Genomic DNA, 55,189 nt, shown 5'->3' on the forward strand with positions numbered 1-55,189 from the left:
GGGTCCAGCCGCCCCACCTGCCGGGCCCGCGCCCACTGCTCGGCTCCGCACAGGTGCACCAGGACGTCACCAGCGATCGTCACAACCCGACACCCTAGACACCGCCCAAACCAAACCTGACCAGGCCGTGAGAAACGACACACCCGATAACGATCGGGGAACAAGGCGAAAACGCCATACGTCTGAGAAAGTGAATGTACGAGAACGGAGAAGCCATGAATGCAACTCTGACGAGTCCGGAACTGACCAGAGCCGACCGCTGCGACCGCTGCGGTGCTGCGGCTCGTGTGCGCGCCAAGCTGCCTTCTGGACTGGAGCTTCTCTTCTGCCAGCACCACGCCAACGAGCACGAGGCGAAGCTGACCGAGCTGGACGCCGTGCTGGAGATCAGCGAAAGCTAGCCCGCACCGAACTCGCCCATCGCCAATGTGGGCGGTGCGAGCGATCTTCGGTAATGCTGGACGGGTATGAGCGAGCAGGTCGCAAAACCGTCGCGCCACCACATTTGGCGGATCACCCTGAGGACTCTTTCCAAGAGTTGGGACGACTCGATTTTCTCCGAGTCGGCTCAGGCTGGTTTCTGGTCGGCGTTGTCATTGCCGCCGCTGCTGCTTGGGATGCTGGGCACCTTGGCCTACGTGGCGCCGCTGTTCGGCCCGGACATGCTGCCCAGCATCCTGCGTCAGCTGATTTCGACGGCACACAGCGTGTTCTCCCCCAGCGTGGTGAACGAGATCATCGAGCCGACCGTCCGCGACATCGCCAACAACGCGCGCGGCGAGGTGGTGTCGCTGGGGTTCATCATCTCGTTGTGGGCGGGGTCGTCGGCCATCTCGGCGTTCGTCGACTCGGTTGTCGAGGCGCATGACCAGACGCCGTTGCGCCATCCGGTGCGCCAGCGCCTGTTCGCGCTGTTCCTCTACGTGGTGGGGTTGATCGGCGTTGTCATGACCGCACCACTGATTGTGTTGGGACCGCGCAAGATCGGTGAACACATTCCGGTCAGCCTGGCGAACGTGCTGCGCTACGGCTATTACCCGGCATTGATCCTGGTGCTGATGTTCGGGGTGGTGATCTTGTATCGGGTATCGCTACCAGAACCGCTTCCGACCCATCGCCTGATCTTCGGCGCGGCGCTGGCGACCGCGGTGTTCGTCATCGCCACGTTGGGCCTGCGCATCTACCTGCAATGGATCACCAGCACCGGTTACACCTACGGCGCGCTCTCCACGCCCATCGCGTTCTTGCTCTTCTCGTTCTTCGGCGGCTTCGCGATCATGATCGGCGCCGAACTCAATGCCGCCATTCAGGAAGAGTTCCCCGCGCCGCGAACGCATGCGCACCGGCTGCGCAGGTGGCTGCTGTCGCGCTCGCCTGGGCTGGCGAAGGCGGCTGACACGCTGTCGAATCCGGTGACGACGAATCCCATCACCGCGCAACGCGACGTCGCGCCGGCGGAGCCGCCGGGCTGATCAGTCCTTCTTCATCCGGTCGTAGATCCGCTTGCAGTCCGGGCACACCGGTGAACCCGGCTTGGCCGCCTTGGTGACGGGAAACACCTCGCCGCACAGCGCCACAACGTGGTTGCCCAGCACCGCGCTCTCGGCGATCTTGTCCTTCTTGACGTAATGGAAGTACTTGGGGGTGTCGCTGCCGGTCCCGTCGTCGACGCGTTCGTCGGTGTCGGTGCGTTCGATCGTTTGGGTCTGCATACCTGACATTGTGCACCGTCGTCAGGCCCCGAAAACCGGCCGAGCCGGAAACGTCGAGTTGTGGGACAGTGGAGAAATGAAGCACGGCTCCGATCCGGGGTTCGATGACTTTGACGGCAGCAAAAGCCGCCCTGTGCTCATCACCGCCGCCGCGACCTCGTACGAGGAGCAGCACCGTGCGCGGGTCCGTAAGTACCTGACGCTGATGGCTTTCCGGATTCCCGCGCTGATCCTGGCCGCGGTGGCCTACGGCGCGTGGCACAACGGGCTGATCTCCCTGGCGATCGTGGCGCTGTCAATCCCGCTGCCCTGGATGGCGGTGCTGATCGCCAACGATCGGCCGCCGCGCAGCGCCGACGAGCCCCGCCGTTTCGACGCTGCCCGCCAGCACAACCGCCTGTTCCCCAGGGCCGAACGTCCGGCGCTCGAGGCCCCCCGAGACCCGCAGCCGGAGTGGCCGACGGGGTTTCGCGATGGAATCGATCACGGCTAGTCGCCGTTTCTCCTGAAGGTGCCGCGCCCGACGGACTTCTCAGGACATTCTCAGGTCTGCGGCACATTTCTGCACGTCAAGACGTGTGAGATGCGGGGTCGTTGGGAACTCTCAAAGCTGATCTGTCGTTGAACTCGATGACAGAACAAAGCCGAACGGGAGGTCGCTATGGCGAACGCCAGCACGAGCAGATTTGACGGCGATCTGGATGCTCAAAGCCCCGCAGCGGACCTAGTGCGCGTATATCTGAACGGAATCGGGAAGACGGCACTTCTCAATGCGGCCGGCGAGGTCGAACTCGCCAAGCGCATCGAAGCCGGGCTTTATGCCGAACACCTGCTCGCAACGCGTAAGCGCCTCGGGGAGAACCGTAAACGCGATCTGCAGGCCGTGGTGCGCGATGGTCAGGCGGCGCGCCGTCACCTGCTGGAGGCGAACCTGCGCCTGGTGGTGTCGCTGGCCAAGCGATACACCGGTCGCGGTATGCCGCTGCTGGATCTCATTCAGGAGGGCAACCTCGGATTGATCCGCGCGATGGAGAAGTTCGATTACACAAAGGGATTCAAGTTTTCGACCTACGCGACGTGGTGGATCCGTCAGGCCATCACCCGCGGCATGGCCGACCAGAGCCGCACCATCCGGCTGCCGGTCCATCTGGTGGAGCAGGTCAACAAGCTGGCGCGGATCAAGCGCGAGATGCACCAGAACCTGGGACGCGAGGCCACCGACGAGGAGTTGGCCGCCGAGTCCGGCATTCCGGTCGAAAAGATCAACGACCTGCTCGAGCACAGCCGCGACCCGGTAAGCCTGGACATGCCGGTCGGCTCCGAGGAAGAAGCTCCGCTGGGCGATTTCATCGAGGACGCCGAAGCGATGTCGGCCGAGAACGCGGTGATCGCCGAGCTGCTGCACACCGACATCCGCAGCGTGCTGGCCACGCTGGACGAGCGTGAGCACCAGGTGATCCGGTTGCGCTTCGGCCTGGACGACGGCCAGCCGCGCACGCTGGACCAGATCGGCAAGCTGTTCGGCCTGTCCCGCGAGCGGGTCCGCCAAATCGAGCGGGACGTAATGTCGAAACTGCGCAACGGGGAGCGCGCCGACAGGCTACGGTCGTACGCGAGTTAAGGCCTCACCCCCAAGCTAGGTAGCAGACAGTATGCCCGCCGCGCCAGCGGCGGGCATACTGCTTGTCGCCGACGCGTTACAACCATTCGCGCAGCTGGGCAAGTAGACTCAGCGTCGACGGAGGGTGCTGAATGAACGACCTGGTTGACACCACCGAGATGTACCTGCGGACCATCTACGACCTCGAAGAAGAGGGCGTGACGCCGCTGCGTGCCCGAATCGCCGAACGCCTCGATCAGAGCGGGCCGACTGTCAGCCAAACCGTGTCGCGCATGGAGCGGGACGGTTTACTCCACGTGGCCGGTGACCGCCACCTCGAGCTCACCGACAAGGGCCGCGCGCTGGCCATTTCCGTGATGCGCAAGCACCGCCTCGCCGAACGCTTGCTGGTCGACGTGATCGGCCTGCCGTGGGAAGAGGTCCACGCCGAGGCGTGCCGCTGGGAACACGTGATGAGCGAGGACGTCGAGCGGCGCCTGGTGAAGGTCCTCAACAACCCGACCACCTCGCCCTTCGGCAACCCGATCCCCGGGCTGCTGGACCTCGGCGTGGGTCCCGAGTCCTGGTCCGAAGACGGTCCCCTGGTCCGGCTGACCGAGTTGCCACCCGGCGCGCCGGTGGCCGTGGTGGTGCGCCAGCTCACCGAACATGTGCAGGGCGACATCGACCTGATCTCACGCCTGAAGGACGCCGGCGTCGTCCCCAACGCCCGCGTCACCGTCGAGACCGGCACCGCCGGGGTGACCATCGTCATTCCCGGCCACGAGAACGTCACCCTGCCGCACGAGATGGCGCACGCGGTCAAGGTCGAGAAGGTCTGACCCGGGCTGTCCGTGCCCCCTACCCGGCCCTGCGGCCGAACGGCCGGCGCGGCGGTAGCTGCACGCCGAACTGCTTGGCCAAGCGGTAGCCGGTGAGCGCCAGGTCCCTGATGTCCTCGGGCCGCAGGCCCGATTGCAAGGCGGTGTCCAGCATGCCGGCCATCCGATGGTCGGGCTCGCAGCGCAGCGCCTCCTGCAGCGACACCCCGGCGAGCGGGCCGTCGCCGCGCGCATAGGCGCTGAACGCCATCAAGACCAGCGCCTCGACCCGCCACGGCGAGGGCAACCTGCGTGCCAGCAGCGCCCACAACGACTCGACTTCGCCGGCGCTCTCGCCGACGGCGAGGGCGTACAGGATGTCGCGCACCTGCGCGTCGCTGAGCGCGCAGCCCAGCGTCGCCAATTCGGTGTCGGACGGCGATTCCCCGGCCGCGACCCGGCTGGCGACGGACATCGCCGTCTCAACGTCGGCGCGGGTGCAGCGCACCGGATGCGCGCGGTGGGCGGCCCGGCGCCGGGCGGCCTGCCGACCGACCGCGCCGGCCAGCGCGGCGCTGCGCGTCGGGTCGTCGGGCGCGATGACCGCCTGCAGGTCGGAGCGGCGCGGGTAGAGCCGCCTGCCCTCCAGCACCGCCGCGGCGGCCAGCGGTGACGCCGAGGGATCCTCGACGAGGCCACTCGACCCACAGCCCTCGACACAATGCCAGCGCCCGCCGAGGGCGACCCGGTCGACCACGTGGGTGGCCCAGAGCTCAATGTCGTGCTGCGCCAAGGACTCTGCGAGCGCGTCACACAACTGCCGGTACTCCTCGTTGCAGCTGGGACAGTGCGCGCCGTCCGCGTCGACGATCACCGCGATGACGGCCTGGGGCCGCGCCGCCGCGGCGACCTCCGCCAGATGATCGACGCGGCCGGTCAACTCCTCGGAGAGGTCGACGCGCATCACCGATCCCAGCTGCCGATCCTCCAAAGACACTAGTACCAATGAATTTTCGGGGATGAAGCCGAGAACGGCGGGCAGCGCGGCGATGAGCGCGCCGGGGCGGGAAAGCTCGAAGTCGGGTTGTGCATGCGTGGTCATGGGCACCAACGCTGACGGTGGGCCCCGTCAGCGGGTGCTCGCGCGCGCCGGTGCGGCGGCGCAGCTGTGGATGAACCCGGCACTGTGAGTTGTGCTGCTCTACTGTTTAGCCCATGGGCTCGGCGCAAGAGTACGACATGGTGGTCATCGGTTCGGGGCCCGGCGGGCAGAAGGCCGCGATCGCTTCGGCCAAGCTGGGCAAGTCGGTGGCCATCGTCGAACGCGGCCAGATGATCGGCGGTGTGTGCGTGCAGACCGGCACCATCCCGTCAAAGACGTTGCGCGAGGCGGTCCTTTACCTCACCGGGATGAGCCAGCGCGAACTCTACGGCGCGAGCTATCGGGTGAAAGAGAAGATCACCCCTGCCGATCTGCTGGCCCGCACCCAGCACGTGATCGGCAAGGAAGTCGACGTGGTGCGCAACCAGCTGATGCGCAACCGCATCGACCTGCTGATCGGCCACGGGCGGTTCGTCGACCCGCACACCATCGAGGTCGAAGACCCGTCGCGGCGCGAAAAGATAACCATCAGTGGCAAATACATCGTCATCGCCACCGGCACCCGGCCGGCGCGGCCGTCCGGCGTCGAGTTCGACGAAGAGCGCGTGCTCGACTCCGACGGGATCCTCGACCTCAAGACGCTGCCCGCCTCGATGGTGGTCGTCGGCGCCGGGGTCATCGGCATCGAGTACGCCTCGATGTTCGCCGCGCTGGGCACCAAGGTGACCGTGGTGGAAAAGCGCGGCGACATGCTGGACTTCTGCGACCCCGAGGTGGTCGAGGCGCTGAAGTTCCACCTGCGCGATTTGGCGGTGACGTTCCGGTTCGGCGAGGAGGTGACCGCGGTCGACGTCGGCTCGGCGGGCACCGTCACCACCTTGGCCAGCGGCAAGCAGATTCCCGCCGAGACCGTGATGTACTCGGCCGGGCGCCAGGGCCAGACCGACCACCTCGACCTGCACAACGCCGAGCTGGAGGCCGACAACCGCGGCCGGATCTTCGTTGACGGCAACTTTCAGACGAAGGTGCCCCACATTTACGCCGTCGGGGACGTGATCGGTTTCCCGGCGCTGGCCGCCACCTCGATGGAGCAGGGACGGCTGGCCGCCTACCACGCGTTCGGGGAAGCCTGCGACGGGATCACCGAGCTGCAGCCGATCGGCATCTACTCGATCCCCGAGGTCTCCTACGTCGGCGCCACCGAGGTGGAGCTGACCAAGGATTCGATCCCGTATGAGGTCGGGGTGGCCCGGTACCGGGAGCTGGCCCGCGGCCAGATCGCCGGGGACTCCTACGGGATGCTCAAGCTGCTGGTGTCCACCGAAGACCTCAAGCTGCTCGGCGTGCACATCTTCGGCACCAGCGCCACAGAGATGGTGCACATCGGGCAGGCCGTGATGGGCTGCGGCGGCACCGTGGAATACCTGGTGGACGCGGTGTTCAACTACCCGACGTTCTCCGAGGCCTACAAGGTGGCGGCGCTCGACGTGATGAACAAGGTTCGGGCGCTCAACCAGTTCCGGCACTGAACCGCCGCGCTGGCGGTCGGCACTAACAGGCGTCGGAAAGGTCGTTCGGGACGGGATCGCCGGGCCCCCCGGCCTCGGCGCGGGCCAACAGTTCCGCGGTTTGTGCGCCGAACGGCGCCGAGTACGACATGTTCGCGGCGCAGCCGCCCCGCTCGAGACCGCCGATCACCCCGATGAGCGTGGTGCCGCTGACCCAGGGCGCACCGCTGGTGCCGTCCACCAGCCCCTCACACGCCAAGGAGGGGAACCCGGTGTCGGTGACCGACGTGCTGGCCTGGCATCCGATGGGCGAGCCGCCCACGCCTGCCGGGTATCCCAGCACGGTGACGCGGCTGCCCGGCGGAGGAGTCACTCCCAGTGTCAGCGCCAGGCCGGCCCGGGACTCGACGGGAGCGCCGGCCTCGTTGCTGACCCGCGCGATCGCGTAGTCGGCGTGCGGGTCCTTGCTCGCCGTCCAGCGTGGATCGAGGTAGACCGCGTCGGCCTTCCACACATCGGCCGGACCGGGTGCGGCGTCGCCGGCGAAACCGGGAACGAAGGTGATCAGCGAGGCTCCGGCCAGGCAATGCGCGGCGGTCATCATCAGGTTGCCGCCCGTCGAATGCACCACCGAACCGGTGCACACGTGCAGCGGGCCACCGTCGATGAAAATCGCCCCGATGCGCCGATCCGGCTCGACCGGACCCGCGATGGCCTTCTGCTCGGGCTGGCTGAGCCGCTGCACCGGCCCGCCGACGCGCGGGGCGGACACCGGAGCACCCGAAACATGCTCGACGGGACGGTGACACGACGTCAACGACGTCGCCACCCCCACCACCGAGCAGAGCATCAGGATCCGAATGCGCATCGCCTTCATCATGCCTGACCGGTCGGCGGCAGGCCGACTCCCACACATGACGGTGCGCCAACGGGCGTGCGGGTGACCCCCAGGATGTGGTTTGCGGATTACGAGTAAGAATTGTCGCGTTCCAGCTAAGAGCGTGAACGCGAAGTTCGCTGATAGATGTTGGTGCCGCCCGATTCGGGGGACACTCGGTAGGGCACCCTGGAGAGAACTTCGAGAGGAGGCGATCGGAGATGGCTCACCATCAGGAGCCGGATGATCAGTACCAGCCAGGCCAGGCCGGAATGTACGAACTCGAGTTCCCGGCGCCGCAGTTGTCGACGTCCGACGGCCGCGGCCCCGTGCTGGTGCACGCCCTGGAGGGCTTTTCCGACGCCGGTCATGCCATCAAGCTCGCCGCCGCGCATCTGAAGGCGGTGCTGGACACCGAGCTGGTCGCATCCTTTGCGATCGATGAACTGCTGGACTACCGCTCGCGGCGGCCATTGATGACGTTCAAGACCGATCACTTCACCCACTACGAGGACCCCGAGCTGAGCCTGTACGCGATGCGCGACACGGTCGGCACGCCGTTCCTGCTGCTGGCCGGCATGGAACCGGATCTCAAGTGGGAGCGGTTCATCACCGCGGTGCGGCTGCTGGCCGAGCGCCTCGGCGTGCGCCAGACCATCGGCCTGGGCACGGTCCCGATGGCGGTGCCGCACACCCGGCCCACCACGATGACCGCACACTCGAACAACCCGGAGTTGATCGCCAATTTCCAGCCGTGGATCTCCGAGATCCAGGTCCCGGGCAGCGCGTCCAACCTGCTGGAATACCGGATGGGCCAGCACGGTCATGAGGTCGTCGGCTATACCGTGCATGTCCCCCACTACCTCACGCAGACCGACTACCCGGCCGCCGCGCAGGCTTTGCTCGAGCAGGTCGCCAAGACCGCGTCGCTGGAGCTGCCTCTGACCGCGTTAACCGAAGCGGCCGAGGTGATTCGGGCGAAGATCGACGAGCAGGTGGAAGCGAGCGCGGAGGTCGCCCAAGTGGTGGCCGCGCTGGAGCGCCAGTACGATGCCTTCATCGACGCTCAGGAGAACAGATCGTTACTAGCTCGCGACGAGGATCTGCCTAGCGGCGATGAGCTAGGCGCAGAGTTCGAGCGATTTCTGGCCCAGCAGGCGGAGAAGAAGTACGACGACGACGACAAGCCCTGACCCACTCACGTGACGCCCTAGCCGGCCCGCCCTCAGCCCGGCCCAACACCAAGGTTGGCGATATGACCGAGCGGAAGCGCAAACCCACGCTCCGCCCGGTGCGTGAAGTGACCGCACCCAAACTCGAGTTCCGCACCATCCACGGTTACAAGCGGGCCTACCGCATCGCCGGTTCCGGGCCGGCGATACTGCTGATCCACGGCATCGGCGACAATTCCACCACCTGGAATACCGTGCAGGCCAAGCTCGCCCAGCGTTTTACGGTGATCGCGCCCGATCTGCTCGGCCACGGGCAATCCGACAAGCCGCGCGCCGACTACTCGATCGCGGCGTATGCGAACGGGATGCGTGACCTGCTCAGCGTGCTCGACATCGAGCGGGTCACCATCGTCGGTCACTCGCTGGGTGGCGGTGTGGCTATGCAATTCGCCTACCAATTCCCGCATCTGGTGGAACGGCTGATCCTGGTCGGCGCCGGAGGCGTGACCAAGGACGTCAACTTCGTGCTGCGCTGGGCCTCGCTGCCGATGGGCAGCGAGGCGATCGCCCTGCTGCGCTTGCCGCTGGTGCTGCCGGCGGTCCAGATCATGGGACGTGTCCTGGGCGTGGCGCTGGGCAGCACCGGGCTGGGCCGCGATCTGCCCAACGTGCTGCGCATCCTCGACGACCTGCCGGAGCCGACGGCGTCGGCGGCTTTCAGCCGGACGCTGCGCGCGGTGGTGGATTGGCGCGGGCAGATCGTCACCATGCTGGACCGATGTTATTTGACCGAAGCCATCCCGGTGCAGATCATCTGGGGCACAAGGGATGTGGTGGTTCCCGTTCGGCACGCTTGGATGGCGCATGCCGCGATGCCGGGCTCCCGCCTCGAAATCTTCGAAGGCTCCGGGCATTTTCCCTTCCACGACGACCCGGCCCGCTTCATCGACGTCGTCGAGCGCTTCATCGATTCCACCGATCCCGCCGAGTACGACCAGGCCAGTCTTCGCGAACTGCTCCGCACCGGCGGCGGCGAGCAGGCCGTCTCCGGTTCCGCTCCCACGCGTGTCGCCGTGCTGAACGCCATGGGCTCCGACGAACGCAGCGCCACCTGATCGCCTTGATCGATGCGGCCCGACGCGGCGCCGTACAGTCGGCTCATGGGGATCGGCGTGACGGTGCTGCGGGTGTTCACCGATGCGGACGGCCACTTCGGTAATCCGCTGGGCGTGGTGGACGCCGCCCAGGTGGAGCCCGAGCACCGACAGCGGCTGGCAACCCAATTGGGCTACAGCGAGACGGTTTTCGTGGACCTCCCGGCCCCCGGCTGCGCCAGCGCGCACGCCACCATCTACACGCCGCGTACCGAACTGCCGTTCGCCGGCCACCCGACCGTCGGCGCGACATGGTGGCTGCGCGAGAACGGTTCGCCGATCAACACCCTGCGGGTGCGGGCCGGGATCTTGCAGGTGGGTTACGACGGCGACCGCGCCAGCATCAACGCCCGCGCGGAATGGGCGCCCGACTTCGCCCTGCACGAATTCCGTTCAGCCGACCAGGTTCTCGCGGCCGATGAGGCGGACTATCCCGACGACACCGCGCACTACCTGTGGGCCTGGACCGACCGGGCGGCCGGATGGCTGCGGACGCGCATGTTCGCGTCCAACCTCGGTGTGGTCGAGGACGAGGCGACCGGGTCGGCGGCGATGCGGATCACCGACTACCTGAGCCAGAGCCTGCGGATCACCCAGGGCAAGGGCTCCGTGATCGACACCAGGTGGAGCGCCGAGGGCTGGGTGGGGGTGACCGGGCGGGTCGTCAATGACGGTGTGCGACAGATCGATTGACGAGGGCCTAACTCGGACCTCAGCGCTGCCGGTGTAACACCGCCCCGAGGTGGTCCTGCAGCGGTTGCCCGACCGCGCCCATCTGCACCGTGTAGGAGAGTTCGTCGCCGTCGATGCGGAACGAACGGCCGAGCGCGGTCACCTCCTTGGCGCTGGGTGTCAGCCCCACCGACGTGGTCGACATCTGCATTTCGATGAGGTCACCAGTGACCGAGTAGGTGCCGACCTCGATTTCGGTGATGCCGCTGGGATGCGCCAGCACCAATTCGATGTGACCTGGTTGCGGCACCCGAAGGTAGCCGGTTTCGGCGTGCAACGGCTTCCCGTCGGCAACCGCCCTGGTTTTCTGTCCGTAGGCGAGAAACGGCTTACCGACGTGGGCGAACACGACTTCTTCGAGATAGTCGAAGGGCGGGATCGTCGGGTATTTACCCGCACCCTGGCCGGACCAGGTCCCAAGGAGCGGGGCAAGCGCCGCGAGGTCGGGGTGCAAGTCCGTGGGCATGAAAGCGAGCCTAGCCCGGCGAGGTTGCGGGCAATCGGAGCCCGGCCCGGTGTCAGCCCCGAGCTGCCACTCTGCGGTGATCCCGCATTGCCTGGATCTCGCGTTCGAAATCGTCCGCGGACTCGAATGACCGATAGACGGAGGCGAACCGCAAGTAAGCCACCTCGTCCAGGTCGCGTAGCGGCCCCAGAATGGCCAACCCGACCTCGTGACTGGGGATCTCCGGTGAGCCCGCCGCGCGCACGGTGTCTTCGACCTGCTGGGCCAGCAGGTTGAGCGCATCGTCATCGACCTGTCGCCCCTGGCAGGCCCGACGGACGCCGCTGACGACCTTCTCCCTGCTGAACGGCTCCGTGACGCCGCTGCGCTTGACCACCGCCAGGACCGCGGTCTCCACCGTGGTGAAACGCCGTCCGCACTCGGGACAGGATCGGCGACGCCGAATGGCCTGGCCTTCATCGGTTTCGCGGGAGTCGATCACCCGCGAGTCGGGATGGCGACAGAACGGACAGTGCATGACCGCTCCTTCGTCGCGCCGACAAGATACCGCAGGACCTTGAGCGTACCCGCGCGCTGACCTGCACGGCTAACACATCGGTTTCGGCGCAACGCCACTCAGCCGACCGGAGCGATGAGGGTCTGGCCCGCCAGCAGGTTGGGCGAGTGCAGATCGTTGAGTTCGCGGATGCGATCGGCGACCTGGGGTGCCGGCGCGCCGGGCGCCACGCGGTGCGCGAAATCCTGGAGCGACTCCCCCGCGTCGACGCGGACGACGGCGAGCCGGTCGGGAAGCTGGGTCGCCGAGTTCGAGGAGTCGCCGTTGAGCACCTGGCCGACGTTCGCGACGAGACCCAGCCACAGCGTGATCGCACCGGCGGCCAGCGCCAGCCCGATGGTCGACGCCCAGGTGGCGGCGCGCCTGCGGTGCGGAGCGACGGACATTGCCACCCCGGTGCCGTAGTAGCGCGTGGCGGCGCCCGCGGGCCGCGACGGCGCGGGCCGGCGGGACCGGGCCAGCCCCTCCCGTCCGTAGCGAGCCCCCAGGACGGGTCCATTGATCGGGCGCCGAAGACTGCTGGTACGCGGCGCGGGCGTGTGGATGACTGTCATCTTCGTTCCTCCGGTCAACTAGCTCTCGCTCGTGTGTTCGACACTAATCGCTTGTATGTTCGAAACCGAACATTTGAGCGAAGCGTGTCGCACGAGCAAACGCTAGATCACACCACCGACAAGTTCGTCGGCCTCTACCACTGTCACGAGCACTCAAATACCCGATATCTCGAAGAGTTACACATTTGTGATTCGTCCGGCTTCGCGCTTGTTTTGCGCCGACGCGAACCGCCGCGACACGCCACTCGAACACATGTTTGATTCTTGTCCTCGGTGCGGCTACATTCGGTGCCATGGGCGACAGCAACGACGTTTCATCGGCCGGTCCCGAGGGTCGGCTGCACTCCGTGGATTCCTCGCTGACCGAACGGCAGCGCACCATTCTGAATGTCATCCGCGCCTCGGTCACCAGCCGCGGCTACCCGCCGAGCATCCGGGAGATCGGCGATGCCGTCGGTCTGACGTCGACGTCATCGGTGGCGCACCAGCTTCGCACCCTGGAGCGCAAGGGTTACCTGCGCCGCGACCCCAACCGCCCGCGGGCCGTCGACGTCCGCGGGGCCGACGACGACGTGGCGGCCCCCACCACCGAAGTGGCCGGTTCGGACGCCCTACCGGAACCCACGTTCGTCCCGGTGCTCGGGCGCATCGCGGCCGGCGGACCCATCCTGGCCGAAGAGGCCGTCGAAGACGTCTTTCCCCTGCCGCGCGAATTGGTCGGTGAGGGCACGCTTTTCCTGCTCAAGGTCGTCGGTGATTCGATGGTCGATGCCGCGATCTGCGACGGCGACTGGGTGGTGGTCCGTCAGCAGAACGTCGCCGACAACGGTGACATCGTCGCGGCGATGCTCGACGGCGAGGCCACGGTCAAGACGTTCAAACGCGCCGGCGGCCAGGTGTGGCTGATGCCGCACAACCCGGCGTTCGATCCCATCCCGGGCAACGACGCCAGCGTGCTGGGCAAGGTCGTCACCGTCATCCGCAAGGTCTGACGCGCGCCCGGCCTCGGTCAGTCAGCCCGGGTGAAGCCGTTGGCCTGAGCGACTTCTTCGCTCGACAACCAGAGCTCGGCGAGCGTGTCCTGATACAGGTCGCTACCCGGCATGTAGTACAAGCCGTAGCGAGCGCTGGCCTTGACGGGGTATCCGTCGGGCGCCTGGTACGGATCATCGAGCGGCAGGTGGATCGTGGGTCGCCCGTCCGGGGCAGCCAGGCCGTTTTCCGAGGCGTCATCGGCGGCGTGCCGGCCGCTTCGCGCCGGAGGCCCGGCCGCGACCGCATCGGCGACCGCGGCGGCTCCCACCGCCGTGTCCGTCATGTCGGCCTCCGTCGCGGTGTGCGCTTCGGGTTCGACGTCCGGTTCCGGCGCCGCGAGGTCGAGGTATTCGTCTTCTGGCTCAGCGGTTTCCAGGAGGCCTTCCGCCGCGTCGCCCTCCGGCGGGATGCCGGAAACGGCGACGTCGGGGTACTCGTCTTCCGGATACGCCTCCTGCGGATAACCCGCATCGGGGCCGTCGGCGTCGACGTAGGCGGCGTCGTCCGCCGCCTCGGGCTCGGCGACCTCGGGGACGCCGTCGGTGTAGTCGGCGTAGTCGGCCCCCGCCTCGGCATACTCGTCCTCCGACAGCATCTCCGCGGAGACGACCGGGATCGAGTCGGTATCGACGGCGTCGGGGTCTTCCTCCTCGTGGAACCGATAGTCGCTATCGGCAGGAGCCTGACGTTGCCAGCTGACCCGCCCGGCGTCCGGTTCCGGCTCCGGTTGATGCGTCGCGCCGAGCCCGAACGGGTCGGCGCCGACGTCGGCATCGTCGTGGCCCCAGCGCTCGTCGGCGTCGTAGCCGAGGTTCCCCCCGTGACCGGGCGCGTAGGCCGCCGCCTCCTCGTGCGCAGGCCGGCGCCGCCCACCGAACAGCACCCACGCCATCAGCACGAGCAGCGCCAGCACCGGAATGGCGACCACCAGCCACCACCAGTGCCAGGTGGACTTCTTCGGGCGCGCCGGCAGGGCCGAATTGCTCGGCTGGTCCTGACCCGACACCTGCAGCCCGGACAGCAGCGGCGCCAGGTTGGACGGATCGGTGCTGAACGTGTTCTTCGCCCGGTTCCACGAAACCTTGCCGCCGGTGAACTGCTGGGAGATCACGTCGCCGTTGACGGCCTGGTCGCCGACCGGGGCGCCGAGCTTGCCCGCCGGAGCGCGCAATTTGTCCCACGCCACCTTCATCGCCCCACGCACGACGAAGGCGCCGTGGTCGGGCGTCCAGAAGATGACCGGCTTGTCGGCAGCGGAGAAGGTGGCGACGCGGCTGGCACGCCCGATGTTGCCGTCGGTTTCGTTGGCGGTCGGGAATCCCAGGTCGCTGCCGACCGGTCCCCCCAGCGACTCGTATTTGGCCAGGATGTCGCTCTCGACCGCATTCGCGCCGGTGGCCGGGGTGAAGAACACCTTGCCGCCGGCGAAGTTCTGGGCGATTCCGTCGCCGCCGATCGGATACTGCCCGCCCTGCTTGGCGCCCAGGGGTCCGGTGGGGCCGCCCGCCGCGCGCCAGGCGGTATTGATCGCCGCGGTGGGATCGATCGCCACCTGCAGGCCCTTGAGTTGGTCGGCCAGCGCCGGCGGTTCGGTGGTGAACTGCTTGGTCTGCCTGTTCCACGAGACCTGGCCGCCGCTGAATTTCTGTGAGGACACCTCGCTGCTGTAGGTCTCGTCGCCGACCGGCACACCGAGCACCCCGCCCGAGCTGCCCAGCTTGTCCCAGGCGGCGTTCAGGGCGCCGCGCACCACGTGTGCGCCGTGCTCGGGCGTCCAGAAGATCACCGGCTTGTCGCTGGCGGAGAAGGTGATCACCCGGCTGTCCGGACCGGCGAGACCCGGAACTTCGTCGATCGCCGGGAAGCCCAGATCGCTGCCGGCCGGCCCGCCCAGCGACTCGTACTTGTCCAGGACAGGCCCGTAGGCGAATCTGGCCCCGGTGGCCGGGGTGAAGAACATCTTGCCGCCGTCGAAGTCCAGGGCGAAACCGTCCCCGACGGGGTACACGTCGCCCTTGCGGGCGCCCAATGGCGAGGTGTCGCCGCCGGCCTTGTCCCACGCGGCCATGATCGCCGCCTCGGCGTCGCCTATCGGACTCGCTACCGCGGTGGGGGCCAACAAGACCGCGGCCAGCGCCGTGGTCGTCAAGCTGACCAGCGCGCTTCCGATCAGCCTGCGCATGTGACCTCTCTGCACCTTCACCAAGCCTCCCAGCCGGCGGACATGGCTCTTTTAGCGGCTATGCCCTTATTTGCATAACCGGCGAGCGGGCGGTACTCGCGCCGGAAATGGACCCGCGCACGATCAGCCTTATCGTCGGGCTCGCATAACTTTGCTCCAAGCAACAAGAAATGCGAAGTCAAATCACGAATTTTACAAAAACGGATACCACACCGATGTCGAAATGATGCCTGCCCATGGCCCAATCGCGATCCGCCGTGCCACCGTTCGCGCGGTGTAGCGGATATCGCACGGGAGGGCGGCGGGAACGCACGATCGAGCGACGACGCCGGACTGCCGACTCGCACAGCAGAATTGCGCGGCGCGGATGAGCCGACGGCGCGATCGCGGGGCTGACTATGCGCGATGACGCGGTCGGCGCACCGGAAACACATGCGCCGACGGTACGTGAGCCGGCGGCGCATTCACGGTCCGCCCCCCACACCCGCACCACGCGCATCGGTCGGTTTGTCGCTCACGGCAATAGGACCGTGCGAGACAACTCCCGAATGTCGGTCGCGTCCAGCGATTCGCGGCTATTGCTGCCCCGATATCGCCCGCGGGTGGGAGGCCGCTATCCAGAAAACGAAACGCTAGACGCCGAGGCTGCGTCCGATGATTTCCTTCATGATCTCGGTCGTGCCGCCGTAGATCGTTTGCACCCGGGCGTCCAAAAAGGCACGGGCAACCGGATATTCACGCATGTAGCCGTAACCGCCGTGCAGTTGCAGGCAGCGGTCGATCAGCTGCACCTGCTTTTCGGTGCAGTACCACTTGGCCATCGCGGCCTGTTCCGCCGTCAGCTTGTGATCCAGGTGCAGGCGGACGAACTCGTCGACCATCATGCGGACCACGGTCGCCTCCGTCGCCAGCTCGGCCAGCACGAAGCGGCTGTTCTGGAAGCTGCCGATCGGCTTGCCAAATGCCTTGCGCTCCTTGGTGTATTGCAGGGTCTGCTCGAGCACCTGCTCCATGGCCGCGGCGGCCATGATGGCGATCGAGATGCGTTCCTGCGGCAGATTCTGCATGAGGTAGATGAATCCCATGCCCTCCTTGCCCAGCAGGTTTTCGGCCGGCACGTGCACGTCGGTGAACGACAGCTCGGCGGTGTCCTGGGCGTCGAGCCCGATCTTGTCCAAGTGGCGCCCGCGCTCGAAGCCCTCCATGCCGCGCTCGACGGCGAGCAGCGAGAAACCCTGAGAGCCCTTTTCCGGGTCGGTCTGCGCGACCACGAGCACCAGGTCGGAGTTGATTCCGTTGGTGATGAACGTCTTTGAGCCGTTGAGCACGTAGTGGTCGCCCTGCTTGACGGCACGGGTCTTGATGCCCTGCAGGTCGCTACCCGTTCCCGGCTCGGTCATCGCGATCGCCGTAATCAGCTCTCCGGTACAGAATTTCGGCAGCCAGCGCTGCTTCTGCTCTTCGGTGGCCAACGCCAACAGGTATGGCGCGACGATGTCGTTGTGCAGGCCGAATCCGATGCCGCTGTAGCGGCCGGCGGTGGTCTCCTCGGTGATGATCGCGTTGTACCGGAAGTCGGGGTTGCCGCCGCCGCCGTACTCTTCGGGCACCGCCATGCCGAGGAAGCCTTGCTTGCCGGCCTCGAGCCACACACCGCGGTCGACGATCTTCTCTTTCTCCCACTCGTCGTGGTAGGGCGCTACGTGGCGCTCGAGGAAGCCCCGGTAGGACTCACGGAACAGGTCATGCTCTGACTCGAAAAGAGTGCGCTGATATTTGATGGCGCTGCTCATGGAAGACCTCCGGCGACTGGGAATACTGCAGCCCAAGATATACCAACCGGACGGTTGGTAGGCAGCCGGCGGGGCGCTAGCGGCCGCTAGCGGGCGGCCCGAGCTGCCGCGACACTGCAACTAGGCACAAGACACGCCGATGCGGGGGTGCGTGGTTGCAGTCTCGACGCACTAGCACGCGTTCAGCGCGCGGCGAACTCGCGCAGCCGACCGGCCAGGGCCAGTGGGACCCGGGCCCGGATGCGGGTGCCCTCGGCGTTGTGCTCCTCCTGCTGGACGCGCCCATCGGCGTGCAGGCGAGCCACCAGGTCGCCGCGGTGGTACGGGATCACGACGTCGACGGGGGTGTCGGCGGGAACGGCGAGCTCGGCGATCCGGCGGCGCAGGGCGTCGATACCATCGCCGGTGCGTGCGGACACGAACATGGCACCGGGCAGCGCATGGCGGAGCTTGGCCAGCGTCAAATCGCTTGCGGCGTCAACCTTGTTCACCACCACCAGCTCCTGCGGCACTGCACCGTCGTGGTCGGTCCCGTAATCGGCGACGACTTCGGAGACCACCTGGCGGACCGCGTTGATCTGTGCCAGCGGGTTGACGTCGGAGCCGTCGACGACGTGTACCAACAGATCGGCGTCGACGACCTCTTCCAGCGTGGAGCGAAAGGCTTCGACCAGCTGGGTCGGCAGATGCCGGACGAATCCGACGGTGTCGGTGAGCACGAACGGCCGGCCGTCATCGAACTCGGCGCGCCGGGTGGTGGGCTCCAGGGTGGCGAACAACGCGTCCTGGACCAGCACTCCGGCACCGGTCAGCGCGTTGAGCAGGCTCGACTTGCCCGCGTTGGTGTAGCCGACGATGGCGATCGCGGGCAGGTCGCTGTGCACCCGCCGGCTGCGCTGGGTGTCGCGGACCTGCTTCATGTCCTTGATCTCGCGGCGCAGCTTGGCCATGCGCTCGCGGATGCGCCGCCGGTCGGTCTCGATCTTGGTCTCACCGGGCCCGCGCAGGCCCACGCCTCCCCCGCTGCCGCCGGCACGGCCACCGGCCTGCCGCGACATCGATTCACCCCAGCCGCGCAGCCGCGGCAGCATGTATTCCATTTGGGCCAGCGAGACCTGCGCCTTGCCTTCCCGGCTGGTGGCGTGCTGGGCGAAGATGTCGAGGATCAACGCGGTGCGGTCGATGACCTTGACCTTGACGGCCTTTTCCAGTGCGGTCAGCTGCGCCGGGGACAGTTCACCGTCGCAGATGACGGTGTCGGCGCCGGTCGCCAGCACCACGTCGCGCAGTTCGGCGGCCTTGCCCGAACCGATGTACGTCGACGGGTCGGGCTTGTCCCGGCGCTGGATCAACCCCTCGAGCACCTCGGAGCCGGCGGTTTCGGCCAGGGCGGCGAGCTCGGCCATGCTGGCCTCGCTGTCCGCGGCGGTGCCGTCGGTCCACACGCCCACCAGGACGACCCGCTCGAGCCGAAGCTGGCGGTATTCGACTTCGGAGACGTCGGTGAGTTCGGTCGACAGGCCGGCAACGCGGCGCAGCGCCGACCGATCTTCGAGGGCGAGTTCGCCCGTGCTGGGCTCCGGGACGACCGAAGCGTGATCGCGAAATTCAGGTTCTGTCATAGGCAATACACGATGATGCACGCGAAACCGGTGTCACGCACCTGATTTAACGCTGCTGTTCGCGCCACCATTCCTCGCTGAGCTCTCCTTGGGCTACGAGTACAGACGGTCCGCGCAGGAAGCTGGTGGCGTCGGTGACGGTGACGACGACCTCGCCGCCGGGCACGCGAACGGTCAGGGCGCCGGTGGCCGCGCCGGCACCGGCCAGCGCGGCGACAGCGGCCGCGACCGTTCCGGTGCCGCACGAGCGCGTCTCGCCCACGCCCCGCTCGTGCACCCGCATGTGCACGGCCCCATCGGCCGGTGCGGTGACGATCTCGACGTTCACCCCGTCCGGGAACTGGGCGGGATCGAAGCTCACCGCCGCGGCGACGTCCAGCGCCGCCAGCACCTCGGGAGTCAGTTCCGGGTCCACGCAGGCCAGGTGCGGGTTGCCCACGTCGACCGCCAGGCCCGAGAACCGCCGGCCGCCGACGACCGCCTCGCCCGGGCCGAGCGTATTGGCCTTGCCCATGTCGACGCTGACATCGGCGGTGGTCGCATCGACGCGATGCACCGCGACCGGCCGCGGGCCGGCCAGCGACCCGACCACGAATTCGTCGCGGGACTCCATGCCGCTGGCGCGCAGGTAGTGCGCGAAGACCCGCACGCCGTTGCCGCACATCTGGGCGACGGACCCGTCGGCGTTGCGGTAGTCCATGTACCAGTCACCGGCGGCCACCCCGTCGGGCACCCGGTCGAGCACGCCGGCCGACAGCGCCGCACCGGCGGTGGTGACGCGCAGCACGCCGTCGGCCCCGAGCCCGCGGCGCCGGTCGCAGAGCGCGGCCACCCGCGACTCGGTCAGGCTCAGCTCGGCCTGCGGGTCCGGCAGCACCACGAAGTCGTTCTGGGTGCCGTGGCCCTTCGCGAAATTCACCTGCTCAGGATACGTGGCGCCACACCCGCATGACGGCGTCGACGAGCCGGGCGGGATCGGCGGCATCCAGCCACTGCACGCGATGGTCCCGGCGAAACCACGACCGCTGCCGTCGCACGTAGCGTCGGGTGCCGACGAAGGTCTGCTCGCGGGCCTCGCCGAGTCGCTCCGGACCACCTCCGGCGTCGAGCGCCGCGAGCACCTGCGCGTAGCCCAGCGCGCGCGAGGCGGTGACCCCGTCGCGCAATCCCCGGTCCAGCAGCGCGACCACCTCGCCGACCAGGCCCTGGTCGAACATCGCGTCGGTGCGCCGGGCCAGCCGCTCGTCGAGAAGTGATGTGTCGCAGTCCAGCCCGACGATGGCGGTGTCCCACCTGGGCGCGCCGATCTGCGGCGCGGACGCGGCGAACGGCTCACCGGTCAGTTCGACCACTTCCAGGGCCCGCACCGTGCGGCGAGCGTCGGTCGGCAGGATGGCCGCGGCCGCGGCGGGATCGCGGCGGGCCAGCTCGGCGTGCAGCTCGCCTACCCCGATCTCGGCGAGCCGCTGCTCCCAGCGCGCGCGCACCGCGGGATCGGTGGCGGGAAACGACCAATCGTCGAGCAGCGACTGGACGTAGAGCATGGAGCCGCCCACGATGATCGGCACCGCCCCCCGGGCCGCGATCGCTTCGACGTCGTCGGCGGCGGCGCCCTGATAGCGGGCGACCGTCGCGGTCTCGGCGACGTCGAGGACGTCGAGCTGGTGATGCGGGATGCCGCGACGGGCGGCGACGGGCAGCTTGGCGGTGCCGATGTCCATGCCGCGATAGAGCTGCATCGCGTCGGCGTTGACGATCTCGGCGCGGACGCCGAGCCGCTCGACCCGTTCCGCGAAGTCGAGGGCCAACTGCGACTTGCCGGTGCCGGTCGGGCCGATGATCGCGACGGGGCGCACGGCGGCCGTCACAGCTGCCAGGCGCCCGCGAAGTAGCCCACCCCATAGGGCGCTCCGCGGTACAGCTCCTTGGCCGATCGGGGTCCGGGATCGGCCAGCCCGGTCAGCACCTGAAACGCGACCCGCCCCAGGATCTGGCGCGGCAGCCGGCGCAGCGCGGCGATATCGCCGACGGCCAGCGCATCGTCCAGCGCCTCTTGCGCGTCGGCGTTGTCCGGGTCGTATCCGCCGGGGGCCGCCGGAGTCAGCGTGTTCGCGCCGTCGGCGACGACCAGCGCCCCGACCGGCTCGGCCAGCCGGTCTATTTCGGCCCGCAGAGCCGCGCCGAGGCGCAGTGCGGCGTCGGCTTCGTGATCCGCGCGATAGATCCGGACCTGCGCGCTGGCGTGCGGCTGGGCCCGTTCGCGCACCCAGCCGGCCAGCAGCGCGCAGACCGGAAACGCGACCGGTGGGGCGGTGTCGTCGGCCTGCGGGGAAAGCCGGACGCGCACGTCGGCGCCGAAACCCGCGAAGGTGCCCACCGCGTCGGGACCCAGCACGGCGTCCTGGGGCCCCACCCCGATCGCCACCCAGCGGTCGGGCAGCAGCGCGGCCGCAGCCAGCGTCGCCGCGGCCAGGTCGGCCACTTCGGCGGCGGCCGCCCCGGCGAGTTCGGGGACGAGGACAGGCGCCGAAGGGACGATCGCGATCGCGCTCAGCACGCAACCAAACTAACGTGACCGCGGCCGCGGTCCGGCATCAGTTCGGTTTGCCCGGGCGCCCGACGTCAGAGGCGAAAGCTGTCCGCCACTACCAGACGGTCGCTGCGAGGGCCGAAGTCGTCGTCTTCGGTCACCTCCCGGGCCGGTACTTCTCGCGGGGCACCACCTGACCCTTGCTCGGCGCGGTCGATGGTGGCGGCTTCGCCGCGGGCCAGGGCGATCGTGGCGATGAGGACCACCGCCACCGCGCCGACCAGCACGAAGGCCTTGGGACCGGTGGCATGCAGCGTCTCGTTCAGCACCAGCACGCCGAGCAGGCCGGCGACCACCGGCTTGGCCACCGTCATCGTCGGCAACGACGCGGTCAGCGCGCCGGCGCGGAACGCCGACTGCTGGAAGATCATCCCGGCCAGCGCCACCAACAGCCAGGGCACGAACTCCGGCGACGTGACCACGCGCAGCAGGCCGTGCTCGGACATCTCGACGATGCCCTTGGTCAGGACCGCGAACAACGCCAGCGATGAACCCGCAACCACCGCGAGCAGCATGGCCGCAAACGGGCTGCCGGCCCGCAGCCGCGCGGCCACCACGCAGGTCACCAGCAGCGGCACCATGACCAGGGCGACGATGAGCCAGATTCGCAGCGGCGCGCGCTGGTCACCGGCAGCCGGGTCGCCGACGATGATGACGACCGCCAATGCGGCGGCCAGGATGAGCGCCCACATCCATTCCCGCGGCTGCACCCGGTGGTGGGCGAGCCGCGCGTAGATGGGCAGTGCGAACAGAAGGGCCGTCACCTGCAGGGCGGTCACCAAGACGACCGAACCCCATGCCAGGGCCGCGGCCTGCAGGCTGTAGTTGGTGATCGCGGCCAGGCCACCCAGCCACCACCGGGTGTCCCGCAGCGACATGCGGAACAGTTCGAGGTGCCCGACCGGCTTGTCGGTGATCTCGTGCGCGGAGCGCTGACGGATCACGTCGCCGACCGCAGATGCCAGCGCCGCGCATAAGGCAAGTAACGCCGCGACATCAACTTTTGACATTGATCGATCCCTCCGCCCGACGGCCGTCCGACCCAGCTTTCCCCGTGGCCCAAGCAAATACACGCACAATTGGCGTTCAGTTCAACTACGAATCTATGACGTTGCACACGTTGCTAATAACGCCGCGGGTAACCGTTCAACTAATACTTCAGCAATCTATGTAACCCGTGGGATAACTCTAAGAGAACTACACAGCTAGCCGTGAGCGCTGGCTAAGCCCCCTCGCAGCGCGCCGTCGGCCTGCGTCGTCGGGCCGGTCGGGAACGGCAAGGTGGCGGCACGTGCCAGAGCAAGCTGCTTGAATACTGTTAAGCACCTGTTGGGGACCCGGCCACGGGCATCCGGCAGACGCAGGAAAACGGTGCCGCTACGCGCGGCAGGCGCGCGGGACACGGACCGCGCGGAAGGGTTGCGAAAGGGTAGTGACGAGCGCATGACGGCTGACGAGCCTCGCGACGATTCAGCTAGGCCGGTGCCGCGCCCGGGACCGCGCCCCGGTCCCCGGCCGACACCGCGACCCAGCACCGCTCACCCGCTGGTGATGCCGCCTCCCAGCAATCCGCACCAGTTCGGACGCGTGGACGACGACGGCACGGTGTGGCTGATCAGCTCGGCCGGCGAGCGCATCGTCGGCTCCTGGCAGGCCGGCGACCGGGAGGCGGCGTTCGCCCACTTCGGCCGGCGCTTCGATGACCTGGCCACCGAGGTCACCCTGATGGAGGAGCGCCTGGCCTCCGGGAGCGGTGATGCGCGCAAGATCAAGGCGCACGCGGCCCAGCTGACGGAGGCGTTGCCGACGGCGGCCGTGCTGGGCGATGTCGACGCGCTGGCGGGCCGGCTGAGCGCCATCGCCGAACACGCCGAGGCGGCCGTCGCCGCGGACCGCTCCCGGCGCGAGGAGCATCGGGCCACCCAGACCGCTCGCAAGGAGGCGCTGGCCGCGGAGGCCGAGGAGTTGGCCGCCAACGCGACGCAGTGGAAGGCCGCGGGCGATCGGTTCCGCGCGATCCTCGACGAATGGAAGACGATCAGCGGGGTGGACCGCAAGGTCGACGACGCGCTGTGGAAGCGCTATTCCGCGGCGCGGGAGGCCTTCAACCGGAGGCGGGGATCGCACTTCGCCGAACTGGACCGGGAACGCTCGGGAATCCGCCAGGCCAAGGAACGGCTGTGCGAGCGGGCCGAAGCGCTGTCCGACTCGACCGACTGGACCGCGACCAGCGCCGAGTTCCGCAAGCTGCTCACCGAGTGGAAGGCGGCCGGGCGGGCGACCCGGGAGGTCGACGACGCCCTGTGGCGGCGGTTCAAGGCCGCCCAGGACGTGTTCTTCACCGCGCGCAACGCGGTGACGGCGGAAAAGGACGCCGAGTTCCGCGCCAATGCGACCGCCAAGGAGGCGTTGCTGGCCGAGGCGGAGAAGCTGGACACCAGCAATCACGACGCCGCCCGCGCGGCGCTGCGCACGATCACCGAGAAGTGGGACGCGATCGGCAAAGTGCCGCGCGAGCGGTCCGCCGAGCTCGAGCGGCGGCTGCGCGCGGTCGAGAAGAAGGTGCGCGACGCGGGCGACGTCGGCTGGTCTGACCCGCAAGCTCAGGCTCGCGCCGAGCAATTCCAGGCCCGCGCCGAGCAATACGAACAGCAGGCGCAGAAGGCCGCGGCGGCGGGGCGGACCAAGGAGGCCGAAGAGGCCAAAGCCAACGCCGAGCAGTGGCGGCAGTGGGCGCAGGCGGCCGTCGAGGCGCTGACCCGCAAGCCCTAGTGGCGATCAGTCCCCTTTGTCGCCGGGCTCGTCGCGGGTCTGCGGCGCCGGGTTGTCCAGCCCGTCCAGCAGGGTGATCGACTGTTGCGCCGCCGCGACGCGGCGCCGCTGCTCCTCGGCGGCCAGCTGCACGATGGTGCGCGACCAGACCACGCGGGCCCAGTGGTAGATGAGCACGAGCACGGTCAGCCAGGCGACGATCAGGCCCCAGCCCGGCCCCGGGTGCCCCGCAGAAACGGTCTGCCGCGACCAGATCGCCAGCATGCCCGCGGCGCCCGCAATCGCGGTGCCCGCCAACGCAACCCAGGCCAGCGCCCAACGCCGCGTCACCAGGGCGAGCATCGAGAAGCCCACGCCGAACACCAATGCCAGCCAGGCGAACACGCGCGACGGCAGGGCGACGGCGGCCGCGCCGGCGTGGTGGCTACCGAACAGCACATCCCAACCGCGCACGTCACCGGTGTGCGGCAGGATGAAGGACGCCAACAGCACGAACACCAGGATCGAGACGAAGAAGGCGCGAGGGCCCGGGTCGAATCCGCGCGCCACCCGGCGCTCGGCGGCCTCGATCTCGGTCCGCAGGGCGTCGAGCTGTGCGTCGTTGTTGATTTCTTTTCTCATAGCGCACATCCAAGGGGTTCGGGCGGGCCGGCGGGCGGCCCGACGGCGGGCATGCCGAGGCCGATGCCGCCCGGGCGCTGCCCGGCCGCCTGAGCATCACCCGCCCGGGTGCTGCGATGCGTGACGATGCCCGCGTCGGCGATGAGGTGGTGCGGTGCGGCGTCGGTGATCACCGTGGTGATGATGTCGCCGGGCCGCACCGGGGTGTCGGCGGGCGCGCCGACGGCTTCCCCGACCGCAAAGTGCACCAACCGGCCGTCGCGGGCCCGCCCGGTCATCCGCGCGGTGCGGCTGTCCTTGCGCCCTTCGCCCGTGGCGACCAGCAGTTCGACGGTCTGCCCGATCAGAGCCTGGTTGCCCTCCAGCGAGATCGCCTCCTGCAACGCGATCAGCCGGTCATAGCGTTCCTGCACAACGGCTTTCGGGATCTGCCCGTCCAGGTCGGCGGCCGGGGTGCCGGGCCGCTTGGAGTACTGGAAGGTGAACGCGGCCGAGAACCGGGCCCGGCGCACCACGTCGAGCGTGGCGGCGAAGTCCTCTTCGGTCTCTCCGGGGAACCCGACGATCAGGTCGGTGGTGATGGCGGCGTGCGGCATGGCGGCCCGGACCCGGTCGATGATGCCGAGGTAGCGCTCGGCGCGGTACGAGCGCCGCATCGCGCGCAGCACCCGATCGGATCCGGACTGCAGTGGCATGTGCAGCGCGGGGCAGACATTCGGCGTCTGCGCCATGGCCTCGATGACGTCGTCGGTGAATTCGGCCGGGTGCGGCGAGGTGAACCGCACCCGCTCCAGCCCGTCGATGTCGCCGCAGGCCCGCAGCAGGCGGGCGAAGGCGCCGCGGTCGCGGGGCAGGGCCGGGTCGGCGAAGGACACCCCGTACGCGTTGACGTTCTGGCCCAGCAGCGTGACCTCGAGCACGCCGTCGTCGACCAGCGAGGCGACCTCGGCCAGGATGTCGTCCGGACTACGGTCGACCTCCTTGCCCCGCAACGACGGGACGATGCAGAACGTGCAGCTGTTGTTGCACCCAACCGAGATGGAAACCCAAGCGGCGTAGGCGGATTCGCGCGCGCTGGGCAGGGACGACGGGAATTGCTGCAGCGCCTCGGCGATTTCGATCTGGGCGACCTTGTTGTGTCGGGCGCGTTCCAGCAGCGTGGGCAGCGACCCGATGTTGTGGGTGCCGAAGATGACGTCGACCCAGGGCGCCTTGCGCAGCAACGCGTCCCGGTCCTTTTGGGCCAGGCAGCCGCCGACGGCGATCTGCATCTCGGGATTGCCGCGCTTGCGCGGAGCCAGGTGGCTGAGGTTGCCGTACAGCTTGTTGTCGGCGTTCTCCCGCACCGCGCAGGTGTTGAACACCACCACGTCGGCGTCTCCAAAATCCGAGCCCTCGGCGGCGCGCTGATAGCCGGCCGCTTCCAGCAGGCCGGCCAACCGCTCCGAGTCGTGGACGTTCATCTGGCAGCCGTAGGTGCGGACTTGGTAGGTGCGCGCGGACACGGCATCGGCCGGCGCGTGTGCGGGCCCGGCGTCCCGCGCCACCATCGAAGTCACCCGGCCATGGTACGGCGACGGGTCGGCGCGGGAGAAACCGCACGTCAAGGACCTAGACCCGGCGGCGCTCCCGCTCGGCGGCCAACTCGGCGAAAACGACCTCGCATGCCAAGTTCTGGCTGTAACCACGGCGCGCCAGCATCCCCACCAGCCTGCGAGTCACCCGCGCGTCGTCGCCGTCCAGCGTCTCCCGGCGCAGCTTGGACCGCACCAGCTGCTCCGCCCGGTCCCGTTCGGCACCGGCATCGATCCCGGCCAGCACCGAGGTGATCACGTCGTCGCCGACGCCCTTGGTGTGCAACTCGGCGGCCAAGGCGCGCTTGCTCTTGCCGGCGTGCGCCCGGCGGGAATGCACCCACTGCTCAGCGAAGTCGGCGTCGTCGATCAAGCCGACGGAGGCCAACCGGTCGAGCACGCGCCCGCTGACGTCGTTGGGATAGCCACGTTTGGTCAGCTGGCCGTGCAGCTCGGCCCGGGTGCGCGCTCTCGCGGTGAGCAGGCGCAGGCACAGCGCCCGCGCCTGCTCCTCGCGGGAGGGCTCAGAAGTCGACGGGGGCGGGCAAGACGTCGTCATCGGTCACGACCGCGCCAATGCCGAGCTTTTCCTTGATCATCTTCTCGATCTCGTTGGCGACTTCGTCGTTTTCCTTCAAGAAGGTGCGGGCGTTCTCCTTGCCCTGGCCGAGCTGCTCGCCCTCGTAGGTGAACCAGGAACCGGACTTGCGGATGAAGCCCTGCTCCACACCCATGTCGATCAGCGAGCCCTCCCGGCTGATCCCCTGGCCGTAGAGGATGTCGAACTCGGCCTGCTTGAAGGGCGGCGCCACCTTGTTCTTGACGATCTTGACCCGGGTGCGGTTACCGACCGCGTTGGTGCCGTCCTTGAGCGTCTCGATCCGGCGCACGTCCATGCGCACCGACGCGTAGAACTTCAAAGCCTTTCCACCCGTGGTGGTTTCGGGGCTGCCGAACATCACCCCGATCTTCTCGCGCAGCTGGTTGATGAAGATCGCGGTGGTGCCCGAATTGTTCAGCGCGCCAGTCATTTTCCGCAGGGCCTGGCTCATCAGCCGGGCCTGCAGTCCGACGTGACTGTCGCCCATCTCGCCTTCGAGCTCGGCGCGCGGCACCAGCGCGGCCACCGAGTCGATGACCAGGATGTCCAGGGCGCCGGAGCGGATCAGCATGTCGGCGATCTCGAGGGCCTGCTCCCCCGTGTCAGGCTGACTGACCAGCAGGGAATCGGTGTCCACGCCGAGCTTCTTGGCGTACTCCGGGTCCAGGGCGTGCTCGGCGTCGATGAAGGCGGCGACGCCGCCGGCAGCCTGGGCGTTGGCCACCGCGTGCAGGGCGACGGTGGTCTTACCCGAGGATTCCGGGCCGTAGATCTCCACGACCCGGCCGCGGGGCAGCCCGCCGATGCCCAAGGCCACGTCCAGTGCGATGGATCCGGTCGGAATGATCGAGATCGGCTGACGCGTCTCGTCGCCGAGACGCATCACTGAGCCTTTGCCGTAGCTCTTTTCGATCTGGGCCATCGCCAGTTCGAGAGCCTTCTCGCGGTCGGGGGCTTGCGCCATGGTGTCTCTCCTATAGTCGGTGTTCGTCTGACCGGTATCGGTCGGTTGGCGGTGACATTAGAGAAAGCCACCGACAAGTTGACTGGCCGAACGTTCACCACAGTAGCCGAACAGGTGTTCGATTCAAGTTCGACACGCCGCGCGCACCACATTGCGAAAGGCCGGCCCCAGAACAGATGGACATTTCGGCAGAGTTGTCCGAAATCTCGTCTTATGGCGGATTCTTCGCGCTAACCGTGGGTGGTGACGCGGCGGGATGGCATCCGGTCAGGCGGTCCTACGCCGACGGCTGCGCCGACCTGATCGACGCCACCGTCCGGCGCTACCGCACGAACGACCTGCGGATCGGCGCCTCGCTGGTGCACCTCGGCCACGCCGCCCGGCTGTGGTCACCGGTGCTCGCGTGCGCGGTAGGTCACGGCGTGCTGCCCGACCTCGACGATCTGCAACGCGCCGATAGCGGCGCGCAGCTACGGCTGCCCCATCCCGCCGGGGAATCCATCACCTCGCCGGCGCCCGAGGAGCTGTATCGCATCGTCGTGACCGCACACATGCGGCCGCTCGCCGCCGGCCTTCCGGTCAAGCTGGCGCCCGCCCTGCTGGCCGGCAACGTCGCCTCCGCGCTGGTCGGTGCCGCCCAGGCCCTGCTTGTGGCGCGGCCCGACCTGCGGCCGGCGATCGTGCAGACGACCCGGTCGCTACTGGACACCGGCATGATGGCCGGATCCGGGGTCCTCACCGGCCTGGACTTCAGGCGCCGCAGCTGCTGCCTTTTTTATCGTCTGCCCGGGGGCTCGTTATGCGGCGACTGCGGGCTGCACCGGACGCGGCGATAGGGCCGGTCGGACGACGCGGGCGTCGTTTGGCGTCGACGTGTCCGGGTATCTGACCGGCATGTCCTCAGCCGCAACGCAATCCTTGCGCGCCATCGCCTTGGTCTGCTCATTGAAGAAAAGCCCGGCGCCGTCCAGCAGCGAGCTGCTCGCCGATCAGCTGCTCGATCAGCTGCGAAGCGCGGGCGTCGAGGGCCAAAAGGTGCGGTGCGTCGACCTGAACCTGCTGCCGGGCGTCGAAGCCGACATGGGGCCGGGCGATGAGTGGCCGGCGCTGTTGGACAAGGTCAAGGCGGCCGACATCGTGATCGTGTCGACGCCGACCTGGGTGGGTCATATGTCCAGCGTGGCGCAGCGGGTGCTGGAGCGCCTCGACGCCGAGCTGTCCGACACGGACGACGAGGGAAGACCACGGATGGTGGGCAAAGTGGCCCTGGCCGCGGTCGTGGGCAACGAGGACGGCGCGCACAAGATCGTCGCCGACCTCTTTCAGGCGCTCAATGACATTGGATTCTCGATCGCCGCGCAGGGATGCACCTATTGGAACGGCGAGGCCATGCAGGGCACGGACTACACCGACCTGGACGACGTGCCGGAAGCCGTCGCATCCGCTACCGGCAATGCGGTCCGTAACGCCGTGCACCTCGCCACCGTGTTGCGGCAGAACACTTACCCGGCATACGAATAGCTCACCACTGATCCCGGGGCACGTCGAAGTCCACGCACAACGCCCGCCAGACGTCGCGGGGCTCGATGCCCGCCTCGATGGCCTGAGCGGCCGTGCGTCCGTCGAAGCCAGTCAGCACGTGATCCACCAGCACCGAGGACCCATAGGTGGTGCCGAAGCGCAGTACTACCCGCTCGTGAAACTCCGTCAGCCGCACGCCAGTCAACATACCCAGCCCGCGTACATGGGACACCTGAGCGGCCGCTACCTCCAGCTGGCCGGCAGGTCGATGATGTGATTCGGGCAGTCCTCATGCACCGCAATGGACATCACGTCGCGCGCGCGTTGAGCAGACATGGTGGCGCGCAATTGCATGAAGGCGTACTCGGCCGGCGCTAGTCCCTGCTGGGCGGCGGTTGGATCGTCCATCAACTGGCACGCCTGCTGTTCCTCGGGGCTGTCGGCGTGCGCCACGGCCGCACCGCCCAGCGTCCCCGCCAGCAGGGCGCCGGCGGCGATTGTCGTGATGATCTTCATCGGCTGCCTCCCGCCGAAGCATAGGTCGGCCGGGACCGCGACCGGCGGATCATCCGGTCACCGCGAGCGCGTCGCGGCACACCCGGACCGGATCGGCGACGTCGGCGATGCCGGCGGCCGCCGTCCGCGCCGCCGCCCGGTAGCGGGGCGATGACAGCACCTCGTTCACGGCGGCCACCAGCGCGTCGGCGGTCAGCGGCCGGATCAACCGCGCGCTGCCCTGGCGCAGCACCCGGTTGGCGATCTCCCACTGGTCGCCGCCGCCGGGCACCACCACCAGCGGCACGCCGGCCAGCAGCGTCTTGGCCACCATGCCGTGGCCGCCGCCGCAGATCACCAGGTCGGCATGCGCCAACAACTCGTCCTGACGTCCCAGCCCTACCGTCGCCCACGGCGGCACCGTCAGCTCCGGTCCGTCCAACCGCGACACCAGCAGGCGCGATCCCGCCGGCAGGGTCTCCCCCGGCGTCAAGCACCCCAGCGCGACCTCGGCGAGGCCCTCGGTCCCGATCACGGCGGTCGAGGGCGCGACGACCACGACCGGCCCGGAGCCGGCCGGGACCTCGAGGATCCGGTCGGTCGGCTCGAAATGCAGCGGCCCGACGACGACGGCCTCGGCGGGCCAGTCGGGGCGGGGGACCTCCAGCGCGGGCAGCGTCGCGATCAGCCTTCGCAGCGGCCCGGGGTCGCGCGCCGGCAGCCCGATCTCGACGCGCGCGTTCGCGCGCTGCTGCAGGCCCGTGCGCACGGATCGCGCCGTCAGCGCGCGCATCGTGGCGTCCCGCAGTCGCCCCCGGATGCCGGTGCCCGGCGCCAGCCCGCTGCCTATCGGCGGCAGCCCTTTCGACGGCAGGTACAGCGGATGCGGGTTGAGCTCGATCCACGGGATGCCCAGCAGTTCGGCGGCCATGCCGCCGCCGGCGGTGATGACGTCCGACACCACCAGGTCGGGCGCCAGTTCGCGCAGCGCGGGCACATTGAGCACGGCCATCCGCGCGGCGCGCCGGTGGATACGGGCCCCGGCGTCGACGTCGTCGTCGGTGGCCACCAACCCGTCCAGCTCGACGGCCTTCACGCCGGCGGCACGGGCGGTGTCGAGCCATTCGGCGCCGGTGAACAGCGTGGGCTCGTCTCCGGCTTCGGCGAAGCGCCGGCACAGCGCAATGGCCGGGAACGAATGCCCGGGATCCGGCCCGGCGACCACGGCGACGCGCATCGTGCTCACCCTGCCACAGCGCCCGATCGCCCCGCGCCTACGCTGGCAAGATGACCGAGCTGACTGGCACAACCGTTGCGAACACCCGTACGGTCGAAGGATTCCTGTACGCCCTGCAGGACGCGGATTACGACGCCGCCGACGCCGCGCTGGCCGACGACCTCGTCTACGAAAACGTCGGCCTGCCCACCATCCGTGGCCGGGCCAGGGCCATGAAGTTGTTTCGCCAGATGGAGGGCCGCGCCGCCTTCGAGGTGAAGATCCATCGCATCGCGGCCGACGGCGGCGCGGTGCTCACCGAACGCACCGACGCGCTGATCTTCGGCCCGCTGCGGCTGCAGTTCTGGGTGTGCGGCGTGTTCGAGGTCCACAACGGGCGGATCACGTTGTGGCGGGACTACTTCGACTTCTTCGACATGCTCAAGGCCACCGCCCGCGGTCTGGCGGCGCTGCTGCTGCCGTCACTCAAAGCGTCGTTCTAGCAATATGATCCGCGCGGCACGCTAGCCCGTCCCGCGCAATCCGCCGAGTTCGTCGAACGCCTGCGCCCAGCCGACCAGGCGATCGGTCGCGCCGGCCAGCTCGGCGCGATACTGCTGCGATGCCGCGGATCCGTCGCCGTTCGCCGAGGACACCAATTGCGCTGCCGCGGTGACCATTTCGTTGTACTGGCGGACGCCGGCGGACAGCTGCGCGGTGAACGCGTTGATGGTGGGCACCAGATACGACCGCGATTCCTCGCTGGCCTGCGCCGCCCGCTCCATCGACACCACCTGTGCCGCGGTGGACGCCATGGCCGCCGAGGTCCTGGTGGCGGCCGCGGTCAGGTCGCGGATCTCGGCCGCGGGCAACATCGCGCCCCGCTCGATCACGGCCACCAATGACGTAAACCCGCGCTCCGAGGCCCCCAACGCGTACATCGCGGGGCGCGCCGCCGAACCCGGCGGCGGCAGCCGGCGCGCGCCCGCGGCCCGGGGTGTCGGCAACGACTCGGACCGCAGCCAGCGATAGCGAAGCAGCAACAGCGTCGCGGGGATGGCCATGAAAACCGCGACGCCCCCGGTGATTTCCAGCAGCAGTGCGAACCAACCCCAGGCCGCCAGCAGCATCGTCACCGCCGCCCAGAACACACACCCGGCGCTGAAGATCAGTCCCCAGCGAAGCGCGCGGCGACGGCGACGCAGCTGGCGTGCGCGCGGGTCCGCGACCGCGCTGATCCGGCGGGCCACCAAGTCGGAGAGGTCGGCCGCGGTGGCCAGCCCGCGGTGCAGCAGCGCACGCCACGGCCCGGGCTGTCCTGCTTTCACCGCAACGACGCTTCGACTACTGGCCAAGCGGCTTCTCGGCGACCGAGCCGCCCGCGCTTTCCGCGGGCGCTGGGGTGGCGGGGGTGGTGGGAGCGGCCGGCGCGCCACCGGTCGGCAGGGCCTCGCCACGCATCGAGGCGCGAATCTGCTCCAGCCGCGAATGGCCGGCCATTTGGACGCCGGCCTGCTCGACCTCGAGCATCCGGCCCTGCACCGAACCCTTCGCGAGCTCGGCCGCCCCGATCGCGTTGGCATACCGCCGCTCGATCTTGTCGCGCACCTCGTCGAGGCTGGGAACGTTGCCGGGGGCGGCGAGGTCGCTCATCGACTGCAGCGACGCGCTCACCTGCTCCTGCATCTTGGCCTGCTCGAGCTGGCTGAGCAGCTTGGTGCGCTCGGCGATCTTCTGCTGAAGCACCATGGCGTTCTGCTCAACCGCCTTCTTGGCCTGCGCGGCCGCGCCCAGCGCCTGGTCGTGCAGCGTTTTGAGGTCTTCGACGCTCTGCTCGGCGGTCACCAGCTGGGCGGCGAACGCCTCGGCGGCGTTGTTGTACTCGGTGGCCTTCGCGGTGTCACCGGACGCGGTCGCCTGATCGGCCAGCGTCAACGCCTGACGGACGTTGACCTGCAGCTTCTCCACATCCGCCAGCTGACGGTTCAGCCGCATCTCCAGTTGCCGCTGGTTGCCGATGACCTGCGCGGCCTGCTGGGTCAGCGCCTGATGCGTGCGTTGCGCTTCCTCGATGGCCTGCTGGATCTGGACTTTGGGGTCTGCGTGCTCGTCGATCTTGGCGTTGAACAGCGCCGCGAGGTACTTCCACGCCTTGACGAACGGATTGGCCATGAGTGAGCTCCACCTTCGCTTCTTGAGGATCCGGAGGGTCCCCGGATGGGCCTGAACGGGCTCTGCGCCTGTCGCTCAATTTAACGGGTCGGCGCCGTTCGCCCCACCCCTTACGCGGATCGGGTCCCGGCGCTCAGGCGAGCGCCAACGACGCCACCGGCGGGATGACGACCTTGATGCTGGTGCTGGCGGTCCCATCCGCGGGCGCGCCGACGGCCGCACGTTCTTCGCTGGCCATCCGCTCGCCGGCGTGGGTGAGAACCGACGACAGCGGGACGTCCAGCGCGTCGCAGATCGCGTTCAGCAGCTCGCTGGATGGCTCCTTGCGGCCGCGCTCGACCTCGGACAGGTATCCGAGGCTCACCCGCGCCGAATCGGACACCTCGCGCAGCGTCCTGCCCTGCGTCGTGCGGGCCTCGCGCAGCACGTCGCCGATGACCTCACGCACCAATGGCGGCATCCCGCCCTCCTTCGTCCAGTCGGCCCTGCGCGGCACGTACTCGCTTGCCTCCGGCAGGGGCTCTCTAGGTGAACGCCGCCGGCGGTGGTCTGGTTCCCATTTGGCGCCGCCGGAATCAGCCGGATGTGCGGCGTACTTCCCGGACGGTCGAGACGACGTAGTCGATACCCGTGATGACGGTGAGCACGATCGCCGCGGCCATCACCACCGCCGCGGCCACCCGGAAGGGCCCCGCCAGGGGCAGTACGAACAATCCGATGGCCAGCACCTGCACCACGGTCTTGAGTTTGCCGCCCCAGCTGGCCGGGATGACGCCGCGACGAATCACGGCCAGCCGCAGCACGGTGACCCCGAACTCGCGGGCCAGGATCACGACCGTGACCCACCACGGCAGTTCACCGAGCATCGACAGCCCGATCAGCGCCGACCCCACCAGCGTCTTATCCGCGATCGGGTCGACGAAAGCGCCGAATTCGGTTGCCATGCCGTAGTTGCGGGCCAGCAGGCCGTCGAGCCGATCGGTGATGCAGGCGGCCGCGAAGATCACGAAAGCAACCACCCGGAAACCGCTTTGATGGCCGTCCCCGGCGAACAGCGCGAGCAAGAAGATCGGCACCAGGACGAGCCGCAACAGGGTCAGCGTATTGGCCAAATTGGCGATGTTCGCGCGGCCTGCCGCCGGACCCGTCTGCGGCTGCCCCGACACGGCAACAGAATAGCGGTTGACCAGCACACCCGGTTGCGATGTCGATACTGTTAGCCGTGACCCATGATCCGCAGCGTCCTCGGCCGCTGGTTCGGCGCGCGCGAACGTCCGACGTGCCGGCCATCAAGAACTTGGTCGACACCTATGCGGGAAAGATCCTGCTGGAGAAGAACCTCGTGACGTTGTACGAGGCCGTCCAGGAATTCTGGGTGGCCGAACACGAGGGCCAGGTGGTTGGCTGCGGCGCGCTGCACGTGTTGTGGTCGGACCTCGGCGAGGTGCGCACCGTGGCCGTCAGCCCGGCGCTGACCGGCCACGGCATCGGCCACGCGATCGTCGACCGGCTGCTGGAGGTCGCCCGCGAGCTGCAGCTCAAGCGGCTGTTCGTGTTGACGTTCGAAACCGAGTTCTTCGCCCGGCACGGATTCACCGAGATCGAGGGCACGCCGGTCACCGCCGAGGTCTTCGAGGAGATGTGCCGCTCCTACGACATCGGTGTCGCCGAATTCCTGGACCTCAGCTACGTCAAGCCGAACATCCTCGGCAACTCGCGAATGCTGCTGGTGTTGTAGAACGCCGAGCGTGAACTGGCGGCGGGATTCGCGCCATTTTTTCGCCTTGAGTACACGCTCGGCGTTGAACCCGGCCGCTATTCCGGGTCGCCCCCGTCGGCGTCGCTTCCGCCCCGGATCAACGCCAGCGTCCCCGCCAGCTCGTCGGGCTTGATCAGCACCTCGCGCGCCTTGGAGCCCTCCGACGGTCCGACGATGCCGCGGGTCTCCATCAGGTCCATCAGCCGGCCGGCCTTGGCGAAGCCGACGCGCAGCTTGCGCTGCAGCATCGAGGTGGAGCCGAACTGGCTGGACACCACCAGCTCGACGGCCTGCAGGAACACGTCCATGTCGTCGCCGATGTCGGGGTCGACGTCGGTGCGTTCCCCGGTGGGCTTGGCGGTCGTGACGCCCTCGGTGTACTCGGGTTCGGCCTGGTCCTTGCAGGCGGTGACGACGGCCTGGATCTCCTCGTCGGTGATGAACGCGCCCTGCAACCGGATCGGCTTGCCCGCGCCCATCGGCAGAAACAGGCCGTCGCCCATGCCGATCAGTTTTTCGGCGCCGGCCTGGTCCAGGATGACGCGGCTGTCGGTCAGCGACGACGTGGCGAACGCCAGCCGGGACGGCACGTTCGTCTTGATCAGACCGGTGACCACGTCCACCGACGGGCGCTGGGTGGCCAGCACCAGGTGAATGCCTGCGGCCCGGGCCTTTTGGGTGATCCGCACGATTGCGTCCTCGACGTCGCGCGGCGCCGTCATCATCAGGTCGGCCAGCTCGTCGACGATCGCCACCACATACGGGTAGGGCCGGTATTCACGCTGGCTGCCCAGCGGCGCGGTGATGACACCGGCGCGGACCTTCTCGTTGAAGTCGTCGATGTGCCGCACCCGGGACGCCTGCATGTCCTGGTAGCGCTGCTCCATCTCCTCGACCAGCCACGCCAGCGCGGCGGCCGCCTTCTTGGGCTGCGTGATGATCGGGGTGATCAGGTGCGGAATGCCTTCGTACGGCGTGAGTTCCACCATTTTCGGGTCGATCAGGATCATCCTGACCTCCTCCGGGGTCGCGCGCGCCAGCAGCGACACCAGCATCGAGTTGACGAAGCTGGACTTACCGGATCCGGTCGAGCCGGCCACCAGCAGGTGCGGCATCTTGGCCAGGTTGGCCGAGATGAAGTCGCCCTCGATGTCCTTGCCGAGCCCGATCACCAGCGGGTGGTGGTCGCGCCGGGTCGAGGGAGCGGTGAGCACGTCGGCCAGCCGCACCATCTCCCGGTCGGTGTTGGGCACCTCGATGCCCACGGCCGACTTGCCGGGGATCGGGGCCAGCATGCGCACGCTCTCGGTGGCCACCGCGTAGGCGATGTTCTTCTGCAGGGCGGTGATCTTCTCGACCTTCACGCCCGGTCCCAGCTCGACCTCGTAGCGGGTGACGGTCGGCCCGCGGGTGCAGCCGGTCACGGCGGCGTCGACCTTGAACTGGGTCAGCACCTCGGTGATGGCGTCGGCCATGACGTTGTTGGCGGCGCTGCGCTTCTTGGGCGGATCGCCCGCCACCAGCAGGCTGAGCGAGGGCAGCGTGTAGGGACCCTCGACGATCCGGTCGAGTTCCACGGTGTCGTGCTTGCCCGCCGACCGGCCGCGCTTGCGGCCCCGCGACGCCTGCAGGGCGGGCTGGACGGTGGGTTCGGGCACGGTCGGGACGTCGTCCTGCAGCGCGGCCTCGGCCTCGTCGTCCGGCGACCAGGCCGCCGCCTCGGGAACGGAAGGAGCGTCGTCGTAGTCGTCGTCGTGGCCCGCTTCGGCGTCGTCGTCGAACTCATCCGCGTAGTCGTACGGCTCGTCGTCGCCGACCAGCCGGGTGCCGAACATGGCCCGCACCACGTCGGGCACCTCCCGGATGGTGGTTCCGGTCAACAGCAACAGGCCGAACATGAACCCGATGAACAACAACGGCGCGGCAATCCAGGGCGTGAGCCCGTCCGAGAGCGGGCCGCCGATGGCGAAGCCGATGAAACCGGCCGCGCGGCGGCGCGCCTCCGGGTCCCCCGGCGAGCCCGACCACAGGTGGCGCAAACCGAGGACCGACAGCGTGATCAAGCTGGTGCCGAGGATCAGCCGGGGACGCACATCCGGGTTGGGCTCGGTGCGCATCAGGGTCACCGCCACCGCCGCGGTGGCCGCCGGCAGCGCCAGCACACCCGCCCCGATGAAGGTGCGCAGCAGCGTGTCGACCCACGTGCCGACCGGTCCGGCGGCGTGGAACCACGAGCTCGCGACGACCACCACGGAAAAGCCCAGCAGAACCAGCGCGATGCCATCGCGGCGATGCCCGGGATCGATGTCGTGGGCTCGCCCGATCGACCGGGCCGCGCCGCCGGTCCCCCGGGCGGCCATCAACCAGATCGCGCGGATGGCGCGACCACACGTCAGCCCGGCCCCGACCAGCGGGGCGTGATTGCGCCGCCGGGCGGGCTTGCTGACCTTCTTGCGGGGCGCCGCCGGGCGCGCACCCCGGGACCCGCTGGCGCGCGAAGTGGCCTTTGACCTGCTCGTTCGGCTTCTGGAGCGGGCGGCGGTCTTACTGGGCATGACGGCAAGGGTAGTCGCAACGGCATCATCTACACCACCCGCCACACTGGTAACCCTCCGGCCTTGTCAGGCACGGTGCGGCCGGGGCGCCAAATCGCGTGAGTAGGGTGACATTCGGTTGCGAGAAGTCGTGCTCGTCACCGGATCCCACAGCGCCCAGGAGGCCATCAATGCCCGTTGTCGTCGTCGCCACCATGACTGTCAAACCCGAGTCGGTCGACACCGTTCGCGACATCCTCACGCGGGCGGTCGAAGAAGTGCACGACGAGCCGGGCTGCCAGTTGTATTCGCTGCACCAGTCCGACGAGACCTTCGTCTTCGTCGAGCAGTGGGCAGACGCCGAGGCGCTCAAGGCGCACAGCACCGCGCCGGCGATCGGCAAGATGTTCACCGCGGCGGGTGAGCACCTCGTCGGCGCCCCCGACATCAAGATGCTGCAGCCGGTCTCGGCCGGCGACCCGGCCAAAGGCCAGTTGCGGCCCTGATGGCCCGCTCGCCAGAAGGCCCCCTGAAAGGCAAAGTCGCCTTCATCACCGGCGCCGCGCGCGGGCAGGGCCGCGCGCACGCGGTGCGGCTGGCCGCCGACGGCGCCGACATCATCGCCGTCGACCTGTGCGACCAGATCGCCAGCGTCCCCTACCCGCTGGCCACCCCCGAGGACTTGGCCGCCACGGTGAAGCTGGTGCAAGACACCGGCGCGCGGATCGTGGCCGCTCGCGGCGACGTCCGCGACCGCGAATCGCTGGCGGCCGCCTTGCAGGCGGGCCTGGACGAGTTCGGCCGCCTTGACATCGTGGTGGCCAACGCCGGGATCGCCCCCATGCAATCCGGTGACGACGGCTGGCACGACGTCATCGACGTCAACCTCACCGGCGTCTACCACACCATCAAGGTCGCGATACCCACGATGGTCAAGCAGGGCACCGGCGGGTCGATCGTGCTGATCAGTTCGAGCGCCGGGCTGGCCGGGGTCGGCAGCCCGGACGCCGGTTCCGTCGGCTACGCCGCCGCCAAGCACGGTGTGGTCGGGCTGATGCGTGTCTACGCGAATCTGCTTGCCGGGCAGATGATCCGGGTCAACTCGATCCACCCGTCCGGCGTCGAGACGCCGATGATCAACAACGAGTTCACCCGGGAGTGGCTGGCCAAGATGGCCGCCGCGACGGACACGCCGGGCGCGATGGGCAACGCCATGCCGGTGGACGTGCTGGACGTCGAGGACGTCGCCAACGCGGTGGCGTGGCTGGTGTCCGACCAGGCGCGCTACATCACCGGGGTGACCCTGCCCGTCGACGCGGGTTTCTTGAACAAGTAATGGCGATGGCACGAAACCCGGTCGCGCAGACGGCATTTGGCCCGATGCTACTGGCCGCCGTCGAGCAGAACGAGCCGCCCGGCCGCCGCCTGGTCGACGACGACTTCGCCGAGCTCTTCCTGCCCGCGCCGCTGCGGTGGCTCGTCGGCGCGACCCGGTTCGCGCCGGTTCGGCGGTTGATGATCCGCGGCTCGGAGTTCACCGGTCCGGGACTGTGGGCGAATCTGGCGTGCCGCAAGCGTTTCATCACCGACAAGGTCCAGGAATCACTCGACGACGTCAACGCCGTCGTCATCCTCGGAGCGGGCCTGGACACCCGCGCCTACCAGTTGACGCGGCGGGTCCGCATTCCGGTGTTCGAGGTCGACCTGCCGGTCAACGTGGCGAGGAAGCTCAAGACGGTCCGCCGCGTGCTCGGCGAGCCGCCGCTGTCGGTTCGGTTGGTGGCGTTGAACCTCGAGCATGACGACCTGCTCACCTCGCTCGCCGAGCACGGTTACCGCACCGACTACCGGGCGTTCTTCATCTGCGAAGGCGTCACCCAATACCTCACCGAAGCCACCGTCCGGCGCACCCTGGACGGACTGCGCGCCACCGCGCCGGGCAGCCGTCTGGTGTTCACCTACGTCCGTAGCGATTTCATCGACGGCACCAACCGGTATGGCACCCGGACGCTGTACCGCACCGTACGCCAGCGCCGGCAACTGTGGCATTTCGGCTTGCAGCCCGACGACGTCGCGGCGTTCCTCGCCGAGTACGGCTGGCGGCTGGTGGAGCAGGCCGGTCCCGACGAGCTCGTCGAGCGTTATGTCGAGCCCACCGGCCGCAAACTCACAGCGTCGCAACTGGAGTGGTCGGCCTACGCCGAGAAGCTCTGAGCGCAGAGTCCTGCGCGACACTTAAACGTCTGCGACGACACGCCGGCCATCATCGCAATGGTTTAAGTCTCGCGCGTCGGCCTACGCCGAGAGGTCGCCGCTAGACCTCGATGACGGTCGGCACGATCATCGGCTGCCTGCGGTAGGTTTCGCCCACCCACTTGCCGACGGTGCGCCGCACCCCCTGGGCGATGCGACTCGGATCGGTGATGTTCTCGGCCTGCAGCGCTTCCAGCTCGGCCTCTACCCTGCGCACGGCGGGCTCCAGCGCCTTCGGATCCTCGGAGAACCCGCGCGAATGCAGGTGCGGCGGGGCGACCGGGCGGCCGGTGCCGCGCGCGACCACCACGGTCACCGCCACGAAACCCGACGACAGGATGAGCCGTTCGCCCAGCGTGATGTCGCCGACGTCGCCGTTGATCAGGCCGTCGACGAACATCTTGCCGACCGGCACCGCGCCGGCGATCGAGGCCTTGCCGGCGACCAGGTCGACGCTCACCCCGTTCTCGGCCAGCAGGATCGACTCCTCCGGCACGCCGGTACGAGCCGCCAGTTTGGCGTTGGCGCGCAGCATGCGCCACGTCCCGTGCACGGGCATGACGTGGCGCGGCCGAATCCCGTTGTACAGAAACAACAGTTCCCCGGCGTAGGCGTGGCCCGAAACATGCACGCGGGCTTGCGCATTGGTCACGACGCGGGCCCCGATCTTGGCGAGCTCGTCGATGACGCCGTAGACCGCTTCCTCGTTGCCCGGGATCAGCGAGGACGCCAGCACCACCAGGTCGCCCGCGGTCAGCGTGATGCTGCGGTGCTCGCCCCGCGACATCCGCGACAGCGCCGACATCGGTTCGCCCTGGGTGCCGGTAGTAATCAGCACCACCTGCTCGGGCGGCATCATCTCGGCGGCGCCGATGTCGATCACGTCCGAGTCGGCCACCCGCAGGAATCCGAGTTCCCGGGCGATTCCCATGTTGCGCACCATCGATCGGCCGACGAACGACACCCGCCGGCCCAAAGCGACTGCGGCATCGATGATTTGCTGCACCCGGTCCACGTTGGAGGCGAAGCATGCCACGATGACCCGGCCTTCGGCACCGCGGATCAAGCGGTGCAGCGTCGGGCCCACTTCACTTTCCGAGGGCCCGACGCCGGGATGCTCGGAATTGGTTGAGTCACAAAGAAACAGGTCCACGCCGGCGTCACCGAGCCTCGACATGCCGGGCAGGTCGGTCGGGCGGCCGTCCAGAGGAAGCTGGTCGAGCTTGATGTCACCGGTGTGCAGGATCGTCCCCGCCCCGGTGTGCACGGCGATCGCCAGCGCGTCGGGAATGGAGTGGTTGACGGCGAAGTATTGACATTCGAACACGCCGTGACTGCTCTTCTGGCCCTCGGCCACCTCGACGAACACGGGCTTGAGGCGGTGCTCGCGGCACTTCGCGGCGACCAGCGCCAGCGTGAACTTCGAGCCGACCACCGGAATGTCGGGGCGCAACTTGAGCAGGAACGGAATGCCGCCGATGTGGTCCTCGTGGGCGTGCGTGAGCACCAGCGCCTCGATGTCGTCGAGCCGGTCTTCGATGTGACGCAGATCCGGCAGGATCAGATCCACCCCGGGTTCGTCATGGGTGGGGAACATCACCCCGCAGTCGATGACCAACAGGCGGCCCAGATGCTCGAAAACCGTCATGTTGCGGCCGATTTCGCTGATGCCACCCAGTGCAGTGACCCGCAACCCTCCCGTGGCCAAAGGGCCTGGCGGGGCGAGGTCTACATCCACTTCTCGGAAACTCCCCGGGTCACCGCAACACCGAGGCCGCTCGCATGTCCGCGGCCAACTCGTCGAGTTGTTCTGGTGTCGCGGGCATTTGCGGCAGTCGCGGATCGCCGACGTCGATACCTTGCAGACGCAGACCGGCCTTCGACAGGGTCACCCCGCCCAGGCGGGCCATCGCGTCGCACAGCGGGGCGACGGTGGCGTTGATCTTGCGGGCGGTGGCGATGTCCCCGGAGCTGAAGGCGGCCAACATTTCCCGAAGTTGTCCGGCGGCCACGTGCGAAATCACGCTGATGAACCCGGTGGCGCCCATGGCCAGCCAGGGCAGGTTCAGCGCGTCGTCGCCGGAGTAGTAGGCCAGGCCGGTGTCGGCGATGATCTGGCCGCCGCTGTGCAGGTCGGCCTTCGCGTCCTTGATCCCGACGATGTTGGGGTGGGCGGCCAGCGCGCGGATGGTCTCGGGCTGGATCGGTATCACCGAACGCGGCGGGATGTCGTAGAGCAGCACGGGCAGCTCGGTCGCGTCGGCGACGGTGGTGAAGTGGGCGATCAGCCCGCTCTGGGGCGGCTTCGAGTAATACGGCGTGACCACCAGCAGCCCGTGGGCGCCCTCGGCCGCGCATGCCTTGGCCAGCCGGACGCTGTGGGCGGTGTCATAGGTGCCCGCACCGGCGATGACGCGGGCCCGGTCGCCGACCGCCTCCAGCACGACGCGCAGCAGTTCACGCTTCTCGTCGTCGGTGGTGGTCGGGGACTCGCCCGTGGTTCCGGAAACCACCAGCCCGTCACAGCCGGCGTCGATCAGGTGATTGGCCAGCTGTGCGGCGGCGGCGATGTCGACGGAGCCGTCGCGGTCAAACGGCGTGACCATCGCGGTCAGCAAGGTCCCCAACCGCGCTGGGGCGTCGAATCCGACCGTGCTCACGCTGCTAGGTTACCTGGCCCCGGCAAGGTGATTAGCATCCGCGTTGCGCGCCGGCGCATCAGGCTTCGGTCGCCAGCGGGCTGGTCGCGACCTCGGTGCCGTCGGCCAGCGTGGAGATTTCGAAGTCGGCGAACACCGCCGGCGCCACGCCGGTCAACTGCCGCAGGCACTCGATGGCGAGCCGCCGGATCTCCACGTCGGCGTGCTCGCTGGCGCGCATCGCGATGAAGTGGCGCCACGCCCGGTAGTTGCCGGTGACGACGATGCGGGTTTCAGTCGCGTTGGGCAGCACGGAGCGGGCCGCCTGGCGGGCCTGTTTGCGACGCAACACCGCGTTCGGTTGGTCCGCGAACTTCGCCTCCAGCTTCGCCAGCAGCTCGGTGTAGGTGGCGCGGCTGGCGTCCGCGGCCGCGGCCAGGATCCGCTGCAGTTCCGGATCGTCTTCCATGCCCGGCGGCAGGACGACGTGCGATTCCTTCTCGGGGACGTAGCGCTGCGACAGCTGCGAATAGGAGAAGTGCCGATGCCGAATCAGCTCATGGGTGCACGATCGCGAGATGCCGGTGATGTAGAACGACACACTCCCGTGTTCGAGCACCGAGAAGTGGCCGACATCGATGATGTGCTTGATGTAGCCGGCGTTGGTCGCGGTCTTGGGGTTCGGTTTCGACCAGCTCTGGTAGCAGGCCCGGCCGGCGAACTCGACCAGCGCGGCCCCGCCGTCGGCGTCGGTGGCCCACGGCACGTCGGGGGGTGCCAAGAAGTCGGTCTTGGCGATCAGTTGCACGCGCAGCGGCGCGATCTCGGCCACGGCGCTCACCTTAGCCCGGCGACGCTGGCCTCAACTGACCCGCTTGGCCGCCTGGCGCAGCTCGGCGGCCAGATCTCCGCGGCCGGCGACGCTCAACCCGCCCAGGCCCAGCCACGACGCCATGGACTCGCACTCACGGGCCAGCGCCGCGGCGACGCGGGGCTTGGCCACACCGGGCTCGCCGAACGCACCCAGGACCCGCAGCGAGTCGGCGGCGCGGTCGGCCTTGAGGTCGACCCGCGCCACCAGTCGTCCGTCCATGAGTAGCGGCCACACGTAGTAGCCGTACCGCCGCTTGGCGGCCGGGGTGTAAATCTCTATGCGGTAATGGAATTCGAACAATCGCTCGACGCGTGGGCGAAAGAAGATGAGTGGGTCGAACGGGCACAGCAACGCAGTGCCGCGGTCGGTGCGGGGCACCGTGCGCCCCGCCCGCAGATAGGCCGGTGCGGACCAGCCGTCGACGTCGGCCGGCTCGATGTCTCCGGCGGCCACCAGTGCGGCGATCGCCGGCTTGATCTGTTGCGCCGACAGCCGAAAGTAGTCGCGGATGTCGGCCTCGGTGCCCACGCCCAACGCGGTGGCGGCCCGCAGCGCGAGCTCGCGGATCGCCTCGTCGTCGTCGACCTCGCGGGCCAGCACGCCGGCCGGCAGCACCCGTTCCACCAAGTCGTAGTGGCGAGCGAAGCCCACCCGGGTGGCGGTGGTGAGCACGCCGGCCGAGAACAGCGCCTCGGCCACCCACTTGGTGTCGCTGCGGCTGCCCCACCAGCTTCCCCTGGGCCCGCGTGTTTCGGCTTCCAGATGGGCCTCGATCTGCCCGGCGGTGCTGGGCCCGAGTTCGGCGACGGCGGCAACGATCTTATCGGCAAGTTCCGGGTTGGCCTTGACGATGTGGGTGCCCCACCGGCCGTGGGAGTACTGGCGCATCCGCCAGCGCAGCAGCGGCCAGTCCTCGACGGCCATCAGCGCGGCCTCGTGCGCCCAGTACTCCGCCAGCAGCCGCGACGACCGCGGGCCCCAGGCGGCGCGGTCGAGCACGTCACGGTCGTAGGGGCCGAGCCGGCTGAACACCGGCGCGTAGTGTGCGCGCACCGCCACCGAGACCGAATCCAGTTGCAGCACCTGAATTCTGGAGATCAACCGCTTCAAGTGAGCCCGGGTGACCTCGCCACCGGGCCGGAGTTCGGTAAATCCTTGGGCCGCAACGGCTATCCGCCGGGCTTGGGCGGCCGATAGCCTGCGGGTCGACACGCGCCGAGAATACCGGCCGTGTCCGACATGCCGCGTTAGGACGCTGAGCCGGCGCTGACTTTCTCGTCCAACCGCGCCATCGTGTCCGTCTCGGGCGCATTCTTTTGTTCGTCGTATGCGGCATCGAGGGCATCCGGAACCGCTTTCAGGTCGCGGTAGACGCCCATCAGCTGTTCGAGGATCCGGATCCGTTGCCGGCTCGCCTCCTCGACGGCCCGTCGGGCCTCCTCACGATCCCGGTCCGCCCTCTCCTTCGCCTCCGCGAGGAGCCGCTCACGCGCCTGCTGGGCGTCTTCGCGCAGGCTGGTCAGCTCCGCTTCGAGCTTTTCCTTGGTCACCTGGTATTCGGCTTCCATGGCTTCGCGCTCCGCGGCCATGTCCGACACCATCTGCTCGCGCTTTCGCTGGGTCTCTTCGGCCTCGGCCTCGGCCGCCGCGATCAGCGCATCCGCTTCTGCTCGCGCCTCGGCCTGCATCTCCGCCACCTCGTCGACCGCGCGGCTCAGCATTTTCGCCAACCGCTGCTGCACCGCGTGCGGCGACGGCGACGTGTCCGTCAAAGCGGCCACTTCCTTGCGCAGCGCGGCCGTTTGTTCGCCGGATTCCCGCAGCCGGGCACGTAGGCTCTCGACGTCGTCAAGCAGCAGTTGCTGCTTGGCGGTCAACATCTCGACGTGGGCATCGACCGCGGTCGCGTCGTACCCCATGAATTTTCGCGCGAACGTCCTGGGTTCGGGTGTCACTGCCAATTCCCCCTCCTAATGCGAACGCCTGATTGACCCCGTACGACCGACCCAGGATCCGAGTATGTCAGGTCAGGCCGTGGGCGCGAACGGGTGCGCGGCGCTGCGACGGTAGCTGTGGAAGCGATACCGCAGGCCCGAGCGGCTGGCCCGCCACTGCCCCGTTTCACCCACCCAAGTGTCGTCCAGCGTCGGCGCCAGCGCATCGTCGTCATCGCGTCGCAAATCGATTTCGATCTCGGTGACCTCACAGCGCGTGGCGTACGGCAGGGCCAGCAAATAAATCTGTGCGCCGCCGATCACCCACGTTTCGGGCCCCCCCGTGGCGAGGGCTTCGTCCAGGGTGCCGACCACGCACGCCCCGTCGGCGACGAAACCGGTGTCGCGGGACAGGACCACATTGCGCCGGCCCGGCAGGGGCCGCACCTTCGCCGGCAACGAATCCCAGGTCCGCCGGCCCATGATCACCGGGTGCCCGATGGTCACCTCTTTGAAGCGCATCAGATCTTCCGGCACTTTCCAGGGGATGTCGCCATCGCGCCCGATGACGCCGGAGGTCGACTGAGCCCACACCAGGCCCACCTCGGTCATACGCGCTACTCCTTGCAGGCCGCCCGAGCCGGCGTCGTCGCCGGCGCGCTTCATACAGCGACTGGGGCTTTGATCGCCGGATGGGGGTCGTAGTTCTTCACGACAACGTCGTCGTAGGTGTAATCGAAAATCGAATCCCGTGGCCCCAGAACGAGTTCCGGGTATGGCCGGGGGTCGCGGCTCAGCTGCAGCCGCACCTGCTCGACGTGGTTGTCGTAGATGTGGCAGTCCCCGCCCGTCCAGACGAACTCACCGACGGCGAGGCCGGACTGGGCGGCCATCATGTGCGTCAGCAGCGCGTAGCTGGCGATGTTGAACGGCACGCCCAAAAACAGGTCGGCGCTGCGCTGGTAGAGCTGGCAGCTCAGCCGGCCGTCGGCCACGTAGAACTGGAAGAACGCGTGACACGGCGGCAGCGCCATCTGCGGGATTTCGCCGACGTTCCAGGCCGACACGATGATGCGCCGCGAGTCGGGGTCGGTGCGCAGCAGGTCCAGAGCCGCACTGATCTGGTCGACGTGCTCGCCCGACGGCGTGGGCCAGGACCGCCATTGCACACCGTAGATCGGCCCCAGATCGCCTGTGCTGCTTGCCCATTCGTCCCAGATGGTAACCCCGTGCTCGTGCAGCCAGGCGACGTTGGAATCGCCGCGCAGGAACCACAGCAATTCGTAGATCACCGATTTCAGGTGCACCTTCTTGGTGGTGAGCAGCGGGAACCCGGCCGACAGGTCATAGCGCAGCTGCCGACCGAACAGGCTGCGGGTCCCGGTGCCGGTGCGGTCGGATTTGGCCGCCCCCTGGTCGAGCACCAAGCGGAGCAAGTCCTCGTAGGGGGTCGGGATCGGCACGCCGCAAGCTTAGCGGCGATCGCCAGCGCGGCGTGGCCGGGCGCGGCGGGTCGGCGCCGATTAGCCCAGCGGCGATCGCCAGCGCGGCGTGGCCGGGCGCGGCGGGTCGGCGCCGAATGATTCGGGTCGAGGCGCGCGGAGTAGAACGGGTGCCATGCCGAACATCATCGACGTCGTCACCACACCCGATGGCACCTGCACGGTGCACCTGTTCACCCCCGACGGGCCGGAATCGCAAGTCCCGTGGCCCGCGGTGGTCATGTATCCCGACGCGGGCGGCGTGCGTGACACGTTCGAGCAGATGGCGGCCAAGCTGGCCGGGTTCGGGTACGCGGTGCTGCTTCCGGATGTCTACTACCGCACCGCGGACTGGGCGCCGTTCGAGATGGCGACGGTATTCAGCGACCCGAAAGAACGCGGACGCCTGTTCTCGATGATCGGCAGCGTCACCCCGGACCGGATGGCTGCCGACGCCGGCGCGTTCTTCGACTATCTGGCCGCCCGCCCCGAGGTGGCCGGCGAGCGATTCGGGGTGTGCGGCTACTGCATGGGCGGCCGGACGTCGCTCATGGTGGCCGGCCGGGTGCCGGACCGGGTGGCCGCGGCGGCGTCCTTCCACGGCGGCGGCCTGGTGACCGACACCGACGACAGCCCCCACCTGCTCGCCGACCGGATGACCGCCACGGTGTACGTGGGCGGCGCCAAGGATGACGCGTCGTTCACCGCCGATCACGCCGAACAGCTCGACAAAGCGCTGACGGCGGCCGGCGTCGAGCACACCATCGAGTGGTACCCGGCCGGCCACGGATTCGCGGTTCCGGACAACGCGCCCTACGACGCCGCGGCGGCCGAGCGGCATTGGGCGGCGATGACGGAGGTGTTCGCGTCCGCGTTACCGCGCTAACGCGGTCATCAGCAGCGTCGCGGCCACCGAAGCGCCGTCGGTACGGATCGTTGCGGCCACAGAACTCGCGCGTGCGCGGACCTGATCGGTCAGGACCGCCTTGAGCGCGGTCGACAGCGACTCGGTGGTGGGAGCGGGACCGTCATGGGGGGCGCCGATGCCGAGGTCGCGCACCCGGGCCGCCCAGTGGGGCTGATCGGCCCCCTGGGGCACCACCACCTGCGGGACACCCGCCCGGGCGGCCGTCGTCGTGGTGCCCGCGCCGCCGTGGTGCACGACGGCGGCGACCCGCCCGAACAGCGCCTGGTGGTTGACCTCGCCGACGGCGAAACAGTCGTCCCGGTCGTCGATCGGGGCCAGGCCGGCCCAGCCGCGGGACACCACGGCGCGATGGCCCAGCGCGCGCACCGCCTCGATGGCCGTGCGCGCGACGTCTCGCGAGGCGCGCATCGGCATGCTGCCGAAGCCCACATAGACCGGCGGCGCGCCCGCGTCGAGGAATGCCAGCAGGTCGGCGGGCAGCGGGCGCTCGTCGCGCAGCAGCCACGCACCGGTTTGGACGACCTCGAGGTCGGCGGCCTGCCAGGGGTCCAGGATCGGGTCCGTCGCCAGCCATGGGCAGTCGGTCAGCGCGTAGTCGCGCAAGTTGTCCAGCGGCGGCAGGCCGATCGCCGCACGGTGACCGTTGAGCGTCGCGCCGAACAGCTCCTGCAGGTGCCGTCCATCCAGTTGCCACAGGACGCGGTTGTCGGCCATGCCGAAAGGGATCGGCCCCTTGGCGTACGCCGGCGGTGGGTGGTGCGGCGACGGCAGGATGGTGGGCTGGTAACTGACGTAGACGTAGTGGAGTCCCAGCCTTTCGGTCGCCGAGCGCACGGCGGCCGCGGCGGCCGGGAAGCCGGCGACCACCAACGCGTCACAGCCTTCGGCCGCGGCGGCAACGGTGTCGAATTGCGCGGCGATGAGCCGGTCCAAGTGCCCGCGCAGGTCCTCCTCCGACGGCGGCGTGCCCGTCTTCATCGCCCGCAGCGATTCGCCGAAGGGCAGCAGCGGCACGCCGGCACGGGCCAACAGCTCGACGAATTCGGCGTCCGGCGGCGCACTCACCCGCGCGTCAACGCCGAGCGTCCGCAGCTGCACCGCGAGCGCGGCGAGCGGCTCGACGCCTCCGCGCGAGTCGTACGCCGACAGCAACACTCGCATTCGTCCAGCTCCGAAAGATGTGTGGTCAGAACGCCGGCAGGTCCACCAATTCGGCCAGCCGGGCGCGGTGCCGGTAGGCGGTGCCGAACGCCAACTGGTCGCTCTTGGCCCGCTTGAGGTACAGGTGCGCCGGATACTCCCAGGTCATCCCGATGCCGCCGTGCAGCTGGACGCACTCCTCGGCGGCGTGCACCGCGACATCGCTGCAGTAGGCCTGGGCGATCGCCGCCGCGGCGTCCGCGTCGGGGCCGCCGGCGGCGCAGGTGTCGGCCGCGTAGCGGGCCGCGGCCGCCGCCGCGCCGACCTCGAACCACAGGTCGGCCAGCCGGTGCTTGATCGCCTGGTAGGAGCCGATGGTGCGGCCGAACTGCCTGCGCTCCCTTACGTACTGCAGCGTGGTCTCGAAGCACCACTGGGCGACCCCGAGTTGCTCGGACGCCAGCAGGGCCGCCGCGGTCCGGATGGCTTCGGTGACCGGCGCGTCGCCCGCCCCGACCCGGGACGACGGAGATCCCGAAAACGACACGGCGGCAAGGGGTCTGGTCATGTCCAGCGCGAGCGCCGGGGAGATCTGCACGCCCGCCGTGTCGCGGGCGACGGTGTGCAGCTCGAGCCCGTCGCTCCCGGCGACCGGGACCACCAGCACATCGGCGGCGTCGGCGCCGGCCACACTGGTGACCGACCCGCTCAGCCCGTCGGCGCCGCCGCTGACGCCCGTGATCGGGTCGCCCGGTGCGCTCGACAACGGCACCACCAACGCCGCCGTCAGCTCGCCCTGGGCCAGCGCCGGGACGGTCTCGGTGTCACCGGCACGCAGCAGCGCGATCGTGGCCAGGACCGCGCTGGACAGGAACGGCACCGGCGCGACGGCCCGGCCGATCTCCTCCATGACCACGGCGGCCTCGCGGGCGCTGGCGTCGGCGCCGCCCAGCGACTCCGGAACCAGCAGACCGGCCACGCCCAGTTCGCCGGCCAGCGTGCGCCACACTCCCGAAAAGTCTTGCGGTTGGGGATCATAGGCGCGTGCGACCGTTTCGGGCGGGCACCGCTCGGCGAACAGCTGACGGACGCCGGCCCGCAACGCCTCTTCGGTGTCGGAGTACAACAGGTCGGCGGTGTGCGCGCTCATCGGGGCAGGTCCTTCCACGCGACGTCCTTATCGACACGATGTTCACCCGGCAGGCCGAGGATGCGCTCGGAGATGGTGTTGCGCAGGATCTCTGACGTGCCGCCCTCGATCGAGTTGCCGCGCGCCCGCAGGTAGCGGTAGCCGGGCCCGCGACCGACCAGGTCGACCGTCTCGGGCCTGCGCATGGTCCAGTCGTCGTAGAGCAGCCCGGATTCGGCGTGCAGCTCGATCTCGAAGCCCGAAATGGCTTGCGCCAGTTTGGCGAAAGCCACCTTCATGCCCGCGCCCTCGGGGCCGGGCTGACCGGTGGCCGCCTGTTGCCGCAACCGTTCACCGGCGAGCCGAAAGACCTCCGCCTCGACCCACAGCCGCATCAGCTGGTCGTGCATCGCGGGGTTACGCAGTTCCGGCTCGTCGCGCCAGGCCGCGGCGACCTTGCCGATGTGGCCGCCTTCCCGTGGGACGCCGGCTCGCGACCCGATGGCGACGCGTTCGTTGTTGAGCGTGGTGGTCGCGACCCGCCAGCCTCCGCCCTCCGGGCCGAGCCGGTTGGCATCGGGCACCCGGACGTCGGTGAGGAACACCTCGTTGAATTCCGCCTCGCCGGTGATCTGGCGCAACGGCCGGATATCGACCCCCGGTTGCGTCAGGTCGCAGAGGAAGTAGGTCAGACCGTGGTGTTTCGGCACGGCCGGATCGGTCCGGGCGACCAGGATGGCCATCTGCGCGTGTTGCGCCTGCGACGTCCACACCTTCTGCCCGTTGACAATCCAGTCGTCACCGTCTCGCACCGCACGGGTGGCCACCCCGGCCAGGTCGGATCCGGCGCCCGGCTCGCTGAACAGCTGGCAGTAGATCTGCTCACCGGTGAACAACGGGCGCAAGAACTTTCGCTTCTGCTCGTCGGTGCCGAAGGCCGCGATCGTCGGCGCGGCCATGCCCATGCCGATGTAATTCTTGCGGGTGCCGCCCACCGGTGCGCCGGCCGCGGCCAGCCGGGCGTCGACGCGCTCCTGAGCGGTGCGCGGCAGGTCCAGCCCGCCGAAACCGTGCGGTAGATGCACCCAGGCAAGCCCCGCATCGTATTGTGCGCCAAGGAAATCGCGTGGGTCGCTGGTCGCCGGATCGTGCTCGTCGAGCAGTGCCTGCACCCGCGCGTCCAGGTCGGCCGTGTCGACGGCGGTCATTGCGCGCCGCCCGGTGCGGACTGGAATCCCTGTGCGGCGCCCAGCAGCAGGCCACCGTCGATCACCATGGTTTCGCCGGTGATCCAGTTCGCGGCGTCGGAGACCAGGAAGGCGACGGCCGCGGCCACGTCGATCGGCTCCCCGATGCGCCCGAGCGCGATCGACGACGCCAGCGGGTCCTCGTGGTCCTTCCACAGCGCCTCGGCGAGCCGGGTGCGGACCACACCGGGGCATATCGCATTGACCCTGATGCGCGGCGAAAGTTCCAGCGCCAGTTGCTTGGTGACGTGGATCAGCGCGGCCTTGGTGGCGTTGTACATCCCCATCGCCGGCGATTGATGCAACCCACCGATGGAGGCCGTGTTGACGATCGTCCCGCCGTGCTCACCCATCCACGACTTGACCACGAGCGAGGTCCACAGCAGCGGAGCCCACAGGTTGACGTCGAAGATCTTGGTGAAGCGGGCGTGATCCTGCTCGATCAGCGGACCGTATGCCGGGTTGGTTCCGGCGTTGTTGATCAGGATGTCGACGGTGCCGAAGCGCTCCAGCGTGAGCTCGACGCAGTGGCGCGCCGCGTCCTCGTCGACCGCATGGGCGCCCACCCCGAGGGCCCGCTTCCCCACCTGAGCGGCGGCCTCGTCGGCGGCCTCCTGCTTGCGCGCGGTGAGCACCACGTTGGCCCCCGCGGCCGCCAGCTGCTGCGCGATCGACAGCCCGATTCCGCGCGACGCGCCGGTGATGATCGCGGTGCGGCCGGTCAGATCTTGTGAGGTCATGGGGTCGGGCCTTCCGTCGCGGTGGGAGCCGCCGTTGAGCAGCGAGGACTTCGTTTGCAGTCGAATTTTATTCGCGATGTTTTGAACATGTGTTGAGGTGGTATGCCACGCGCATGCTATCGAAATTGACACTCATGAAACCGCTGGTTGTTGCCGGGGCTGTCGCTGCGGCCATCGCCGCCGCGCCCGCGGCCGCCGCTGATGTGTACGTCGCCGGACCAGCCGCTGCACCCACGCACGTGACCTTCAAGGACGACCCGGGCGGCGGCGGCTGCGACGCGAACGGAAACTGCGGCTCGGGCGGCCAGTTCAACGGCCCCGGCGGCGGTCCGGGCGGCCAGGGCTGCGTCCCGGGCGTCGGCTGCGGCTCCGGCGGGCAGAACGCTGGACCCGGCGGCATTCCCGGCGGGCAAGGCTGTCTGCCGGGCGTCGGCTGCGGCGGCGGCCACGCCTAATCGCTGAACCCGTCAGCCTCCCGAGAGCCTGGTGATCCAGGCCCGGGAGGCTGCTGGGTCTATGACGTCGTCCAGTTCGAATGTGGTGGCCGCCCGCAGCGCCTTGCCGTGCTCGTAGGCCGCGGCCACCAGGCGATCGAACAGGCTCTGCCGCTCGGCGGGATCGCCAGACTCTTTCGCGGCGGCCAGCTCCTTGCTGAAGCCAAGCCGCACCGCGCCTTCCAGGCCCATGCCGCCGATCTCTCCGGTCGGCCAGGCGACGGTGAAGTGCGGCGCGCGAAATGAGCCGCCGGCCATCGCCATCGCGCCGAGCCCGTATCCCTTGCGCAAGATGATCATTCCCAGCGGCACCGTCAGCCGCGCGCCCAGGACGAACATCCGACCGAAGCGGCGAACGGCCGCTTCCTTTTCCGCGTCGGGCCCGACCATGAAGCCCGGGGTGTCGCACAGCGAGATCACCGGCAGCCCGAACGATTCGCACAACGCCAGGAAGTCGCCGGTCTTGTCGGCGGCCTCGGCATCGATCGCGCCACCCAGATGGTGGGTGCTGTTGGCGATCAACCCGTATGGAACCCCCTCGACGCGCACCAGCGCGGTGACGATTCCCACGCCGTAATCCGGACGCAGCTCCAGCACCGATCCGACGTCGACGATCGCCTCGATCGCGCGGTGCACGTCGTAGGCGCGTAACCGGTTCTGCGGCACCACATGCCGGGCCAACCGCGGATCGGGCGCGGCCCAGTCGCTGACCGAGCCCTGAAAGTACGACAGGTACTGCTTGGCCAGTGCGACAGCGTGCGCCTCATCGTGGGCGACCAGGCTGACCACGCCGTTGCGGCGCTGCACGCCGATCGGCCCGATCGCCTCGGGCGGATACACGCCGAGCCCGCCGCCCTCGATCATCGCCGGCCCGCCCATCCCGATGTTGGCGTCCGGCGTCGCGATGATCACGTCGCACACCCCGGCAAGCGCGGCATTGCCGGCGAAGCACCGGCCCGAGACGACCGACACCAGCGGCACTTCCCCACTCAGCCCCGCGAGCATTCGGAAGGTAGGGACGTCGAGCCCGGCGGCGCCGCCGACGTCGGTGTCCCCCGGCCGGCCCCCGCCGCCCTCGGCGAACAGCACCACCGGCAACCGCTTTCGCGCGGCGAGGTCGAACACGCGGTCGGTCTTGGCGTGGTTGCGCATGCCCTGCGTGCCGGCCAGCACGGTGTAGTCGTAGGACACCACGACGGCCTGCGCCGCCGCCCGGCCGAACCGGTCCGCGCCGATGGTGGCCAGGCCGGCGACCAGGCCGTCGGCCGGGGTGTTGACAATCAGGTCCTCCTCCGAGCGCCGGCTGCGCTGCGCGGCGATGGCCAGCGCGCCGTATTCGACGAAGCTGTCGGGGTCGACGAGGTCGGCGATGTTCTCCCGCGCGGTGCGCCGACCTTGGTTGTGCCGCTTGGTTACCGCGGCCTGGCGACCCTCGTCGAGGGTCAGGGCGTGGCGGTGCACGACCTCGTCGAGATCGGCACGTGGACGATCGAGATCGGTTCCGGCCGAGACGGATTCGCTATCACCAGCATCGGCGGTGCGGGTGAAGACCAACAGCGGGTCTCCGGTGCCGACCACCTGGCCCGGAGCCACCAGGACCCGGACAATCCGCAGCGCGTCCGGCGCGACGAGCACGTGCTGCATCTTCATCGCTTCCAGGACAACCAGCTGACCACCCGCGGGGTATTCGGTGCCCTCGGGCACCACCTCGACCACGGTGCCGGCCAGCTGCGCGCGCAGCGCGTCCTCACCGGGGTAGAGCTCGACCGCGGCCACCCGCGTTTCCTGCCGGTGCGACAGCGCCGCCTGGGCGAGTTCGGGTAGCTTCTCATCGAGGAAACCGGTGCTCACCCAACCGGACTCGATGCGATCGTCGCGCAGCAGTTCGCGCAGGAATGCGATGTTGGTGTTGACGCCCTCGATGCTGAACTCGGCCAGGGCGGTGCGGGCTTTGCGCACCGCCGCCCGCCAGGACGACCCGTGCACATCGACGATGAGCTTGGCCAGCAGCGAATCGTACTGGGGGCTTATCACCAATCCGGCCCGGCCATAGGTGTCGACGCGCACGCCGGGACCGCTGGGCGGGGAGAACACCGTGAGCGTGCCCGCCGATCCGGCGACGGAGGAGTCGGGCCCGAAGGTCTCCGTGTTGACCCTGAGCTGGATGGCGATGCCGTGGTGCGCGGCGGGCTCGCCGATGACTTCCATTCCGTCGGAGGCGATCCCGGATGCCAGCCCCAGCTGGTAGAAGGATGCACCGCCGGCGATCGCCAGCTGAACGGCCACCAGGTCGAGTCCGGTGGTTTCCTCGGTGACGGTGTGCTCGACCTGGATTCGCGGGTTGACTTCGAGGAAGACGAATTGCTCGCCGGTGACCAGGAATTCGACCGTGGCCAGTCCGCGCAGGCCCACGCGGGCGCACAGGCGCACCGCCGCCTCGTGCAGTGCTCGGCGGAGGTCGTCCGAAAGTCCTTGCGCAGGAGCGATTTCGATGACCTTCTGGTAGCGCCGCTGGATGCTGCAGTCGCGGTCGCCGACCGCGCGGGCGTGCGTCTGATGGCCCGCTGGCGCGGCGACGACCTGCACCTCGATGTGGCGCGCGTCGGTGAGCAGCGCCTCGGCGAA

Annotated in this window: 58 protein-coding genes (2 of these 58 only partly in view); 20 read left to right on the forward strand and 38 right to left on the reverse strand. The window is 68.8% G+C overall.

The features are described from left to right. Positions 1–83 carry the 5' portion of a DUF952 domain-containing protein gene (locus tag AC5Y7E_RS12025; protein WP_499949074.1) on the reverse strand. 298 nt of this gene lie to the left of the window's left edge, so only the first 83 of its 381 coding nucleotides appear in the window; it begins with the start codon at positions 81–83; the stop codon falls past the left edge of the window. 132 nt (positions 84–215) lie between these two features. Here AC5Y7E_RS12025 and AC5Y7E_RS12030 point away from each other — a divergent pair, with 132 nt between their 5' ends. Together AC5Y7E_RS12030 and AC5Y7E_RS12035 are read left to right on the forward strand one after the other, a co-directional pair. Next, positions 216–401, forward strand: a complete 186-nt coding sequence (locus tag AC5Y7E_RS12030; protein WP_067346704.1) for a DUF7455 domain-containing protein — start codon at positions 216–218, stop codon at positions 399–401. Positions 402–467: 66 nt separating this feature from the next. Beyond that, positions 468–1,472 (forward strand): YihY/virulence factor BrkB family protein, encoded by a 1,005-nt coding sequence (locus AC5Y7E_RS12035; RefSeq protein WP_499919393.1) that lies wholly within the window; start codon positions 468–470, stop codon positions 1,470–1,472. Here the strand turns inward: AC5Y7E_RS12035 and AC5Y7E_RS12040 are convergent, their stop codons facing one another. Further along, positions 1,473–1,712, reverse strand: a complete 240-nt coding sequence (locus tag AC5Y7E_RS12040; protein ID WP_499919390.1) for a DUF3039 domain-containing protein — start codon at positions 1,710–1,712, stop codon at positions 1,473–1,475. A 58-nt stretch (positions 1,713–1,770) separates the two neighbouring features. Between AC5Y7E_RS12040 and AC5Y7E_RS12045 the strand changes: the two genes are divergently transcribed. The 3 genes from AC5Y7E_RS12045 (at position 1,771) to AC5Y7E_RS12055 (ending at position 4,154) form a co-directional block, all read left to right on the forward strand. Further along, complete coding sequence (locus AC5Y7E_RS12045) at positions 1,771–2,205, forward strand: DUF3099 domain-containing protein (protein WP_499949197.1); 435 nt, start codon at positions 1,771–1,773, stop codon at positions 2,203–2,205. Positions 2,206–2,373: 168 nt separating this feature from the next. Beyond that, positions 2,374–3,333 carry a sigma-70 family RNA polymerase sigma factor SigB gene (gene sigB / locus AC5Y7E_RS12050; protein ID WP_067127016.1) on the forward strand — a complete coding sequence of 320 codons (960 nt, stop codon included), beginning with the start codon at positions 2,374–2,376 and terminating at the stop codon, positions 3,331–3,333. 131 nt (positions 3,334–3,464) lie between these two features. Continuing rightward, on the forward strand, positions 3,465–4,154 hold the full coding sequence (locus AC5Y7E_RS12055; RefSeq protein ID WP_499919389.1) for an iron-dependent transcriptional repressor DtxR: 690 nt from the start codon (positions 3,465–3,467) through the stop codon (positions 4,152–4,154). 19 nt (positions 4,155–4,173) lie between these two features. On the opposite strand, the gene AC5Y7E_RS12060 is transcribed toward AC5Y7E_RS12055, so the two are convergent. Further along, the gene (locus AC5Y7E_RS12060; protein WP_499949076.1) at positions 4,174–5,235 is read right to left on the reverse strand and encodes a DUF4192 domain-containing protein; all 1,062 of its coding nucleotides are present in this window, start codon (positions 5,233–5,235) and stop codon (positions 4,174–4,176) included. 113 nt (positions 5,236–5,348) lie between these two features. Between AC5Y7E_RS12060 and sthA the strand changes: the two genes are divergently transcribed. After that, positions 5,349–6,764, forward strand: a complete 1,416-nt coding sequence (gene sthA, locus AC5Y7E_RS12065; RefSeq protein ID WP_499949078.1) for a Si-specific NAD(P)(+) transhydrogenase — start codon at positions 5,349–5,351, stop codon at positions 6,762–6,764. A 22-nt stretch (positions 6,765–6,786) separates the two neighbouring features. Here sthA and AC5Y7E_RS12070 read toward each other — a convergent pair whose 3' ends face one another. After that, entirely contained in the window at positions 6,787–7,623 is an 837-nt protein-coding gene (locus AC5Y7E_RS12070; RefSeq protein ID WP_499949080.1) for a trypsin-like serine peptidase, read from the reverse strand. Positions 7,624–7,841: 218 nt separating this feature from the next. On the opposite strand from AC5Y7E_RS12070, the gene AC5Y7E_RS12075 reads away from it, so the two are divergent. The 3 genes from AC5Y7E_RS12075 (at position 7,842) to AC5Y7E_RS12085 (ending at position 10,639) form a co-directional block, all read left to right on the forward strand. Further along, positions 7,842–8,813 (forward strand): proteasome assembly chaperone family protein, encoded by a 972-nt coding sequence (locus AC5Y7E_RS12075; RefSeq protein WP_499919380.1) that lies wholly within the window; start codon positions 7,842–7,844, stop codon positions 8,811–8,813. 62 nt (positions 8,814–8,875) lie between these two features. Continuing rightward, the gene (locus AC5Y7E_RS12080; protein WP_499949082.1) at positions 8,876–9,907 is read left to right on the forward strand and encodes an alpha/beta fold hydrolase; all 1,032 of its coding nucleotides are present in this window, start codon (positions 8,876–8,878) and stop codon (positions 9,905–9,907) included. Between the two features lie 45 nt (positions 9,908–9,952). Then, positions 9,953–10,639, forward strand: coding sequence for a PhzF family phenazine biosynthesis protein (locus tag AC5Y7E_RS12085; protein WP_499949083.1), 687 nt, complete (start codon positions 9,953–9,955; stop codon positions 10,637–10,639). A gap of 19 nt (positions 10,640–10,658) precedes the next feature. On the opposite strand, the gene AC5Y7E_RS12090 is transcribed toward AC5Y7E_RS12085, so the two are convergent. The 3 genes from AC5Y7E_RS12090 to AC5Y7E_RS12100 all read right to left on the reverse strand — a co-directional run bounded on the left by AC5Y7E_RS12090 (position 10,659) and on the right by AC5Y7E_RS12100 (position 12,254). Further along, positions 10,659–11,144 (reverse strand): peroxynitrite isomerase, encoded by a 486-nt coding sequence (locus AC5Y7E_RS12090; protein ID WP_499949085.1) that lies wholly within the window; start codon positions 11,142–11,144, stop codon positions 10,659–10,661. Positions 11,145–11,196: 52 nt separating this feature from the next. Then, positions 11,197–11,661, reverse strand: coding sequence for a transcriptional regulator NrdR (gene nrdR / locus AC5Y7E_RS12095; RefSeq protein WP_499919375.1), 465 nt, complete (start codon positions 11,659–11,661; stop codon positions 11,197–11,199). 98 nt (positions 11,662–11,759) lie between these two features. Beyond that, positions 11,760–12,254, reverse strand: coding sequence for a LysM peptidoglycan-binding domain-containing protein (locus tag AC5Y7E_RS12100; protein WP_499949086.1), 495 nt, complete (start codon positions 12,252–12,254; stop codon positions 11,760–11,762). Between the two features lie 293 nt (positions 12,255–12,547). Between AC5Y7E_RS12100 and lexA the strand changes: the two genes are divergently transcribed. Next, complete coding sequence (gene lexA, locus AC5Y7E_RS12105) at positions 12,548–13,246, forward strand: transcriptional repressor LexA (RefSeq protein WP_499919370.1); 699 nt, start codon at positions 12,548–12,550, stop codon at positions 13,244–13,246. A 17-nt stretch (positions 13,247–13,263) separates the two neighbouring features. Here the strand turns inward: lexA and AC5Y7E_RS12110 are convergent, their stop codons facing one another. The 7 genes from AC5Y7E_RS12110 to AC5Y7E_RS12140 form a co-directional block, all read right to left on the reverse strand. Beyond that, entirely contained in the window at positions 13,264–15,471 is a 2,208-nt protein-coding gene (locus AC5Y7E_RS12110) for an LGFP repeat-containing protein (RefSeq protein ID WP_499949088.1), read from the reverse strand. Positions 15,472–16,103: 632 nt separating this feature from the next. After that, positions 16,104–17,264 (reverse strand): acyl-CoA dehydrogenase family protein, encoded by a 1,161-nt coding sequence (locus tag AC5Y7E_RS12115; protein ID WP_499919361.1) that lies wholly within the window; start codon positions 17,262–17,264, stop codon positions 16,104–16,106. A gap of 182 nt (positions 17,265–17,446) precedes the next feature. Further along, positions 17,447–18,886 (reverse strand): GTPase HflX, encoded by a 1,440-nt coding sequence (hflX, locus tag AC5Y7E_RS12120; protein WP_499919357.1) that lies wholly within the window; start codon positions 18,884–18,886, stop codon positions 17,447–17,449. 46 nt (positions 18,887–18,932) lie between these two features. Then, positions 18,933–19,805, reverse strand: coding sequence for a diaminopimelate epimerase (gene dapF, locus AC5Y7E_RS12125; RefSeq protein WP_499949090.1), 873 nt, complete (start codon positions 19,803–19,805; stop codon positions 18,933–18,935). A 4-nt stretch (positions 19,806–19,809) separates the two neighbouring features. Further along, a complete protein-coding gene (gene miaA / locus AC5Y7E_RS12130) occupies positions 19,810–20,742 on the reverse strand; it encodes a tRNA (adenosine(37)-N6)-dimethylallyltransferase MiaA (protein ID WP_499919820.1) in 933 nt (310 codons plus the stop codon). 8 nt (positions 20,743–20,750) lie between these two features. Then, positions 20,751–21,443: a class III extradiol ring-cleavage dioxygenase family protein gene (locus AC5Y7E_RS12135; protein WP_499949092.1), complete on the reverse strand. Its 693-nt coding sequence runs from the start codon at positions 21,441–21,443 to the stop codon at positions 20,751–20,753. 65 nt (positions 21,444–21,508) lie between these two features. Beyond that, positions 21,509–22,486, reverse strand: a complete 978-nt coding sequence (locus tag AC5Y7E_RS12140) for a DMT family transporter (RefSeq protein WP_499949093.1) — start codon at positions 22,484–22,486, stop codon at positions 21,509–21,511. Positions 22,487–22,919: 433 nt separating this feature from the next. On the opposite strand from AC5Y7E_RS12140, the gene AC5Y7E_RS12145 reads away from it, so the two are divergent. After that, a complete protein-coding gene (locus AC5Y7E_RS12145) occupies positions 22,920–24,248 on the forward strand; it encodes a DUF349 domain-containing protein (protein ID WP_499949095.1) in 1,329 nt (442 codons plus the stop codon). 6 nt (positions 24,249–24,254) lie between these two features. Here AC5Y7E_RS12145 and AC5Y7E_RS12150 read toward each other — a convergent pair whose 3' ends face one another. The 4 genes from AC5Y7E_RS12150 to recA form a co-directional block, all read right to left on the reverse strand. Beyond that, positions 24,255–24,869: an Rv2732c family membrane protein gene (locus AC5Y7E_RS12150; RefSeq protein ID WP_499949097.1), complete on the reverse strand. Its 615-nt coding sequence runs from the start codon at positions 24,867–24,869 to the stop codon at positions 24,255–24,257. Beyond that, positions 24,866–26,419: a tRNA (N6-isopentenyl adenosine(37)-C2)-methylthiotransferase MiaB gene (gene miaB, locus AC5Y7E_RS12155; protein WP_499949199.1), complete on the reverse strand. Its 1,554-nt coding sequence runs from the start codon at positions 26,417–26,419 to the stop codon at positions 24,866–24,868. Before miaB ends, AC5Y7E_RS12150 begins: the two co-directional genes overlap by 4 nt. A 61-nt stretch (positions 26,420–26,480) precedes the next feature. Beyond that, entirely contained in the window at positions 26,481–27,002 is a 522-nt protein-coding gene (gene recX / locus AC5Y7E_RS12160) for a recombination regulator RecX (protein ID WP_499949099.1), read from the reverse strand. Beyond that, positions 26,968–28,008 (reverse strand): recombinase RecA, encoded by a 1,041-nt coding sequence (gene recA / locus AC5Y7E_RS12165; RefSeq protein ID WP_007774959.1) that lies wholly within the window; start codon positions 28,006–28,008, stop codon positions 26,968–26,970. The genes recX and recA overlap by 35 nt, the downstream gene beginning before the upstream one ends. Positions 28,009–28,184: 176 nt before the next feature. On the opposite strand from recA, the gene AC5Y7E_RS12170 reads away from it, so the two are divergent. Together AC5Y7E_RS12170 and AC5Y7E_RS12175 are read left to right on the forward strand one after the other, a co-directional pair. Continuing rightward, the gene (locus tag AC5Y7E_RS12170; protein WP_499949100.1) at positions 28,185–28,844 is read left to right on the forward strand and encodes a (2Fe-2S)-binding protein; all 660 of its coding nucleotides are present in this window, start codon (positions 28,185–28,187) and stop codon (positions 28,842–28,844) included. 58 nt (positions 28,845–28,902) lie between these two features. Further along, complete coding sequence (locus tag AC5Y7E_RS12175; RefSeq protein WP_499949101.1) at positions 28,903–29,529, forward strand: flavodoxin family protein; 627 nt, start codon at positions 28,903–28,905, stop codon at positions 29,527–29,529. A 1-nt stretch (position 29,530) separates the two neighbouring features. Here AC5Y7E_RS12175 and AC5Y7E_RS12180 read toward each other — a convergent pair whose 3' ends face one another. Genes AC5Y7E_RS12180 through AC5Y7E_RS12190 form a run of 3 tightly spaced genes read right to left on the reverse strand, consistent with a single transcriptional unit; the run spans position 29,531 to position 31,261 of the window. Continuing rightward, a complete protein-coding gene (locus tag AC5Y7E_RS12180) occupies positions 29,531–29,725 on the reverse strand; it encodes a DUF3046 domain-containing protein (RefSeq protein ID WP_431602678.1) in 195 nt (64 codons plus the stop codon). 47 nt (positions 29,726–29,772) lie between these two features. Then, complete coding sequence (locus tag AC5Y7E_RS12185; RefSeq protein ID WP_499949103.1) at positions 29,773–30,045, reverse strand: hypothetical protein; 273 nt, start codon at positions 30,043–30,045, stop codon at positions 29,773–29,775. A 49-nt stretch (positions 30,046–30,094) separates the two neighbouring features. Further along, positions 30,095–31,261, reverse strand: a complete 1,167-nt coding sequence (locus tag AC5Y7E_RS12190; RefSeq protein ID WP_499949105.1) for a glycosyltransferase — start codon at positions 31,259–31,261, stop codon at positions 30,095–30,097. A 50-nt stretch (positions 31,262–31,311) separates the two neighbouring features. Between AC5Y7E_RS12190 and AC5Y7E_RS12195 the strand changes: the two genes are divergently transcribed. Beyond that, positions 31,312–31,743, forward strand: coding sequence for a limonene-1,2-epoxide hydrolase family protein (locus AC5Y7E_RS12195; protein WP_499919334.1), 432 nt, complete (start codon positions 31,312–31,314; stop codon positions 31,741–31,743). A 21-nt stretch (positions 31,744–31,764) separates the two neighbouring features. On the opposite strand, the gene pspM is transcribed toward AC5Y7E_RS12195, so the two are convergent. From pspM to pgsA, 4 genes are all read right to left on the reverse strand, one after another. Further along, positions 31,765–32,595, reverse strand: a complete 831-nt coding sequence (gene pspM / locus AC5Y7E_RS12200) for a phage shock envelope stress response protein PspM (RefSeq protein WP_499949106.1) — start codon at positions 32,593–32,595, stop codon at positions 31,765–31,767. Further along, complete coding sequence (gene pspA / locus AC5Y7E_RS12205; RefSeq protein ID WP_499949107.1) at positions 32,585–33,412, reverse strand: phage shock protein PspA; 828 nt, start codon at positions 33,410–33,412, stop codon at positions 32,585–32,587. Before pspA ends, pspM begins: the two co-directional genes overlap by 11 nt. Positions 33,413–33,545: 133 nt before the next feature. Next, complete coding sequence (clgR, locus tag AC5Y7E_RS12210; protein WP_499919331.1) at positions 33,546–33,872, reverse strand: transcriptional regulator ClgR; 327 nt, start codon at positions 33,870–33,872, stop codon at positions 33,546–33,548. 115 nt (positions 33,873–33,987) lie between these two features. Then, positions 33,988–34,578 (reverse strand): CDP-diacylglycerol--glycerol-3-phosphate 3-phosphatidyltransferase, encoded by a 591-nt coding sequence (gene pgsA, locus AC5Y7E_RS12215; RefSeq protein WP_499949109.1) that lies wholly within the window; start codon positions 34,576–34,578, stop codon positions 33,988–33,990. 38 nt (positions 34,579–34,616) lie between these two features. On the opposite strand from pgsA, the gene AC5Y7E_RS12220 reads away from it, so the two are divergent. Continuing rightward, positions 34,617–35,150 carry an amino-acid N-acetyltransferase gene (locus tag AC5Y7E_RS12220; RefSeq protein WP_499949111.1) on the forward strand — a complete coding sequence of 178 codons (534 nt, stop codon included), beginning with the start codon at positions 34,617–34,619 and terminating at the stop codon, positions 35,148–35,150. 77 nt (positions 35,151–35,227) lie between these two features. Here the strand turns inward: AC5Y7E_RS12220 and AC5Y7E_RS12225 are convergent, their stop codons facing one another. Beyond that, entirely contained in the window at positions 35,228–37,726 is a 2,499-nt protein-coding gene (locus tag AC5Y7E_RS12225; RefSeq protein WP_499949113.1) for a DNA translocase FtsK, read from the reverse strand. 170 nt (positions 37,727–37,896) lie between these two features. Here AC5Y7E_RS12225 and AC5Y7E_RS12230 point away from each other — a divergent pair, with 170 nt between their 5' ends. Genes AC5Y7E_RS12230 through AC5Y7E_RS12240 form a run of 3 tightly spaced genes read left to right on the forward strand, consistent with a single transcriptional unit; the run spans position 37,897 to position 39,919 of the window. After that, positions 37,897–38,211 carry a putative quinol monooxygenase gene (locus AC5Y7E_RS12230; protein WP_499919327.1) on the forward strand — a complete coding sequence of 105 codons (315 nt, stop codon included), beginning with the start codon at positions 37,897–37,899 and terminating at the stop codon, positions 38,209–38,211. Then, a complete protein-coding gene (locus tag AC5Y7E_RS12235; protein WP_499949115.1) occupies positions 38,211–39,041 on the forward strand; it encodes a mycofactocin-coupled SDR family oxidoreductase in 831 nt (276 codons plus the stop codon). The genes AC5Y7E_RS12230 and AC5Y7E_RS12235 overlap by 1 nt, the downstream gene beginning before the upstream one ends. A 5-nt stretch (positions 39,042–39,046) precedes the next feature. Beyond that, positions 39,047–39,919, forward strand: coding sequence for an SAM-dependent methyltransferase (locus AC5Y7E_RS12240; RefSeq protein WP_499919325.1), 873 nt, complete (start codon positions 39,047–39,049; stop codon positions 39,917–39,919). Between the two features lie 100 nt (positions 39,920–40,019). Here AC5Y7E_RS12240 and AC5Y7E_RS12245 read toward each other — a convergent pair whose 3' ends face one another. From AC5Y7E_RS12245 to AC5Y7E_RS12275, 7 genes are all read right to left on the reverse strand, one after another. Beyond that, positions 40,020–41,696 (reverse strand): ribonuclease J, encoded by a 1,677-nt coding sequence (locus tag AC5Y7E_RS12245; RefSeq protein ID WP_499919323.1) that lies wholly within the window; start codon positions 41,694–41,696, stop codon positions 40,020–40,022. A gap of 19 nt (positions 41,697–41,715) precedes the next feature. Next, positions 41,716–42,618, reverse strand: coding sequence for a 4-hydroxy-tetrahydrodipicolinate synthase (gene dapA / locus AC5Y7E_RS12250; protein ID WP_499949117.1), 903 nt, complete (start codon positions 42,616–42,618; stop codon positions 41,716–41,718). Between the two features lie 58 nt (positions 42,619–42,676). Then, positions 42,677–43,429, reverse strand: a complete 753-nt coding sequence (gene thyX / locus AC5Y7E_RS12255) for an FAD-dependent thymidylate synthase (protein WP_499919321.1) — start codon at positions 43,427–43,429, stop codon at positions 42,677–42,679. A 30-nt stretch (positions 43,430–43,459) separates the two neighbouring features. Beyond that, complete coding sequence (locus AC5Y7E_RS12260; RefSeq protein ID WP_499949119.1) at positions 43,460–44,683, reverse strand: winged helix-turn-helix domain-containing protein; 1,224 nt, start codon at positions 44,681–44,683, stop codon at positions 43,460–43,462. A gap of 35 nt (positions 44,684–44,718) precedes the next feature. Next, the gene (locus AC5Y7E_RS12265) at positions 44,719–45,390 is read right to left on the reverse strand and encodes a cell division protein DivIVA (RefSeq protein WP_499919317.1); all 672 of its coding nucleotides are present in this window, start codon (positions 45,388–45,390) and stop codon (positions 44,719–44,721) included. A gap of 108 nt (positions 45,391–45,498) precedes the next feature. After that, on the reverse strand, positions 45,499–46,017 hold the full coding sequence (locus AC5Y7E_RS12270; RefSeq protein WP_499949120.1) for a dihydrofolate reductase: 519 nt from the start codon (positions 46,015–46,017) through the stop codon (positions 45,499–45,501). Between the two features lie 50 nt (positions 46,018–46,067). Continuing rightward, complete coding sequence (locus AC5Y7E_RS12275; RefSeq protein ID WP_499919315.1) at positions 46,068–46,868, reverse strand: thymidylate synthase; 801 nt, start codon at positions 46,866–46,868, stop codon at positions 46,068–46,070. 154 nt (positions 46,869–47,022) lie between these two features. On the opposite strand from AC5Y7E_RS12275, the gene AC5Y7E_RS12280 reads away from it, so the two are divergent. Beyond that, positions 47,023–47,772, forward strand: coding sequence for a dienelactone hydrolase family protein (locus AC5Y7E_RS12280; protein ID WP_499949122.1), 750 nt, complete (start codon positions 47,023–47,025; stop codon positions 47,770–47,772). Here the strand turns inward: AC5Y7E_RS12280 and AC5Y7E_RS12285 are convergent. Genes AC5Y7E_RS12285 through AC5Y7E_RS12300 form a run of 4 tightly spaced genes read right to left on the reverse strand, consistent with a single transcriptional unit; the run spans position 47,761 to position 52,070 of the window. Then, complete coding sequence (locus AC5Y7E_RS12285; protein WP_499949124.1) at positions 47,761–48,975, reverse strand: glycosyltransferase; 1,215 nt, start codon at positions 48,973–48,975, stop codon at positions 47,761–47,763. The two genes, AC5Y7E_RS12280 and AC5Y7E_RS12285, sit on opposite strands and share 12 nt — an antisense overlap. Before the next feature lie 25 nt (positions 48,976–49,000). Next, on the reverse strand, positions 49,001–50,104 hold the full coding sequence (locus tag AC5Y7E_RS12290) for an acyl-CoA dehydrogenase family protein (RefSeq protein ID WP_499949126.1): 1,104 nt from the start codon (positions 50,102–50,104) through the stop codon (positions 49,001–49,003). Next, positions 50,101–51,291: an acyl-CoA dehydrogenase family protein gene (locus AC5Y7E_RS12295; RefSeq protein WP_065056693.1), complete on the reverse strand. Its 1,191-nt coding sequence runs from the start codon at positions 51,289–51,291 to the stop codon at positions 50,101–50,103. Before AC5Y7E_RS12295 ends, AC5Y7E_RS12290 begins: the two co-directional genes overlap by 4 nt. After that, positions 51,288–52,070: an SDR family oxidoreductase gene (locus AC5Y7E_RS12300; RefSeq protein ID WP_499949127.1), complete on the reverse strand. Its 783-nt coding sequence runs from the start codon at positions 52,068–52,070 to the stop codon at positions 51,288–51,290. Before AC5Y7E_RS12300 ends, AC5Y7E_RS12295 begins: the two co-directional genes overlap by 4 nt. 134 nt (positions 52,071–52,204) lie before the next feature. Between AC5Y7E_RS12300 and AC5Y7E_RS12305 the strand changes: the two genes are divergently transcribed. Beyond that, positions 52,205–52,525 carry a PE-PGRS family protein gene (locus tag AC5Y7E_RS12305; protein ID WP_499949129.1) on the forward strand — a complete coding sequence of 107 codons (321 nt, stop codon included), beginning with the start codon at positions 52,205–52,207 and terminating at the stop codon, positions 52,523–52,525. A gap of 12 nt (positions 52,526–52,537) precedes the next feature. On the opposite strand, the gene AC5Y7E_RS12310 is transcribed toward AC5Y7E_RS12305, so the two are convergent. Beyond that, positions 52,538–55,189, reverse strand: the 3' portion of a protein-coding gene (locus AC5Y7E_RS12310; protein ID WP_499949131.1) for a carboxyl transferase domain-containing protein. It continues 585 nt past the right edge of the window; only the last 2,652 of its 3,237 coding nucleotides appear in the window; its start codon lies beyond the right edge, outside the window; it ends in the stop codon at positions 52,538–52,540.

This window comes from Mycobacterium sp. NGS17 (assembly GCF_059813205.1).

Bases quoted from the DNA above. Each gene is read 5' to 3' on its own strand.
- AC5Y7E_RS12030 (WP_067346704.1), top strand. From the start codon at position 216: ATGAATGCAACTCTGACGAGTCCGGAACTGACCAGAGCCGACCGCTGC.
- AC5Y7E_RS12035 (WP_499919393.1), top strand. From the start codon at position 468: ATGAGCGAGCAGGTCGCAAAACCGTCGCGCCACCACATTTGGCGGATC.
- AC5Y7E_RS12040 (WP_499919390.1), bottom strand. From the start codon at position 1,712: ATGCAGACCCAAACGATCGAACGCACCGACACCGACGAACGCGTCGAC.
- sigB (WP_067127016.1), top strand. From the start codon at position 2,374: ATGGCGAACGCCAGCACGAGCAGATTTGACGGCGATCTGGATGCTCAA.
- AC5Y7E_RS12055 (WP_499919389.1), top strand. From the start codon at position 3,465: ATGAACGACCTGGTTGACACCACCGAGATGTACCTGCGGACCATCTAC.
- AC5Y7E_RS12060 (WP_499949076.1), bottom strand. From the start codon at position 5,235: ATGACCACGCATGCACAACCCGACTTCGAGCTTTCCCGCCCCGGCGCG.
- sthA (WP_499949078.1), top strand. From the start codon at position 5,349: ATGGGCTCGGCGCAAGAGTACGACATGGTGGTCATCGGTTCGGGGCCC.
- AC5Y7E_RS12070 (WP_499949080.1), bottom strand. From the start codon at position 7,623: ATGATGAAGGCGATGCGCATTCGGATCCTGATGCTCTGCTCGGTGGTG.
- AC5Y7E_RS12075 (WP_499919380.1), top strand. From the start codon at position 7,842: ATGGCTCACCATCAGGAGCCGGATGATCAGTACCAGCCAGGCCAGGCC.
- AC5Y7E_RS12080 (WP_499949082.1), top strand. From the start codon at position 8,876: ATGACCGAGCGGAAGCGCAAACCCACGCTCCGCCCGGTGCGTGAAGTG.
- AC5Y7E_RS12085 (WP_499949083.1), top strand. From the start codon at position 9,953: ATGGGGATCGGCGTGACGGTGCTGCGGGTGTTCACCGATGCGGACGGC.
- AC5Y7E_RS12090 (WP_499949085.1), bottom strand. From the start codon at position 11,144: ATGCCCACGGACTTGCACCCCGACCTCGCGGCGCTTGCCCCGCTCCTT.
- nrdR (WP_499919375.1), bottom strand. From the start codon at position 11,661: ATGCACTGTCCGTTCTGTCGCCATCCCGACTCGCGGGTGATCGACTCC.
- AC5Y7E_RS12100 (WP_499949086.1), bottom strand. From the start codon at position 12,254: ATGACAGTCATCCACACGCCCGCGCCGCGTACCAGCAGTCTTCGGCGC.
- lexA (WP_499919370.1), top strand. From the start codon at position 12,548: ATGGGCGACAGCAACGACGTTTCATCGGCCGGTCCCGAGGGTCGGCTG.
- AC5Y7E_RS12110 (WP_499949088.1), bottom strand. From the start codon at position 15,471: ATGCGCAGGCTGATCGGAAGCGCGCTGGTCAGCTTGACGACCACGGCG.
- AC5Y7E_RS12115 (WP_499919361.1), bottom strand. From the start codon at position 17,264: ATGAGCAGCGCCATCAAATATCAGCGCACTCTTTTCGAGTCAGAGCAT.
- hflX (WP_499919357.1), bottom strand. From the start codon at position 18,886: ATGACAGAACCTGAATTTCGCGATCACGCTTCGGTCGTCCCGGAGCCC.
- AC5Y7E_RS12140 (WP_499949093.1), bottom strand. From the start codon at position 22,486: ATGTCAAAAGTTGATGTCGCGGCGTTACTTGCCTTATGCGCGGCGCTG.
- AC5Y7E_RS12145 (WP_499949095.1), top strand. From the start codon at position 22,920: ATGACGGCTGACGAGCCTCGCGACGATTCAGCTAGGCCGGTGCCGCGC.
- AC5Y7E_RS12150 (WP_499949097.1), bottom strand. From the start codon at position 24,869: ATGAGAAAAGAAATCAACAACGACGCACAGCTCGACGCCCTGCGGACC.
- miaB (WP_499949199.1), bottom strand. From the start codon at position 26,419: ATGGTGGCGCGGGACGCCGGGCCCGCACACGCGCCGGCCGATGCCGTG.
- recX (WP_499949099.1), bottom strand. From the start codon at position 27,002: ATGACGACGTCTTGCCCGCCCCCGTCGACTTCTGAGCCCTCCCGCGAG.
- recA (WP_007774959.1), bottom strand. From the start codon at position 28,008: ATGGCGCAAGCCCCCGACCGCGAGAAGGCTCTCGAACTGGCGATGGCC.
- AC5Y7E_RS12170 (WP_499949100.1), top strand. From the start codon at position 28,185: ATGGACATTTCGGCAGAGTTGTCCGAAATCTCGTCTTATGGCGGATTC.
- AC5Y7E_RS12175 (WP_499949101.1), top strand. From the start codon at position 28,903: ATGTCCTCAGCCGCAACGCAATCCTTGCGCGCCATCGCCTTGGTCTGC.
- AC5Y7E_RS12185 (WP_499949103.1), bottom strand. From the start codon at position 30,045: ATGAAGATCATCACGACAATCGCCGCCGGCGCCCTGCTGGCGGGGACG.
- AC5Y7E_RS12190 (WP_499949105.1), bottom strand. From the start codon at position 31,261: ATGCGCGTCGCCGTGGTCGCCGGGCCGGATCCCGGGCATTCGTTCCCG.
- AC5Y7E_RS12195 (WP_499919334.1), top strand. From the start codon at position 31,312: ATGACCGAGCTGACTGGCACAACCGTTGCGAACACCCGTACGGTCGAA.
- pspA (WP_499949107.1), bottom strand. From the start codon at position 33,412: ATGGCCAATCCGTTCGTCAAGGCGTGGAAGTACCTCGCGGCGCTGTTC.
- clgR (WP_499919331.1), bottom strand. From the start codon at position 33,872: ATGCCGCCATTGGTGCGTGAGGTCATCGGCGACGTGCTGCGCGAGGCC.
- AC5Y7E_RS12220 (WP_499949111.1), top strand. From the start codon at position 34,617: ATGTCGATACTGTTAGCCGTGACCCATGATCCGCAGCGTCCTCGGCCG.
- AC5Y7E_RS12225 (WP_499949113.1), bottom strand. From the start codon at position 37,726: ATGCCCAGTAAGACCGCCGCCCGCTCCAGAAGCCGAACGAGCAGGTCA.
- AC5Y7E_RS12230 (WP_499919327.1), top strand. From the start codon at position 37,897: ATGCCCGTTGTCGTCGTCGCCACCATGACTGTCAAACCCGAGTCGGTC.
- AC5Y7E_RS12235 (WP_499949115.1), top strand. From the start codon at position 38,211: ATGGCCCGCTCGCCAGAAGGCCCCCTGAAAGGCAAAGTCGCCTTCATC.
- AC5Y7E_RS12240 (WP_499919325.1), top strand. From the start codon at position 39,047: ATGGCACGAAACCCGGTCGCGCAGACGGCATTTGGCCCGATGCTACTG.
- AC5Y7E_RS12265 (WP_499919317.1), bottom strand. From the start codon at position 45,390: ATGGGGTACGACGCGACCGCGGTCGATGCCCACGTCGAGATGTTGACC.
- AC5Y7E_RS12270 (WP_499949120.1), bottom strand. From the start codon at position 46,017: ATGACCGAGGTGGGCCTGGTGTGGGCTCAGTCGACCTCCGGCGTCATC.
- AC5Y7E_RS12280 (WP_499949122.1), top strand. From the start codon at position 47,023: ATGCCGAACATCATCGACGTCGTCACCACACCCGATGGCACCTGCACG.
- AC5Y7E_RS12285 (WP_499949124.1), bottom strand. From the start codon at position 48,975: ATGCGAGTGTTGCTGTCGGCGTACGACTCGCGCGGAGGCGTCGAGCCG.
- AC5Y7E_RS12290 (WP_499949126.1), bottom strand. From the start codon at position 50,104: ATGAGCGCGCACACCGCCGACCTGTTGTACTCCGACACCGAAGAGGCG.
- AC5Y7E_RS12295 (WP_065056693.1), bottom strand. From the start codon at position 51,291: ATGACCGCCGTCGACACGGCCGACCTGGACGCGCGGGTGCAGGCACTG.
- AC5Y7E_RS12300 (WP_499949127.1), bottom strand. From the start codon at position 52,070: ATGACCTCACAAGATCTGACCGGCCGCACCGCGATCATCACCGGCGCG.
- AC5Y7E_RS12305 (WP_499949129.1), top strand. From the start codon at position 52,205: ATGAAACCGCTGGTTGTTGCCGGGGCTGTCGCTGCGGCCATCGCCGCC.